The organism is Aestuariibaculum sediminum, assembly GCF_014596945.1.
In the GTDB taxonomy this organism is placed as follows: domain Bacteria; phylum Bacteroidota; class Bacteroidia; order Flavobacteriales; family Flavobacteriaceae; genus Aestuariibaculum; species Aestuariibaculum sediminum.
On the sequence record NZ_JACVXB010000003.1, the window covers coordinates 403700 to 461370 of the forward strand.

At 34.4% G+C, this 57671-nt stretch carries 52 protein-coding genes (1 of these 52 cut by a window edge); 37 read left to right on the forward strand and 15 right to left on the reverse strand.

Annotated features, from left to right (window positions below):
- From ICJ83_RS09345 to ICJ83_RS09360, 4 genes are all read right to left on the reverse strand, one after another.
- Window positions 1-1067, reverse strand: partial view of an HAD-IIB family hydrolase gene (locus ICJ83_RS09345; RefSeq protein ID WP_188230118.1) — the 5' portion only. The gene continues 1015 nt to the left of window position 1, outside the view; only the first 1067 of its 2082 coding nucleotides appear in the window; the start codon lies at window positions 1065-1067; its stop codon lies beyond the left edge, outside the window.
- A 228-nt stretch (window positions 1068-1295) separates the two neighbouring features.
- Complete coding sequence (locus tag ICJ83_RS09350) at window positions 1296-2762, reverse strand: MoxR family ATPase (protein ID WP_188230119.1); 1467 nt, start codon at window positions 2760-2762, stop codon at window positions 1296-1298.
- Window positions 2763-2765: 3 nt separating this feature from the next.
- Window positions 2766-3893: a vWA domain-containing protein gene (locus ICJ83_RS09355; RefSeq protein ID WP_188230120.1), complete on the reverse strand. Its 1128-nt coding sequence runs from the start codon at window positions 3891-3893 to the stop codon at window positions 2766-2768.
- An 88-nt stretch (window positions 3894-3981) separates the two neighbouring features.
- The gene (locus ICJ83_RS09360; RefSeq protein ID WP_188230121.1) at window positions 3982-4659 is read right to left on the reverse strand and encodes a Crp/Fnr family transcriptional regulator; all 678 of its coding nucleotides are present in this window, start codon (window positions 4657-4659) and stop codon (window positions 3982-3984) included.
- A 110-nt stretch (window positions 4660-4769) separates the two neighbouring features.
- Here ICJ83_RS09360 and ICJ83_RS09365 point away from each other — a divergent pair, with 110 nt between their 5' ends.
- From ICJ83_RS09365 to ICJ83_RS09405, 9 genes are all read left to right on the forward strand, one after another.
- Window positions 4770-7148, forward strand: a complete 2379-nt coding sequence (locus ICJ83_RS09365; RefSeq protein ID WP_188230122.1) for a heavy metal translocating P-type ATPase — start codon at window positions 4770-4772, stop codon at window positions 7146-7148.
- Window positions 7149-7222: 74 nt separating this feature from the next.
- Entirely contained in the window at window positions 7223-7411 is a 189-nt protein-coding gene (gene ccoS, locus ICJ83_RS09370; RefSeq protein ID WP_188230123.1) for a cbb3-type cytochrome oxidase assembly protein CcoS, read from the forward strand.
- A gap of 5 nt (window positions 7412-7416) precedes the next feature.
- Window positions 7417-9609, forward strand: coding sequence for a cytochrome-c oxidase, cbb3-type subunit I (gene ccoN, locus ICJ83_RS09375; protein ID WP_188230124.1), 2193 nt, complete (start codon window positions 7417-7419; stop codon window positions 9607-9609).
- A gap of 5 nt (window positions 9610-9614) precedes the next feature.
- Window positions 9615-9800, forward strand: coding sequence for a CcoQ/FixQ family Cbb3-type cytochrome c oxidase assembly chaperone (locus tag ICJ83_RS09380; protein ID WP_188230125.1), 186 nt, complete (start codon window positions 9615-9617; stop codon window positions 9798-9800).
- The gene (locus ICJ83_RS09385) at window positions 9797-10681 is read left to right on the forward strand and encodes a cbb3-type cytochrome c oxidase N-terminal domain-containing protein (protein WP_188230126.1); all 885 of its coding nucleotides are present in this window, start codon (window positions 9797-9799) and stop codon (window positions 10679-10681) included. The genes ICJ83_RS09380 and ICJ83_RS09385 overlap by 4 nt, the downstream gene beginning before the upstream one ends.
- A 38-nt stretch (window positions 10682-10719) precedes the next feature.
- On the forward strand, window positions 10720-12144 hold the full coding sequence (gene ccoG, locus ICJ83_RS09390) for a cytochrome c oxidase accessory protein CcoG (RefSeq protein WP_188230127.1): 1425 nt from the start codon (window positions 10720-10722) through the stop codon (window positions 12142-12144).
- A 16-nt stretch (window positions 12145-12160) separates the two neighbouring features.
- The gene (locus ICJ83_RS09395) at window positions 12161-12607 is read left to right on the forward strand and encodes a FixH family protein (protein ID WP_188230128.1); all 447 of its coding nucleotides are present in this window, start codon (window positions 12161-12163) and stop codon (window positions 12605-12607) included.
- Window positions 12608-13309 carry a sulfite exporter TauE/SafE family protein gene (locus tag ICJ83_RS09400; protein WP_188230129.1) on the forward strand — a complete coding sequence of 234 codons (702 nt, stop codon included), beginning with the start codon at window positions 12608-12610 and terminating at the stop codon, window positions 13307-13309.
- A 95-nt stretch (window positions 13310-13404) separates the two neighbouring features.
- Entirely contained in the window at window positions 13405-13851 is a 447-nt protein-coding gene (locus ICJ83_RS09405; protein ID WP_188230130.1) for a pyridoxamine 5'-phosphate oxidase family protein, read from the forward strand.
- Here ICJ83_RS09405 and hemN read toward each other — a convergent pair.
- Window positions 13848-15212 (reverse strand): oxygen-independent coproporphyrinogen III oxidase, encoded by a 1365-nt coding sequence (gene hemN / locus ICJ83_RS09410; protein ID WP_188230131.1) that lies wholly within the window; start codon window positions 15210-15212, stop codon window positions 13848-13850. The two genes, ICJ83_RS09405 and hemN, sit on opposite strands and share 4 nt — an antisense overlap.
- 116 nt (window positions 15213-15328) lie before the next feature.
- Here hemN and ICJ83_RS09415 point away from each other — a divergent pair, with 116 nt between their 5' ends.
- Window positions 15329-15949, forward strand: coding sequence for a YceI family protein (locus tag ICJ83_RS09415; protein ID WP_188230132.1), 621 nt, complete (start codon window positions 15329-15331; stop codon window positions 15947-15949).
- Window positions 15950-15999: 50 nt separating this feature from the next.
- Here the strand turns inward: ICJ83_RS09415 and ICJ83_RS09420 are convergent, their stop codons facing one another.
- Both ICJ83_RS09420 and ICJ83_RS09425 read right to left on the reverse strand, forming a co-directional pair.
- Complete coding sequence (locus tag ICJ83_RS09420) at window positions 16000-16332, reverse strand: DUF202 domain-containing protein (RefSeq protein ID WP_188230133.1); 333 nt, start codon at window positions 16330-16332, stop codon at window positions 16000-16002.
- Window positions 16333-16412: 80 nt separating this feature from the next.
- On the reverse strand, window positions 16413-17042 hold the full coding sequence (locus ICJ83_RS09425; protein WP_188230296.1) for a 7-carboxy-7-deazaguanine synthase QueE: 630 nt from the start codon (window positions 17040-17042) through the stop codon (window positions 16413-16415).
- Between the two features lie 185 nt (window positions 17043-17227).
- On the opposite strand from ICJ83_RS09425, the gene ICJ83_RS09430 reads away from it, so the two are divergent.
- The 6 genes from ICJ83_RS09430 (at window position 17228) to rluF (ending at window position 22599) form a co-directional block, all read left to right on the forward strand.
- A complete protein-coding gene (locus ICJ83_RS09430) occupies window positions 17228-18760 on the forward strand; it encodes a helicase HerA-like domain-containing protein (RefSeq protein WP_188230134.1) in 1533 nt (510 codons plus the stop codon).
- 48 nt (window positions 18761-18808) lie between these two features.
- Complete coding sequence (locus tag ICJ83_RS09435; RefSeq protein WP_188230135.1) at window positions 18809-19360, forward strand: hypothetical protein; 552 nt, start codon at window positions 18809-18811, stop codon at window positions 19358-19360.
- A 7-nt stretch (window positions 19361-19367) separates the two neighbouring features.
- The gene (locus tag ICJ83_RS09440) at window positions 19368-20348 is read left to right on the forward strand and encodes a YitT family protein (protein ID WP_188230136.1); all 981 of its coding nucleotides are present in this window, start codon (window positions 19368-19370) and stop codon (window positions 20346-20348) included.
- A 104-nt stretch (window positions 20349-20452) separates the two neighbouring features.
- Complete coding sequence (locus ICJ83_RS09445; protein WP_188230137.1) at window positions 20453-20824, forward strand: cupin domain-containing protein; 372 nt, start codon at window positions 20453-20455, stop codon at window positions 20822-20824.
- A gap of 92 nt (window positions 20825-20916) precedes the next feature.
- The gene (locus ICJ83_RS09450) at window positions 20917-21741 is read left to right on the forward strand and encodes an alpha/beta hydrolase (RefSeq protein ID WP_188230138.1); all 825 of its coding nucleotides are present in this window, start codon (window positions 20917-20919) and stop codon (window positions 21739-21741) included.
- A 42-nt stretch (window positions 21742-21783) separates the two neighbouring features.
- Window positions 21784-22599 carry a 23S rRNA pseudouridine(2604) synthase RluF gene (rluF, locus tag ICJ83_RS09455; protein ID WP_188230297.1) on the forward strand — a complete coding sequence of 272 codons (816 nt, stop codon included), beginning with the start codon at window positions 21784-21786 and terminating at the stop codon, window positions 22597-22599.
- Window positions 22600-22728: 129 nt separating this feature from the next.
- Here the strand turns inward: rluF and folD are convergent, their stop codons facing one another.
- The 3 genes from folD to ICJ83_RS09470 all read right to left on the reverse strand — a co-directional run bounded on the left by folD (window position 22729) and on the right by ICJ83_RS09470 (window position 27017).
- On the reverse strand, window positions 22729-23604 hold the full coding sequence (folD, locus tag ICJ83_RS09460; RefSeq protein ID WP_188230139.1) for a bifunctional methylenetetrahydrofolate dehydrogenase/methenyltetrahydrofolate cyclohydrolase FolD: 876 nt from the start codon (window positions 23602-23604) through the stop codon (window positions 22729-22731).
- A 139-nt stretch (window positions 23605-23743) separates the two neighbouring features.
- Entirely contained in the window at window positions 23744-25072 is a 1329-nt protein-coding gene (ffh, locus tag ICJ83_RS09465; protein ID WP_188230140.1) for a signal recognition particle protein, read from the reverse strand.
- A 193-nt stretch (window positions 25073-25265) separates the two neighbouring features.
- Window positions 25266-27017 carry a hypothetical protein gene (locus ICJ83_RS09470; protein WP_188230141.1) on the reverse strand — a complete coding sequence of 584 codons (1752 nt, stop codon included), beginning with the start codon at window positions 27015-27017 and terminating at the stop codon, window positions 25266-25268.
- Between the two features lie 147 nt (window positions 27018-27164).
- Between ICJ83_RS09470 and ICJ83_RS09475 the strand changes: the two genes are divergently transcribed.
- The 3 genes from ICJ83_RS09475 (at window position 27165) to ICJ83_RS09485 (ending at window position 31017) form a co-directional block, all read left to right on the forward strand.
- Window positions 27165-27680 (forward strand): RNA polymerase sigma factor, encoded by a 516-nt coding sequence (locus tag ICJ83_RS09475; protein WP_188230142.1) that lies wholly within the window; start codon window positions 27165-27167, stop codon window positions 27678-27680.
- 96 nt (window positions 27681-27776) lie between these two features.
- Window positions 27777-28673, forward strand: a complete 897-nt coding sequence (locus ICJ83_RS09480; RefSeq protein WP_188230143.1) for a FecR family protein — start codon at window positions 27777-27779, stop codon at window positions 28671-28673.
- A 40-nt stretch (window positions 28674-28713) separates the two neighbouring features.
- Window positions 28714-31017: a TonB-dependent receptor plug domain-containing protein gene (locus ICJ83_RS09485; protein ID WP_188230144.1), complete on the forward strand. Its 2304-nt coding sequence runs from the start codon at window positions 28714-28716 to the stop codon at window positions 31015-31017.
- A 73-nt stretch (window positions 31018-31090) separates the two neighbouring features.
- Here the strand turns inward: ICJ83_RS09485 and ICJ83_RS09490 are convergent, their stop codons facing one another.
- A complete protein-coding gene (locus ICJ83_RS09490; protein ID WP_188230145.1) occupies window positions 31091-33727 on the reverse strand; it encodes a valine--tRNA ligase in 2637 nt (878 codons plus the stop codon).
- 290 nt (window positions 33728-34017) lie between these two features.
- Between ICJ83_RS09490 and ICJ83_RS09495 the strand changes: the two genes are divergently transcribed.
- Window positions 34018-34443 (forward strand): DUF1573 domain-containing protein, encoded by a 426-nt coding sequence (locus ICJ83_RS09495; protein WP_188230146.1) that lies wholly within the window; start codon window positions 34018-34020, stop codon window positions 34441-34443.
- Between the two features lie 43 nt (window positions 34444-34486).
- Here ICJ83_RS09495 and ICJ83_RS09500 read toward each other — a convergent pair whose 3' ends face one another.
- Window positions 34487-35827, reverse strand: coding sequence for an aspartyl protease family protein (locus ICJ83_RS09500; protein WP_188230147.1), 1341 nt, complete (start codon window positions 35825-35827; stop codon window positions 34487-34489).
- A gap of 244 nt (window positions 35828-36071) precedes the next feature.
- Between ICJ83_RS09500 and ICJ83_RS09505 the strand changes: the two genes are divergently transcribed.
- The 4 genes from ICJ83_RS09505 (at window position 36072) to ICJ83_RS09520 (ending at window position 39673) form a co-directional block, all read left to right on the forward strand.
- Window positions 36072-37262: a pyridoxal phosphate-dependent aminotransferase gene (locus ICJ83_RS09505; protein ID WP_188230148.1), complete on the forward strand. Its 1191-nt coding sequence runs from the start codon at window positions 36072-36074 to the stop codon at window positions 37260-37262.
- Window positions 37262-38275, forward strand: coding sequence for a UDP-N-acetylmuramate dehydrogenase (gene murB / locus ICJ83_RS09510; protein ID WP_188230149.1), 1014 nt, complete (start codon window positions 37262-37264; stop codon window positions 38273-38275). The genes ICJ83_RS09505 and murB overlap by 1 nt, the downstream gene beginning before the upstream one ends.
- A 66-nt stretch (window positions 38276-38341) precedes the next feature.
- On the forward strand, window positions 38342-38872 hold the full coding sequence (locus tag ICJ83_RS09515; protein ID WP_188230150.1) for an RNA polymerase sigma factor: 531 nt from the start codon (window positions 38342-38344) through the stop codon (window positions 38870-38872).
- Window positions 38873-38884: 12 nt separating this feature from the next.
- On the forward strand, window positions 38885-39673 hold the full coding sequence (locus ICJ83_RS09520) for an anti-sigma factor (RefSeq protein WP_188230151.1): 789 nt from the start codon (window positions 38885-38887) through the stop codon (window positions 39671-39673).
- Between the two features lie 74 nt (window positions 39674-39747).
- Here ICJ83_RS09520 and aqpZ read toward each other — a convergent pair whose 3' ends face one another.
- Window positions 39748-40470, reverse strand: coding sequence for an aquaporin Z (gene aqpZ, locus ICJ83_RS09525; protein WP_188230152.1), 723 nt, complete (start codon window positions 40468-40470; stop codon window positions 39748-39750).
- A 145-nt stretch (window positions 40471-40615) separates the two neighbouring features.
- On the opposite strand from aqpZ, the gene ICJ83_RS09530 reads away from it, so the two are divergent.
- From ICJ83_RS09530 to ICJ83_RS09560, 7 genes are read left to right on the forward strand one after another with little or no spacing between them, the layout of a single operon-like run.
- On the forward strand, window positions 40616-40819 hold the full coding sequence (locus tag ICJ83_RS09530) for a membrane or secreted protein (RefSeq protein WP_188230153.1): 204 nt from the start codon (window positions 40616-40618) through the stop codon (window positions 40817-40819).
- A 6-nt stretch (window positions 40820-40825) separates the two neighbouring features.
- Window positions 40826-41938: a glycosyltransferase gene (locus ICJ83_RS09535; RefSeq protein WP_188230154.1), complete on the forward strand. Its 1113-nt coding sequence runs from the start codon at window positions 40826-40828 to the stop codon at window positions 41936-41938.
- Entirely contained in the window at window positions 41929-42474 is a 546-nt protein-coding gene (locus tag ICJ83_RS09540; RefSeq protein WP_188230155.1) for an RNA polymerase sigma factor, read from the forward strand. Before ICJ83_RS09535 ends, ICJ83_RS09540 begins: the two co-directional genes overlap by 10 nt.
- Before the next feature lie 4 nt (window positions 42475-42478).
- A complete protein-coding gene (locus ICJ83_RS09545; protein WP_188230156.1) occupies window positions 42479-43723 on the forward strand; it encodes an Nramp family divalent metal transporter in 1245 nt (414 codons plus the stop codon).
- 47 nt (window positions 43724-43770) lie between these two features.
- Window positions 43771-44649 (forward strand): lipoyl synthase, encoded by an 879-nt coding sequence (gene lipA, locus ICJ83_RS09550; RefSeq protein WP_188230157.1) that lies wholly within the window; start codon window positions 43771-43773, stop codon window positions 44647-44649.
- A gap of 3 nt (window positions 44650-44652) precedes the next feature.
- Window positions 44653-45663, forward strand: a complete 1011-nt coding sequence (gene gap / locus ICJ83_RS09555) for a type I glyceraldehyde-3-phosphate dehydrogenase (RefSeq protein WP_188230158.1) — start codon at window positions 44653-44655, stop codon at window positions 45661-45663.
- Between the two features lie 32 nt (window positions 45664-45695).
- On the forward strand, window positions 45696-47933 hold the full coding sequence (locus tag ICJ83_RS09560; RefSeq protein ID WP_188230159.1) for an ATP-binding response regulator: 2238 nt from the start codon (window positions 45696-45698) through the stop codon (window positions 47931-47933).
- Here ICJ83_RS09560 and lpxK read toward each other — a convergent pair.
- Window positions 47930-48934: a tetraacyldisaccharide 4'-kinase gene (gene lpxK / locus ICJ83_RS09565; RefSeq protein WP_188230160.1), complete on the reverse strand. Its 1005-nt coding sequence runs from the start codon at window positions 48932-48934 to the stop codon at window positions 47930-47932. The genes ICJ83_RS09560 and lpxK overlap by 4 nt on opposite strands.
- 143 nt (window positions 48935-49077) lie before the next feature.
- Here lpxK and ICJ83_RS09570 point away from each other — a divergent pair, with 143 nt between their 5' ends.
- The 4 genes from ICJ83_RS09570 to ICJ83_RS09585 all read left to right on the forward strand — a co-directional run bounded on the left by ICJ83_RS09570 (window position 49078) and on the right by ICJ83_RS09585 (window position 54365).
- Window positions 49078-50172 (forward strand): Nif3-like dinuclear metal center hexameric protein, encoded by a 1095-nt coding sequence (locus ICJ83_RS09570; protein WP_188230161.1) that lies wholly within the window; start codon window positions 49078-49080, stop codon window positions 50170-50172.
- A gap of 3 nt (window positions 50173-50175) precedes the next feature.
- A complete protein-coding gene (locus ICJ83_RS09575) occupies window positions 50176-50958 on the forward strand; it encodes a zinc ribbon domain-containing protein (protein WP_188230162.1) in 783 nt (260 codons plus the stop codon).
- A 139-nt stretch (window positions 50959-51097) separates the two neighbouring features.
- Window positions 51098-51754, forward strand: a complete 657-nt coding sequence (gene msrA / locus ICJ83_RS09580; RefSeq protein ID WP_188230163.1) for a peptide-methionine (S)-S-oxide reductase MsrA — start codon at window positions 51098-51100, stop codon at window positions 51752-51754.
- A 199-nt stretch (window positions 51755-51953) separates the two neighbouring features.
- Window positions 51954-54365: a glycosyl hydrolase family 95 catalytic domain-containing protein gene (locus tag ICJ83_RS09585; protein ID WP_188230164.1), complete on the forward strand. Its 2412-nt coding sequence runs from the start codon at window positions 51954-51956 to the stop codon at window positions 54363-54365.
- 79 nt (window positions 54366-54444) lie between these two features.
- Here ICJ83_RS09585 and ICJ83_RS09590 read toward each other — a convergent pair whose 3' ends face one another.
- Window positions 54445-54864: a (4Fe-4S)-binding protein gene (locus ICJ83_RS09590; RefSeq protein WP_188230165.1), complete on the reverse strand. Its 420-nt coding sequence runs from the start codon at window positions 54862-54864 to the stop codon at window positions 54445-54447.
- A 114-nt stretch (window positions 54865-54978) separates the two neighbouring features.
- On the opposite strand from ICJ83_RS09590, the gene kynU reads away from it, so the two are divergent.
- Both kynU and ICJ83_RS09600 read left to right on the forward strand, forming a co-directional pair.
- Window positions 54979-56250 carry a kynureninase gene (gene kynU / locus ICJ83_RS09595; protein WP_188230166.1) on the forward strand — a complete coding sequence of 424 codons (1272 nt, stop codon included), beginning with the start codon at window positions 54979-54981 and terminating at the stop codon, window positions 56248-56250.
- Window positions 56243-57664 (forward strand): FAD-dependent oxidoreductase, encoded by a 1422-nt coding sequence (locus tag ICJ83_RS09600; RefSeq protein WP_188230167.1) that lies wholly within the window; start codon window positions 56243-56245, stop codon window positions 57662-57664. Before kynU ends, ICJ83_RS09600 begins: the two co-directional genes overlap by 8 nt.
- Window positions 57665-57671: the final 7 nt, after the last annotated feature.

A 57671-nucleotide genomic window follows, 5' to 3' on the forward strand; every position in this document is an offset into this window, starting at 1 on the left:
TGTCTCTGGCATTTGTGTAATTCTTCGTCGTGAATAAGTGACAAAGATCCAATTACGGTAATAGCACCATCGCGCGCCCAAACACTATGGTAGTTCTCATCGGTTCCGTTAGGTACGTTATCATTTATAGAACAGGCGGAAAAACCCAAAGGTGTGATATTCTTTTTTAAAGCTATAATTGCCTTTTCATACCCTTCCCGTATGAGTTTCAATTTTTCCTGATCATCTTCTTCGGCTATACTATCTAACTCCTGCTTTATAAAGTAATCATCGGTATGATCTTCATCTAAATCCTTTTTAGCCTCTTCTGGAAGTATTCCATAATAAATTAAACCTTCAATAACACCATTTCCATGATCTTCTTCGGCATGATATATTTGTCTGTATTTTGTAAATTTATAAAGTTCCTCATGCGCATTTGCTACAACAATACCTCGTATTCCTTTCATGTTAAACATGGCCGAATCATTTCCACTATCGCCAGCAACAAGAACATTGTAAGGCGTTAACTCCAGTTTTGCCAACAACCATTGTAGCGCATTTCCTTTATTGGCCCATTTTGGTAAAACATCTAAAAACTTATTACCAGAATACACGATGTTAACAAACATATTGGCCTGCGCAAAATCTTTTTCAATACTTGCAATCAGTTCGTCGTTTGCATCGTGAAAAAAATAGCTGCGTTTATATGAATGTTGAAATTTTGCTGGTTGCTCACTTATAGGATGGTCTATTGCTTGAATTAACTTTTCGACTGCATCTAAATCCCAACCTTCGTCCAGTACATCGTTAAATTCTTTAACGACACATTCTTTTTTACAATCGTAAATAAGCGTACCAACGCCTCCAATAATATAGTCGGGTTTTGGCAATACGCCTTTTTTAATGAGAAGAAGGACGTCATCAATTAACCGCCCCGTATTATAAGTAAGAATTATGTCTTCGGGAGTATACTTTTCCCAGATTTTTTTAAAATTACTTTTTAATGTGTGAAATTCTATTAAAGTATTATCAATGTCAAAAGATAAGAGTTTTATTGCACTCTTATCATCAGCGTTTGTTTTCATATTAAGAAATTCTAAAGCGTTTTATTGTTGGTTTTTATTAAAAATCAATTAAAAACACATGATTTTTGCTTAATATACATAAAAAATCACTAAAAACAGCTCAAAATCTCCTCTTAGAAAATCTGATAATTTACTTTTATTAGAATAAAAAAAATACTTACTTTTAAATAACGATATGCCAATTATATGCTACTATATCGTGAATATGAAAATATAAAAAACAAGCGCTTAAATACCACTAATAAAACTACCATATGGATCTTTAAATTGTAAACCTTCAGTAAATCGGTGTTTACTTAATTGCTTATACTCAGCTAATCCCCAAAGTACAAACTCTTTAACAAAATTTCGATCGGAAGGCTCTACAATTGGCTGATATTTATCTAACAATTCATCCAGAGGGGTAACTTCATTTAATAAGCTCGTATAGGCATCATCAGTAAGTTGATCTACAAGTTCGAAACCTTCTTTTCGATTAAAAAACCAAGAGATTAAATCGTCGTAAGGTGTTTCGTCTTCTTGTTTTTTAAGTTTTTCAATTTTCGGAAAATATTCAACGAACAAACTTTTAATTGCCTCTCCTATTAAGTTATAGGCAACCACAGCAGCGCCTTCTTGCTCTCCTTCATAAACCAACTCTACTTTGCCTGTTATAGACGGAATGATACCTAAAAAATCCGACAGGCGAACGGTAGTCTTGTCTTGTCCCGACAATAGAGCACGACGTTCGGCGGTACTCATTAAATTTTCCAGAGCTGTGATGCTTAATCGTGCACTAACACCACTTTTAGCATCGATATAATCACTTTCTCTGGCTTCAAATACAATTTGCTCCAGTAAATCCCGAGCTAAATCAGGAACTAGCACATTACTTTTTTGATTTTCAACAACTTTGGCTTCCTGCTCTGTAATAGTTCTGGCAGTCTCAATATCGATAGGATAATGCGTTAAAATTTGAGAACCAATTCTATCTTTTAAAGGTGTAACAATACTTCCTCGGTTGGTGTAATCTTCGGGGTTTGCCGTAAATAAAAACTGCATATCTAAAGGCAATCGTAATTTAAAGCCTCGAATTTGAATATCACCTTCCTGTAAAATATTAAACAGCGCTACTTGAATTCTAGCTTGTAAATCTGGAAGTTCGTTAATCACAAAAATACAACGATTGGCACGAGGAATCATACCATAATGAATGACACGATCGTCGGCATAACTCAGCTTTAAGTTAGCCGCCTTTATAGGATCTACATCCCCAATAATATCGGCCACTGTTACATCTGGAGTTGCCAACTTTTCAGCAAAACGTTCACTGCGATGCAACCATGCGATAGGCGTCTTGTCTCCCATTTCTTTAATGCGTTCTTTAGCATATCTGGATAACGGATTAAATGGATCGTCATTAATTTCAGAGCCTTCTACAATTGGTATATATTCATCTAACAAATTAAGCATTAAACGAGCCAGCCGAGTTTTGGCTTGACCACGCAACCCTAACAAATTAATATTGTGTCTTGATAATATAGCCCGCTCTAATTCTGGAATTACTGTATTTTGATAACCATGAACTCCGTTAAATGTGGTTTCATTATTTTTTATTTTTTGAACTAAATTATCACGTAGTTCATCTTTTATAGATTTACTATTAAAGCCTGATTGTTTTAATTCGCCAAGTGTTTTTATGCTTTCGATATTCATATATTATCCTCTTATTCGCTTTTTTCTATTGGTTTCGTAATCTTCAAAAATCATTTCTCCCAAGCCCTTAATTCCTGTGTAAAACGCTTTACCCTGATTAGCATAAGTAAACTCCCTCACAAACTGCATTAAATAATTATCTTTAGCAATCATAAAGGTGGTAATAGGAATATGTAGTCTTCTAGCTTGTTGTGCCATAGCATAGCACTTATTTACGATATTTGGATTTAAGCCAAAACTATCTTTAAAATACTCGCCATTAGATAACCTCAAACAACTAGGTTTTCCATCGGTTATCATGAATATTTGTTTATTGGTGTTTCGTTTTCTTCGTAACAAATCCATCGCTAATTGTAGTCCTGCTACAGTATTGGTATGATAAGGACCTACTTTTAAATACGGTAAATCTTTAATTTCGATAGGCCAGGCATCGTTACCAAAAACTAAAATATCTAAAGTGTCCTTAGGATACCGCGTTGTTATTAGTTCGGCAAGCGCCATAGCTACTTTTTTCGCAGGCGTTATTCGGTCTTCACCATAAAGTATCATGCTATGACTGATATCTATCATAAGTACCGTGCTCATTTGAGATTTATGCAGTGTTTCTTCCACTACCAAATCGTTCTCAGAAAGTGTAAAATCGGCTATACCATGATTAATTTGAGCATTTTTTAAACTTTCAGTCATCGAAACCTTGTCTAAAGCATCACCAAACTGATAGCCTCTAAAATCTCCAGTATGCTCGTCTCCTACACCTAAACTTTTACTTTTATGATTTCCTTGTCCGCTGCGCTTTAATTTCCCAAATATTTGATCTAAGGCTTGTTGCCTGATAGCGCGTTCGGTTTTTGCTGTAATTGCCATGCCCCCATTACCATCTGTATCGATTTCTTCTCTTATATAACCTTTCTTTTTAAGGTCTTCGATAAAATCATCAATAGTATATTCTGGGGTGGTAAGATTATATTCTTTGTCGAGTTCGCGTAACCAATCTATAGCCTCTTCAAAATCGCCTGACGTATGTGTGATTAATTCTTTAAATATATCAAATAATGTATCGAATGGCGATTGCGATGGCGCCTGATATGTTTTAAAAACAAAGCCTTTTCTGAAGGTATTATCTGGTCTCATAGCGTTATAAAAATACTATATTTTTATAAAACACCTCAAGGTATGCGATTAGATTTTTCTATGAGATCACAAAAAAAATCGATACTAGCTACTCAACTCGCTTTAAACCCTCCAGGTCTTCAATTTTGATTTTCTTTCCTGAAGTTGAAATAAGCCCTTGTTTTTTAAATTGTGAAAGTACACGAATTGCAGACTCTACGGCTGTTCCAACAATATTAGCATAATCTTCACGAGATAAAATAACGCTTAAGGTTTTATCTGGGTTAGTACCAAAACTATCGTATAAATAAACCAAGGTTTCTGCTAATCGTTGCCTAACCGATTTTTGAGCCATATTAACAATGATATCATCTGCCTGACGTAAATCGTTCGCCATATCTTTTAAAACATCGAAAGAAAATTTAGAGTTTTTTTGTAAATCGCTGACAATTTCAGACTTTGGAATAAAACAAACCTCCATATCGTTTAACGCAACAGCACTTAAATTAGTGACTTCTTCGGTAACCAAAGACCGCTGACCTAATAAATCGCCTTTTACCACTAATTTTACGATTTGATCTTTTCCGTTGGCACTTAATTTTGATAATTTACAAATGCCATCTTTAACGCAAAACACACCGTTTACCACATCGCCTTCTTCAAAAATAACTTCTCCTTTTTTTATAGTCTTTGTAGTTTTACAGCCTGAAATACGCACCAATTCGTCTTTGGTAAGCGACTTTAATGAATTAAACTGCTTAACAATACATTGTTCACATTTACTCATACTAGAATTTTATATGCTGAGTAAAAATACTTAAAATTCATGATAAAAGTCATATATTGTAAGGAGTTCTTTTGAGAATTTTGTTACAGGTATAACTATGAGCAAATTTTATGAATCAAGATAACTGTTTCCATTGTGGTGATGTATGTGATTCGGACCCCATTTTTTACAACGAAAAAAAATTTTGTTGTAATGGGTGCAAAACTGTGTATGAAATTTTTTCTGAAAATGATCTAACCTGTTACTACGATTTAGAAGTTTCACCTGGTGCAACACCAAAAGATATTGAAGGCAAATACGACTTTTTATCTCAGGAAAACATCATTGAAAAACTAACCGAATTTAATGATGGAAAAACACAAATTGTAACACTTTATATTCCACATATTCATTGCAGTTCTTGTATTTGGATTTTAGAAAATCTAAACAAATTAAATTCTGGTATTTCATCCTCCCAAGTAAATTTTGGAAAAAAGCAAGTTCGAGTTACCTACCACACCAATACAACTTCATTAAAAGAAACCGTTTGCCTGCTTAGCAATATTGGTTATGAACCATACATTTCATTAGACGATTTTAAAACGGGAAGAAAACAAGTAAACCGATCGTTAATATACAAACTGGGTATCGCTGGTTTTGCTTTTGGTAATGTCATGTTCTTATCATTTCCTGAATATTTTGAAGTTGGTGAGTTTTGGCTAGAAAAATACAAACATTTGTTTCGTTGGCTCATGTTTTTCTTTTCATTGCCTGTTGTTTTTTATGCTGGACAAGATTATTTTATTTCAGCATTTAAAGGGTTGCGTAAAAAACTACTTAACATTGATGTTCCGATTGCTTTAGGCATTGCAGTTTTATTTTTAAGAAGTTCGGTAGATATTATTTTCGATTTAGGTAGCGGATTTTTTGACAGTCTTACTGGATTAGTTTTCTTTTTATTACTGGGTAAATTTTTTCAACAAAAAACCTATTCATTTCTATCATTTGAACGCGACTACAAATCGTATTTCCCTATTGCTATTACGAAAATTAAAGATGGGCATGAAACCCCTATTCAAGTTTACGATATTAAAAAAGGAGACCGTTTACTCATAAGAAATGAAGAATTAATTCCAGCAGATGGGATTTTAATTAGTGGTAATGCTCAAATAGATTACAGCTTTGTTACAGGCGAATCGAAAACGGTTAACAAACAATCGGGAGATAAATTGTTTGCCGGTGGAAAACAAACATCCGGACTCATTGAAATGGAAGCTTTAAAATCGGTTGAACAAAGTTACCTTACACAACTTTGGAGTCATGATGTTTTTAACCAAAATAAAGAAGAGCATTTTACAACCTTAACCAATACAATTAGTAAACGTTTTACTATAACAATTTTAAGTATTGCCATTATAGCCACATCATATTGGCTATCTGCAGATGCATCAAAAGCTTTAAACGTGTTCACTTCTGTTCTTATAATCGCATGTCCATGTGCCATTGCTTTGGCCGCACCTTTTACATTAGGTAATTTGCTTCGAATTTTTGGCAAAATGAAATTTTATGTGAAAAATGCCACAGTAATAGAACAGTTGGCTAATATTAACACCATTATTTTTGATAAAACAGGAACCATTACTTCCAATAAAAAAAGCACTGCAACATACGAAGGTGATATATTATCAAGTTCGGAAGAATTACTCTTAAAAAATACGCTTCGTGGTTCAAATCATCCTCTAAGCAGAGCACTTTATAATATTCTTGAAGAGCACCAAATTATTACTTTAAATCATTTTGAAGAACATTTAGGCAAAGGTATTGAGGCATCCTACAATAACGAACATATAAAAATAGGCTCCGCAAGCTTTGTGGGCGCAAAGGAAACCTCTGTTTTAGAAACTAACGTGCATATTAGTTCCAATAATTATTATAAAGGAAAATTCACTTTTTATAACAGCTATCGCAGAGGTTTATCTAAACTATTTAACGAACTTAAAAAAGATTACGATTTAGCTATTCTTTCTGGGGATAATGCGGGCGAATTAGAAAATTTAAAAAAACTACTTCCCTCAAAAACCAAACTTATTTTCAACCAAAAACCAGATGATAAATTAGAGTACATAAAATACCATCAAAGCGAAGGTGCCAAAGTGTTAATGGTTGGTGATGGCTTAAATGATGCCGGAGCACTGGCCCAAAGTAATGTTGGCGTTGCTTTGTCTGAAAATGTAAATGTTTTTTCTCCAGCCTGCGATGCCATTTTAGACGCTTCAAAATTTAGTCAGTTATTTCAATTCATAAAAGCCTCAAAACAAGCTATAACAATAATTAAATGGAGCTTTATACTCTCTTTAATTTACAATTGTATAGGGATTTATTTTGCTGTAACCGGGCAGTTAGCCCCTGTTATCGCTGCTATTTTAATGCCTTTAAGCTCAATAAGTATTGTTGTATTTACAACTGTTTCGACAAATTTTTTAGGCAGAAAACTAAGAAAAAAGGGGTAATTCTTTAAACATGACAAAAATCATATTTTAAGAATTCCTTCACATTTACTTTTGAACCATAACTTCAAATAGGTATGAGTGTTATATATATGTTATTAGGTATTAGCATTGTTGTTGCTATCATTTTTTTTATTGCATTTATCGTTGCGGTGAAGAAAGGACAATATGACGATGATTATACGCCTTCAGTAAGAATGCTTTTTGAAGACGAACTTGTTAAAGAACAATCAAATTCAACCATTAAAAATAAAAAGACCAATTAATTATTATGGAAGTACAACAATTTTACTACGATAACAAGATTGTTAAGAAATTCTTATTTGCAACCATGCTATGGGGTGTTGTAGGAATGCTAGTAGGCTTACTATTAGCCTTTTTATTCTTGTTTCCAAACCTTACCGACGGTATTCCATGGTTAAGTTTTGGGCGCTTACGCCCGTTGCATACTAATGCGGTTATTTTTGCCTTTGTTGGTAATGCCATCTTTGCAGGTGTTTATTATTCATCGCAGCGCTTGTTAAAAAGCAGAATGTTTAGCGATATACTTAGTAACATTAATTTTTGGGGGTGGCAATTAATAATTGTAGCTACAGCTATATCTTTACCGTTAGGTTACACCACATCAAAAGAATACGCCGAATTAGAATGGCCAATTGACATCGCAATTGCGGTAGTTTGGGTAGCGTTTGGAGTGAACTTAATTGGAACGATTTTAAAACGTCGTCAGCGTCATTTATATGTAGCAATATGGTTTTACTTAGCCACTTTTGTAACTGTTGCTGTACTTCATATTTTTAATAATATAGAACTTCCGGTAAGTGCTATGAAAAGTTACTCGGTTTATGCCGGTGTACAAGATGCTTTAGTGCAATGGTGGTATGGCCATAATGCGGTAGCTTTCTTTTTAACCACACCTTTTTTGGGGCTTATGTACTACTTTGTTCCTAAAGCAGCCAACAGGCCAATATATTCGTATCGTTTATCAATTATCCATTTCTGGTCTTTAATTTTTATTTATATCTGGGCAGGACCTCATCATTTATTGTATACTGCCTTACCTGAATGGGCTCAAAACTTAGGTGTAGCTTTCTCGGTAATGCTATTGATGCCATCCTGGGGAGGTATGATTAATGGCTTATTAACACTTCGAGGTGCATGGGATAAAGTTCGTGTAGATCCGGTTTTAAAATTTATGGTAGTTGCAATTACAGGATATGGTATGGCAACTTTTGAAGGGCCTATGTTATCCATAAAAACCATAAATGGTATGGCTCATTTTACCGACTGGATTATTGCTCATGTGCATGTAGGAGCTCTTGCCTGGAACGGATTCTTAACATTCGGAATGATTTACTGGTTAGTACCTAAATTATTTAAGACAAAACTACATTCAATCTCATTAGCCAATGCACATTTCTGGTTAGGTACTTTAGGTATAATTATTTACGCCTTACCAATGTATGTTGCCGGGTTTACACAATGGTCTATGTGGGAACAATTTAATCCAGATGGCACCTTAATGTATGGTAACTTTTTAGAAACCGTTACCGAAATCATTCCAATGTACTGGATGCGTGCCATTGGAGGTTCATTATACATTTTTGGTATGTTTATACTTGCTTTCAACATTATTACTACCATCAAAAAATCTAAAAATGCTGTAAGCGATGAGCTTGCTGAGGCTCCTGCCCTGCAACAAGTATCAAAACGCAGAGTAGCCGGAGAAGGATGGCATACCTGGTTAGAACGCAAACCTATTAAACTTACGCTTTATGCAACTATTGCTATTTTAATTGGTGGAATTGTTCAAATTGTACCAACGTTGATGGTAGATTCAAACATCCCAACGCTTACCAGTGTTAAACCATATACCCCTTTAGAATTAGAAGGTCGAGATATATACATTCGTGAGGGTTGTGTGGGTTGCCATTCGCAAATGATTCGTCCTTTCAGATATGAAGTTGAACGCTATGGAGAATACTCAAAAGCCGGTGAATATGTTTACGATCATCCGTTTTTATGGGGTAGTAAACGTACTGGTCCAGATTTACACCGTGTAGGTGGCAAATATTCCGACAATTGGCATTTAAATCACTTATACGATCCGCAAAGTACTTCTTCCGGCTCTATAATGCCCGCTTATCAGTGGTTAGTTAAAAATGAATTGGACAAATCGAAAACCGAAGATAAAATGCGTGCTATGGTTAGTTTGGGTGTTCCATATACCGAAAACGACATTAATAATGCACAACAACACATGTTAGAACAAGGTACTCAAATAGAAAAAAACCTTTACACCGATCCTGATTTCGTAGAAAATTACGAAGCCGATAAGAAATCTGGTGGCGCCGACTTTATTGAAATGCGTAACCGGGAAATTGTAGCTGTTATCGCCTACTTACAGCGATTAGGAACCGACATTAAAGTGAAGGATTCTGAAATTTCTTCAAATAAAAATTAATCATCATGCTAAAGTTAATAAAAAACCATTTGGAGACCATAACGGGTGTAGAAATCTATCCGATTATCTCTTTGCTCATCTTTTTCATCTTTTTTGTAGTGCTATTCTGGTGGGTTGTAACTGCTAAAAAAGAATATATAAACACCGTTAGTCACCTGCCGTTAGAAAACCAAAACGACCAAACATTATGAAACAATCATTTCCTTCATGGTTAAGAGTGCCGGTAATATTTTTTGCTATATTTTTCTTAGCCGAATATTTTATTGATTCTGGTGATAAACCAGCATTTGTCGAATACCCCTTACTAGCTTTATTTCTTTTACTAATTCTTTTCATTTTAATAGCTATGGAAGGCATAGTAAGCTCTATGAAATCTATTCTTTTCCACAGTTTGGATGAAGAAGCTAAAGCAAGATTCATCGCCGAACAACAAACGCCTTCAAAATTTATATTATGGGTAAAAAGTACCTACAAAAAATTATTGGGAGCTAAACCTATTGAAGAAGAACACGAAATTATTCTAGACCATAATTACGATGGGATTCAGGAATTAGATAACGATTTACCCCCTTGGTGGTTATACGGGTTTTATGCAACTATAGTTTTTGCGGCCATTTACTTGTTGCGCTTTCATGTGTTTAATGGAGACGGACAATATGACGAATTAAAAACAGAATATGCCGAAGCTAAAAAAGCCATCGAAGAATATAAAAAAACAGCCAAAGATTTAGTTGACTTCAATACTGTAGAACTTCTTACCGATGCCTCAGATTTAAGTAACGGCAAGAAAATTTTCGATACCAATTGTGTAGCTTGCCATAAAGCTGACGGTGGCGGTGGAATCGGACCAAATTTAGCCGATGAATATTGGATTCTTGGTGGAGGCATAAAAAATGTATTTAAAACAATTTCAGAAGGTGGCCGCGATGGAAAAGGAATGATTGCCTGGTCCAAAAACGGACTAAAACCTTCAGAAATTGCTCAGGTTGCCAGTTATGTAATAAGTTTTCAGGGTACGACTCCTGCAGAACCAAAAGATGCGGAAGGCGACCTTTGGAACGACGAAAACTAAAACATTAAGCACCTAACAAAACCTAAAACCAAAACACCTTGGAAAAACCTAATAACGATTCTTTTAGAGATAGTATTGGCACTATGACCAAAGAAGGGAAACGTGCCTGGGTGTACCCTAAAAAACCAAGTGGTAAACTTTACAAGTATCGCAAATTAACAAGCTACGTATTGCTAACTTTTTTGTTTGCTGCACCATTTATTAAGGTCCAGGGAAATCAATTTTTGTTGTTTAATGTTTTAGAGCGTCGTTTCAATATTTTCGGTTTTCCTTTCTGGCCGCAAGACTTTTACTTATTCGTCTTATCCATGATTATAGGTGTGGTTTTTGTAACGCTTTTTACTGTTGCCTTTGGACGTGTATTTTGCGGATGGATTTGTCCTCAAACCATTTTCATGGAAATGGTATTTAGACGCATAGAATACTGGATTGAAGGCGATCGCAACAAACAAAGAAAACTTGATAATCAAAATTGGAATGCTGAAAAAATAAGAAAACGAATTTTAAAATGGTTTGTCTTTTTACTTATTTCATTTTTTATAGCTAACATATTCTTAGCATATTTAATTGGTAGCGACAAACTTTTAAGGTACGTAGGTGAAAACCCTTTAAACCATTTAAGTACATTGGTTCCTTTAATTATTTTTACCGGCGTATTCTATTTTGTGTTTGCTTGGTTTAGAGAACAAGTATGCATAATTGCTTGCCCTTACGGAAGGCTTCAAAGTGTACTTTTAGACAATAAATCTATTGTAGTAGCCTACGACCATAAAAGAGGCGAAGGCAAAAATGGTAGGAAAAAATTCAGAAAAAATGAAAACAGAAACGCTTTAGGTCATGGCGATTGTATAGATTGTTTACAATGTGTAAATGTTTGCCCTACAGGTATCGATATTCGTAATGGCACGCAGTTAGAGTGCGTAAATTGCACCGCCTGTATAGACGAATGCAATCATATTATGGAAAGTATTAATTTACCAAAAGGACTTATTCGATATGCTAGTGAAGACGAAATAGAAAACAAACAGAAGTTTAAACTTACTGCGAGAATGAAAGGCTACATCGCTGTGTTGACTATTTTAATTGGTGTTTTTACAGGACTTTTACTTTTAAGAAATGATGTTGAGGCTACCGTATTACGTTTACCAGGACAACTTTATGAACGCAAAGGCGATGGTTTAATTAGTAATATTTTCACTTACAAACTGGTTAACAAAACCGTTAAGGATATAGATAACGTTAGTTTCAAACTCAGAAACTTTAAAGGGACTATAAAATTAGTTACCGCTAAAAACACGTTTAAAGTTCCTAAACAGGGCATTGCCGAAGGCTCCCTATTTATCGAAATAAATAGAAGTAACCTTAACGGCGACAAACACAAACTTATTTTGGATGTTTACAGTGGTGACCAGCATATTGAAACAACAACCGTGAACTTTTTAGGACCGAGAAGTTATAACTAAATAAAAATATAATAAGATGAAATTCAATTGGGGAACAGGTATCATTTTAGCTTTTATAGCCTTTATAGGGTTTATAATGTATTTTATTATAACGCTAAGTGTCGATAAAAAATATAACCACGATTTAGTTACCGAAGATTATTACGGGCAAGAATTAGAATTTCAAAACGACATAAACAAAGAAAAAAATGCTAAAACCTTAAAGCAAAATATAACATACTTTAAATCTAAAGAGGGCCTTGTAATTCAATTCCCAAAAAATCTTAATAATAAAAATATTACTGGAAAAGTGTTCCTATACAGACCATCTAATAAACAATTCGATTTTGATACGCCTATTTCATTATCGAACCATAATTTGCTCATACCTGACTCAAGTTTATTAGATGGTCGCTGGAACATTAAAGTAGACTGGCAATATAATAATAAATCCTATCTCTTTAAAGAAGAAATAATTTACTAAATGCTTTGGTCTGCCTTCATATTCGGAATTTTAGGAAGTTTTCACTGCGTAGGCATGTGTGGCCCCATTGCCTTTATGCTACCCGTAAACCGAAATAATTCCTACAAAAAAATTTCTCAAGTACTTTTATATCACGTGGGTCGATTATTCGCTTATAGCATTATTGGTACTCTTTTTGGAATTATTGGCAAGAGCTTCTTCTTATTTGGATTACAGCAACAACTATCTATTTTCATAGGTTTACTAATGATTATACTTATGTTAATCCCTTCTTCCCTGTTGCATAAGTATAGTGCATCAAAACCCATCTATTATTTAATTTCCAGAGTAAAATTTGCTTTAGGAAAAACCCTTAAAAAGAAAACAGCCGACACATTTTTAACCATTGGTTTCCTAAACGGATTTTTACCTTGTGGCCTAGTCTATATGGCGGTTTTTGCTTCTTTAACTATGACATCAGTTTATCAAGGAGGACTATACATGCTATTTTTTGGCATCGGAACAATTCCTTTAATGACTTCTGCCATTTATCTTGGTAAATTTTTAAATACAAACATAAAACAGCGCATACAAAAAGCTGTACCAGTTTTCGTTATAATTATAGGTGCTCTGTTTATTATTCGAGGTTTGGGCTTAGGAATCCCATACCTCTCTCCAGAACCCGTAATTGATGTCGCTTCGAGTACTTTAGAATGTCATTAATTTCTTTTTAAGCTTAAAACTTTCCTGATATTAGTCATTTTTATTGTTATTAATATCGCGTAAATTTAGGCTAAGTAACCAATACTTTCTCCCTTATGAAAACTCTAGACATACAAAAATGTGAATATATTTTACACCAAAATTATATTGGTCATTTAGGGTATATATACAATAACCGACCTTTTATTGTTCCAATAACGTATTTATACAACAAAGATCATTTAATAATTGGGTATTCCGGAGAAGGCCATAAAATCAACGCACTTCGCTTAAACCCAAACGTATCACTAGAAGTATCTGAAATTGACGCTATCGATAAATGGAAATCGGTTTTGGTTCATGGTGTTTTTAAGGAGCTAACAGGGAGTGGTGCCAAGGCCATGCTACATGAATTTTCATTAGGTATAAAAGAAGTTATCCTAAATAATGAAGGGAGGGATTTAGATTACATTCATGAATTCTCCGCAAAAGTTGAGGCAGGTGAGCCCGTTATTTATAAAATTGAAGTTGAAGAAATAACGGGAAAATACCGCATCAATTAAATGGTCATCGAGAACAACTTGGTATCAGGTTGTTTTCTTTGCAATAACAAATCGAAAGCCATGCAAACGTTTCTAACAAACGGTTTTCCTTTCGAGGTTACAGACATACCATCAGGATAAATTTCAACCAACCCATCGGATAACATTTCGTCTAATCGTCTTAATACCGATGGCAACTCTTTAAAGTATAGTTCATCATCAGACCAATTGGTTTGAAACTGACACATTAAATTTAAAATATGTCTTCTTATAATTAAATCTTCATCACTCAAAAAATGCCCGCGATACACAGGAATTTTATTACTGGCTACCGAGTTATAATAGTCCTCAAGGTTCTTCTCATTTTGTGCAAAACCATACCAACTATCAGAAATAGATGAAACGCCCAATCCAATCATGGTTTGCGTCTTAGAGGTGGTATAACCCATAAAATTTCGATGTAAACCTCCTGATATCATGGATTTATAAAGCGAATCAGATGCCAAAGCAAAATGGTCCATACCTATTTCGTGATAACCAATTTCCATTAATAATTTCTTGCCTAACTGATATTGCTCTCGTTTTATTTCAGCAGAAGGCAGATCTTCGTCTTTAAACCCACGTTGCCCATTCCCTTTTATCCATGGCACATGAGCATAACTATAAAACGCTAATCGATCAGGCATCAAAGCATTGGTTTTCATAATGGTTTCCTCAACGTGTTCTAGCGTTTGAAATGGTAATCCAAATATGATATCATGTCCAACCGAGGTATATCCAATTTCTCTAGCTAATTCTGTAACATATTTAACATGTTCAAAAGGCTGAACTCTGTGAATGGCTTTCTGAACTGTTTCGTTGTAATCCTGAACACCAAAACTAACGCGACGGAATCCTAGGTCGTATAAAGCTTCCAAATGCTCTTTTGTTGTGCTATTTGGATGCCCCTCAAAACTAAATTCATAATCTTCGGATAATATTGCATCCTTTAAAACACCTCTTATTAAATATGTTAAATGCCCGGGAGAAAAAAATGTTGGTGTTCCTCCTCCTAAGTGTATTTCTTTAATAACCGGTGCTTCATCGAAATTCTTCACGTAAAGCGACCATTCTTTCAATACCGCGTTAATATATTTTGGTTCAACACTATGCTGCTTGGTTATTCGTTTGTTACACCCACAAAACGTGCATAAACTTTCACAAAATGGTAAATGAATATACAAGCTTAATCCCCCGGAAGATTTCTCGGCTTTTAAAGAGTTCCTTAATACCTTTTCCCAGCTGTCCGAGGAAAAGGAATTCGAGTTCCAATAAGGCACTGTAGGGTAACTGGTATAACGAGGTCCCGACACGTTGTATTTGTTAACTAAAGTAGATAGCATAGTACTTTTTTTTGAATTCACAAAATTACCCATAAGATTTTAAAAATGAAATAAATTCACTACAAAAATATTTACAATTAGTATATTAGCAGATATCAAATTAAAAAACAAATTTCATGAAAAAAATAGGTTATTTCTTATTACTTGCGTCCTTTAGTTTAGTCGCATGTAAAAACGATAAAAAAGAATCTAAACCCAACATTGATACTGAAAAGTCAGTAGAGGTATTTGTTGTAAAACCTGAAGCTACATCTGTAAAATTTACCGCTTACAAAACAACCGACAAAGTACCTGTTGGAGGTGAATTTACAGTTTTAAAATTTAATGAAAAAACAGGTTCTTCAGCAGAGGAAGCTTTAAATAATTTGAAGTTTTCAATTCCTGTAAGTAGTTTATTTACTAAAGACCCTTCGAGAGACACGAAAATTAAAGAATCTTTCTTTGGTACGATGCTAGATACTGAGCTACTTAGTGGTACAATAAAGATAAATAATGGCGAATACGTAGCCTCACTTACTATGAATGGTGTTACAAAAGATTTACCACTAAATGTGGAAATTACCGATGCCCGCCGCGTATTAATGACAGGTACTATGAACCTAAACGACTGGGATGCACTAGGTGCTTTAGAAAGTTTAAATAAAGTTTGTTTCGATTTACACAAGGGACCAGATGGAGTTAGTAAAACCTGGGAAGAAGTTGCTATTGAAGTAAGCACATACCTCCGAAAAGGTTAATTTAACAAGCTGAAAATAACAAAAAAAGCTACTTTAACAGTAGCTTTTTTTTATGAATTTATATCATCATGTTTTTCTGCCATGTAAAACAAGCGTTTTAAACTTCTTTTTAGTAAATAAAACCTGTAAATGCCAATGAATAAAAAAACAACCGAAAACACCAAAGCTGCTACGGCTAGATATTTAAAATTGGGGTACTCCTTAATTTGAAACAAAGCAAAAGCACCTATTAAAAGGTAAAGCGACGATCTAATGTACGATAATAAAGTGCGTTCATTAGCCAAACGTGTACGTTCTATTGCTAATTGATCCCGCAATATAATACGTTCGTCAGGTTTAAATTCTCTACTTACGGCTAATCGTTTTTTTCTTTTCTTTTTCAAAAAATGTAGTTTATAATTAGCTCTAATTTACTGTAAATCTGGTTAACCTGAATATAACCTAGGTAAATATTATTATTTACTTAAGGTATATTTAAATATTTATGTGTTTGAAGCGACACTTTCCATTTAGGGTGTTTCATTACATAGTCCACAATTTCCGGAACAACTTTATCGCGTTTGCTCCATTCGGGCTGCAAATACAAAATACAATCTTTATTTACTTTAGCCGCTTGCTCTTCTGCAAAACGAAAATCATCTTTATTATAGACGATAACTTTAAGTTCATTGGCTTTATCGTAAACCTCTTGTGTAGGCAACTTCAGTTTTTTGGGCGACAAACAAATCCAGTCCCAAATACCTGTTAATTTATAAGCTCCAGATGTTTCAATATGAACCTGCATCCCAAGTGCTTTTAATTGCTTTGTTAGCGGTGTCATATCCCATGTTAATGGTTCACCTCCTGTAATTACAATAGTATCACTATATTTTTTTGCGTTTTCTACAATTTTAGAAATTTGGGTAGGTGGATGCAGCTCAGCATTCCAGCTTTCTTTCACATCGCACCAATGACATCCTACATCGCAACCTCCAACACGTATAAAATATGCTGCGGTTCCCTTATGATATCCTTCACCCTGAATGGTGTAAAATTCTTCCATTAAAGGCAACATTTCACCTTTGTTTACTAAGTCTTGTATTTCGCTATTCATGCCGCAAAGATACGTATTCATTTACGTTATTTTATCTTTTTTACACTTCATTTAACGCGTGCTTGTTTTATTAATTTGAAACGGTTTATACTCACAATAAAACGGTTCTCTTTACTCGTTTTTAATGAAAAATAGTTATTTTTTTCTTCATCAATTTTCATGTATTTTTAACCAAAATTAAAGGTATGAGCAGAACAGAAGACTTTTTAAAACACATTACAGAAGGAAACATGACCAAAGGCGAATTTATCCCCGTGGGTAGCGCCATGTTAGATGGTGAAACTATAGCTGGTGCTCATGTAAAAATACCTTTAAAAACTTTAAATCGTCATGGCTTAATTGCTGGTGCTACCGGTACCGGAAAGACAAAATCTTTACAAGTTCTTGCAGAAAACTTAAGCGAACGCGGCGTACCCGTTCTACTTATGGATATTAAAGGAGACTTGAGCGGTTTGGCGCAACCTAGCCCCGGACATCCTAAAATTGATGAACGCATGGAAAAAATTGGCTTGCCGTTTGAGGCCAAAGGTTTTCCTGTTGAAATGTTAACCTTATCGGAACAAAACGGTGTTCGCCTGCGTGCAACGGTTAGCGAATTTGGTCCTGTTTTACTTTCTAGAATTTTAGATTTAAGCGATACCCAATCGGGCATTGTTTCTGTTATTTTTCAGTATTGCGACAACCACAAATTGCCGCTATTAGACTTAAAAGATTTTAAAAAAATACTGCAATATGCTACAGAAGAAGGCAAAGAAGAGTTTAACGAAGCTTATGGACGTATTTCTACAGCTTCTACAGGTGCTATTCTTCGCAAAATTGTAGAACTCGAGCAGCAAGGAGCCGACCTATTTTTTGGTGAAACATCGTTTGATGTTCAAGATTTATTACGCATTGACAATACGGGTAAAGGTTATATAAACATTATACGCTTAACCGATATTCAAGACCGCCCAAAATTGTTCTCTACTTTTATGCTAAGCTTACTAGCTGAAATTTATTCTACATTCCCAGAACAAGGAGACACAGGCAGACCTGAGTTGGTTATTTTTATTGATGAGGCTCATTTAATTTTCGATGAAGCATCTAAAGCATTGCTCAATCAAATAGAGAGTATTGTAAAGCTGATAAGAAGTAAAGGTGTAGGTTTATATTTTGTAACGCAAAACCCAACCGATGTGCCAGAAGAAGTGTTAAGCCAGTTAGGGTTAAAAATTCAACATGCCTTACGCGCTTTCACAGCTAAAGATAGAAAGGCTATTAAATTAACCGCACAAAACTATCCCGATTCACCATATTACAATACCGAAGACGTCTTAACTGCATTAGGTACGGGTGAAGCTTTAGTCTCGGCGTTAGATGAAAAAGGGCGGCCTACCCCACTGGCAGCGACCATGATGCGCGCCCCTATGAGTCGCATGGATATTTTAACAGACACCGAATTAAAAGACCTTCTTTCGGCTTCTAAACTAGTTAAAAAATACAACGAAACCATTGATCGTGAAAGTGCCTACGAATTATTAACTAAAAAAATTGAACGCGCCGAAGCAGAGGACGCTAAAGAAAAAGTTAAAAAAGAACAAGAGGCCTTAAAAAAAGCTCGCTCGTCGTCCTCTTCAAGACGAAGAAATACGGCTATGAATCCCGTAGTTAAAGTTTTAACCAGTGCCACATTTATTAGAAGTGTTTTTGGTATTTTAACTAAAATCATGAAAAAATAATGCGACATTTGTGTCAAAAAAAATTAAACCATCTTATCAAATCATTACATGAAAAAAATAATATTAAGCATCTCTGTTCTATCTCTTTTATTCACAGGCTGTAATAAAACTCAGGATCCATTTGAAATTTCGAAACAACATGTGGGTTTATTAACAGATTCTACGCTAGTTAAAAATTTAAAAACTGTTTTTTTAAACGATTCAATTAATGAAGTTATTAACGATAATGGCTTTTTAGGAATTGGAAAGAGCATAGAGGTATTTGATAATTCTGGTAAAAAATTATTGATTCTGAATCCCGAATACAAACCAGACACCACCGCAGTCGTTAAAAGTGTTCAAATTATTGATCCTAGATTTAAAACTGAAAAAGATATTACGACCCAAAGTACATTTAAGGATATTAGTAGCAATTATAAAATTTCAAGAATAGACAACTTAATTAATTCGGTGGTTGTTACCGTTAACGAAATTAATGCAAGTTTCACTATCGATAAGCAAGAGCTACCCGCAAATATTAGATTCGATATGGATCTGGACATTGAAGCGATGCATATTCCTGAGAATGCTAAAATAAAATACTTCTTTATAAATTGGTAAACTGCCCATGAATCCGATTTTATCCAAATTACTTGTAGATCTTGCTAAAAAGCGGATAAAGTCAAAGCAAATTATTGACAAACCGGTTAGTAAAAAACAAATTGTTCCACTGGTTAGGAATTTTCAGGTAGAATTGGCTCATGCCATTAAGGAATATATCTTTATCATTATTGGTGTTTTTTCAGCTGGGTTTGGATTAAAAGGATTTTTGTTACCAAATCACTTTATAGATGGAGGTGCTACGGGAATTTCACTGTTATTAAACCACGTTGCACCTCTCAATTTAAGTTTCTTTTTAATACTTGTAAACCTCCCATTTTTAATATTAGCATCTAAAACAATTAGCATAAAATTCGCTGTAAAAAGTATTGCTGCCATTGCACTTTTAGCTTTTGTGGTTCATTTTATTAAGTACCCTACAATTACCGAAGACAAATTATTAATTTCGGTTTTTGGCGGTTTCTTTCTTGGCTTAGGTATTGGAATGTCCATGCGCGGGGGGAGTGTTATTGATGGCACCGAAGTTCTGGCCATTTATTTAAGCAGAAAATTGTCGCTTACCATAGGCGATATATTGCTGCTCATCAATATTATCATTTTTTCTGTTGGAGCTTATGTACTGTCAGTTGAAACAGCACTCTATGCCATTTTAACCTACCTGGCTGCGGCAAAAACAGTTGATTTTGTTGTAGACGGTGTGGAAGAATACGTTGGTGTAACCATTATATCCAAATCTCATGAAGCCATCAGGTTAATGTTAACCGAAAAACTTGGTAGGGCCTGTACTATTTTTGCTGGTAAAGGTGGATTCAGTAACGATAATAAAACCTATAATCAAGATATTGTATATACAGTAGTTACACGTCTTGAGCTTGCCAAATTACAGACAGAAATCGATAAAATAGACAGAAATGCCTTTATCATCATGGGTATTGTAAAAGACCTCAAAGGTGGTATGATTAAAAAGAAACCTTTAAAGAGTCACTAATACATTAACTTAAACGCTCTAGTAACCGCGCAGGAATGCGTATATTTGAACCTCGAATTAATTACGTTCATATCACGTAATTTTCTAGTAAGAATTAGTTTATTATGAGCACAACAAAGAAATACACGATACAAACCAATCCGTTTGTAGTACCAACAAATGATGGTAAAGTTATTAACGAACATTTTGGTTTAGCAACCAATAACAATAGCAATATTAGTATCGCTCATATGAAAGCCCCTGCGGGTTGGAGTGAACCATTTCAAACCCCAGAATTTGATGAATACACGTTTGTCATACGTGGAAAAAAACAATTTATAATAGAGGGAGAAACCATTGTTCTGGAAGCTGGTCAATCGATAAAAATAGATCGCAACACACGGGTTCAATACTCAAATCCATTTACTGAAGTTTGCGAATATATTGCTATCTGTACTCCTGCATTTTCAATAGAATTAGCACGCAGAGAATCTTAATTGCGTTAAAAAAGTAATTCATCTATAATCTTTAAAACGAGTCTATCGAGGTGGCAATCGCCAATTTAAAATCTCGAATAACTATACTTTCAATGAATCAAATAATAGTAAAAACCATAGGAAAACTTGTAAACACCTTTTGCTATATAGCACCATACCAAGCGGCAAAAATGGCAGTTAACATTTTTTCAACTCCAAGAAAAGGACAATTACTTACCGAAGAAAACCAGTATTTGAAATCGGCAAAACAAAACACTTTAAATTACGAAGGGATAAACATTCAAACCTACCAATGGCCTGGATCGCAAAAAACCATATTATTAGTCCACGGTTGGGAAAGTAATACTTATCGGTGGAAAGATTTAATAGAGTTGCTAAAAGTTGAAAATTATAATATTGTAAGTATTGATGCTCCGGGACATGGAAATTCAGGACATAAAACTTTCAATGCTGTGTTGTATTCCGAATGTATCAACTTAGCCGCAAGCACCTTCAAACCAAACATCATAATAGGACATTCCATTGGCGGCACTGCTTCTGCCTTAGCAACCCATAATTATAAACTTCCTATTGAAAAGCTTATACTATTAGGTGCCCCATCCAATTTTGACGAAGTTATTGAAAACTATGTTAAAATTATGGGATACAACAAAAAGGTGGTTACAGCTATGAATGATTATTTTTTAAAACACTTTGGAAAGCTTCCCAGCTTTTATGCTATAGAAAACTTCTCGGAAAATCTTTTGCCCCAAGGTTTAATTATTCATGATAAAAAAGACCGAATAATTTCATATCGCGATGCTCTACAAATATCTAAACATTATAACAACGCCAAACTAGTTAAAACCAAAGGATTTGGTCATGGCTTAAAAAATGAAATTGTATACAATCACATTTTAGAATTTTTAAACACTTAGATTTATTGTATTTTTGAATCTTAAAATTTGTACAGAAACACCATGTCGGAAGAGTTAAAACGTATTAATAAATATTTAAGTGAAGTTGGCTATTGTTCGCGCCGAGAAGCCGATAAACTTATTGATGCCGGCCGTGTTACTATTAACGGAAGCGTTCCGGAAATGGGAACTAAAATTGCTCCAAATGATGTGGTTTGTGTGGATGGTAAAGAAGTAAAAAACACCAAAGAAAAGTTTGTTTACCTGGCTTTTAATAAACCTGTAGGGATTGTTTGTACTACCGATACGCGTGTAGAAAAAGATAATATTATCGACTTTATTAACTACCCGAAACGTATATTCCCTATTGGTCGCTTAGATAAACCAAGCGAAGGCCTCATTCTTTTAACAGACGATGGTGATATTGTAAACAAAATATTGCGTGCCAGTAACAACCACGAAAAAGAATATATTGTAACTGTCGATAAACCAATTTCTCAAACTTTTATTGAGCGAATGGCGGGTGGTATTTATCTGGAAGATTTAAAAAAAACCACCAACAAATGTAAGGTTAAAAAACTAAATACTTTCGAATTCAAAATCATTTTAACACAAGGGTTAAACCGACAAATACGCAGGATGTGCGCCTATTTAAACTATGAAGTACAAACCTTAAAGCGTGTTCGTATCATGAACATAAAATTGGATACCCCAGTTGGTGAGTACAGGGAATTAACAAAAGAGGAATTTACAGAGTTAAAAAAGCTTATTAGCACGTCAACCAAGGTTTTTAAACCTAAAACAGAAAGACGCCCTAATACTTCTCCAGAAAAATCACAAACAAGCAACAGGAAACAACCTAAGCGCAGAAAACGATAATAAGGCTCCTATTCCTATAAAATTTATAGAGACTTTGATAAAGCCTAAACTAAAATTAAATTTACAAACAAAAAAAGCAGCACTTAAAAATGCTGCTTTTTTTGTTTTGCTTATAAATAATTATTATTTCTATCCGTGTCTTTCTCTTGCCAACAAGGTATTTTTAAGAAGCATAGCAATCGTCATAGGTCCTACACCTCCAGGCACAGGGGTAATGTAGCTAGCTTTAGGGCTTACACTTGCAAAATCGACATCGCCAGCTAAGCGGTAACCTGCTTTTTTAGTCTCGTCTGGTACGCGTGTGATACCTACATCGATAACCACAACACCATCTTTAACCATATCGCCGGTTAAGTATTCCGAAATGCCAATAGCAGCAACAATAATATCGGCGCTGCGCGTAATATCCGCTAAGTTTTTGGTGCGACTATGAACAACAGTAACAGTAGCATCACCAGCCTTGCGTTTCTGGCTCATTAAAATACTCATAGGGCGACCAACAATATGACTACGCCCCATAACCACTACATTCTTTCCTGAAGTTTCCACATTGTATCGCTCCAGTAATTCCATAATTCCAAACGGTGTAGCAGGCAAAAATGTTGGCAAATCTAACGCCATTCTACCCACGTTTGTTGGGTGGAAACCATCTACATCCTTATCCGGATCAATCGCCATTAATACCTTTTGCTCATCAATGTGTTTTGGTAATGGTAACTGTACAATAAAACCATCAATATCATTATTTGTATTTAACTCATGAATCTTTTGCAATAAAACCGCTTCGGTCGTTTCCTCTGGCAAGTCTATTAGAGTAGAGTTAAACCCAATTTTTTCACAAGCTTTCACTTTAGCATTAACGTAAGTCATACTTGCGCCATCTGTTCCTACTAAAACAGCTGCCAAATGAGGTACTTTCTCTCCATTAGCAATCATTTTTTGAACATCGACTGCGATTTCTTCTTTTATATCGTTACTTACTTTTTTACCGTCTAAAATTGTCATTTTTGGTTACTTGTTATTTGTATTCAGATTTTAGTTTTTGAGTGAACGCTTGTCGATACAATTCTTCGTTCCCTAGAATTAATCGGCGTGACGACATTGGACTTTTGATCTTTTTAAAAACTAACTTTTAACTAAAAAATTATCGCATCCCGCGCATCATGCCCATCATCTTTTTAGCACCACCACCCTGCATCATCTTCATCATTTTGCTCATTTGGTTGAATTGCTTTAATAGCTGATTTACTTGCTGGACAGAAGTCCCCGACCCTTTTCCAATACGCTTTTTTCTACTAGCATTAATAATTGAAGGATTGGTTCTTTCCTCTGGGGTCATCGAATAAATAATAGCCTCAATACCTTTAAAGGCATCGTCATCAATATCGACATCTTTTAACATTTTACCGGCTCCAGGTATCATTCCCATAAGGTCTTTCATGTTACCCATTTTCTTAATCTGCTGGATCTGATTTAAGAAATCGTCGAAACCAAATTGATTTTTAGCAATTTTCTTTTGAAGCTTACGCGCTTCTTCTTCATCAAACTGCTCTTGGGCACGCTCAACTAACGAGACTACGTCACCCATACCTAAAATACGGTCGGCCATACGTGACGGATAGAACACATCGATAGCTTCCATTTTCTCGCCAGTACCAATAAACTTGATAGGTTTATTAACTACCGATTTAATTGAAATCGCCGCACCACCTCGGGTATCACCATCTAATTTCGTAAGGATAACCCCATCGAAATTTAAAACATCGTTAAAGGCTTTAGCTGTATTTACCGCATCCTGACCTGTCATAGAATCTACGACAAATAAGGTTTCCTGTGGTTTTATAGCTTCGTGAATGTTAGATATTTCGGTCATCATAGCCTCATCTACAGCTAAACGACCTGCGGTATCGATAATAACCACATTAAATCCATTCGCTTTTGCATGTGCAATACCTGCTTGCGCAATAGCTACCGGATCTTGATTACCTTTATCGCTGTAAACCTCTACACCTATTTGCTCTCCTACAACGTGCAACTGATCGATTGCTGCAGGACGATAAACATCACAAGCAACTAATAAAGGTTTCTTTGTTTTTTTATTTTTTAGATAATTAGCAAGCTTACCCGAGAATGTCGTTTTACCAGAACCCTGTAAACCTGACATTAAAATAACACTAGGTGTCCCTGAAAGATTTATTCCTTCGGCATCCCCTCCCATTAATTGGGTTAATTCGTCTTTAACGATTTTAACCATTAATTGCCCTGGCTGTAATGTTGTTAATACATTTTGTCCAAGCGCTTTTTCCTTAACGGTGTTTGTAAATTGTTTGGCTATTTTAAAGTTTACATCGGCATCCAACAAGGCACGTCTTACTTCCTTTAATGTTTCTGCTACATTGACTTCAGTAATACTTCCGTGTCCTTTAAGAACGTGTAAGGCTTTATCTAATTTATCGCTTAAATTATTAAACATAATTGTTATTGAAATTTTAAGAAGTGCAAATTTAATGATTTGCTGTGTATTAATGAAGTTTAGCCTCTATAAAAATTACACAAAAAAAGGACTAACATGTTTATTACATGTTAGCCCTTTATCGGCGAAAGCTTACTTAAAAATTAACCTACTAATTTCAATTTGGTAAGGTTCGCATTCTACAGTAGCAGAATTAATTTTTCTTTTCCAATACTAATTTTCGTTCTAAGTTACCAGCTGCATCAAAATCTAGTAATTCGATACGCGTTTCGGTTGGATTTTTAATTTTCCAACGATGATTTAATGCCTTAAAAGGTTGTGTATCTTCAAATCGCAACCCCATAAACAAGCCATCGGCCCTAAAAGTCAACCAAGAACCATTAATTACATTTTGATTTTCGTCGGTAACTTTCACAAATCCATTTGCATTAAAATTAATAGTGTATGTATTATATGTATCGGTTTTATTTACCGCTCCATCTTGATATAAGGCTACTTGCCAGTTACCATCGACCATGAATCCGTTTATAGCTTTAATATCTTCATCCAAGTCCGGACAATGACGTCTTAAAATCATTTTGTTATCAGAATTCGATAGCTTTATTAAATTAGGTTCTAAAAAGGTGATTAGCCATTGTAAGTTTAAATTAGGACGATCTTCCAAAGTAATTTGAAGAACAAAACCAGCATTTACTGAAGTTATTTTATATGTTCCGGCTACTAATTCTCCGTTTACGCGCAATTTAACCACATTGTCTGCAAAGAATTTTAAAGGCGTTCCAATATACTCAACCTCGTTATCCATAGCATCAACCTGAAGTCGTTCTACACGCCAAAAACATTCTTTTAAGTAGTTTTGAATTTTATCTAATGTATACTCCAAAACCACATCGCAATTTTTTCTTAAAATAATTCGGTTTCCCCCTGCTTGGTATAATTTAATTCTACCGTACTCTATATCGTAAACAAACCATTCTAATGTAAAATCGACTAAAGTATCGAACTCGAGCTTTATTAAGGCGCCATTATCGGTTACTCGGGTAGACCAAGTACCTGTTAACATATCACCAGAACGTGTTTTTACTTTAACCACATTATTGTCCTGAAATGCAATGGCATATTCTCTGTAGAGTTCACGCAAATCGTTTTCATTACGTTCAAACTCATGTACTACCCAAGGACAAATTTTCAGATATTCATCTAAGCGTTCTTTCGTGAAATCGGTATCGCCATAATCGTTATCATCATCTTCATCGCAAGCATGTTTTGCTTCGCGAATAACAGATTGTAGCCCAATGTTATTGTACACCTCAACTTCAGTCTCATCGGCATGAATTAATGTTACGGGAAAATTTAAACTCGCAATAACTTCCTTTTCTCTAACACGATGTATAAACTTATATAGCATTTCATCGTTTTCGATAGTCACGACATCGACAAACTGAAACTTGGTATTATAAATTGAAAACTCAACTGGGTACTTAAAATCGATACACTCAATATCGTCATCTTCTTCATTTTCTTCATGGCATTCTTTTACAAGTAGTGCTAAAGCTTCTTTATTTTTTATTTCATGCACGGTAAAATCGGCGCTTACAATGGTAATTGGAAAAATAATTTCCATATCGGAATAATCGTAATCAAATTCCTTAAATATTCCTTCGATTACCTTATAATCTTCTTCCGAGTCTACTGTAATCTCTAAACCATTTAACACAACTTTTACAGGAAGTTTAACTGTTAAACAGCTAGCTCGATCAATAATATTATCAAAAGATCCATCTTTTGTTGATGTCGCTTCAATTAAAACCGCTAACTCCGAATTTGCAGCAATAGCTTCAGATTCTTCAGCAGTGGTGATGTCTACCACTTCATCCTGACAAGACATTAACAATAACAGGGCAAAAAAAGGTAATACGAATAATGATTTTAGTTTAGTTTTCATAATCTGTGAATTTGGGTTAATCATAGCTTTTGTTAATTAAACAAGTGAAGATTAAAAATTCCTACCCTAATAATTAAAAAAAAATTTGAGGTAACTGCTTTGTAATCAACTAAAGCTTTATTTTAGTGATTGCAACGCCTACTATATATGAACAAACAACTGTATAAAAATATTTGTGAAGAATCTATTTTTTCATCCATTTTTAAAAAATACGCAAAAGATTTGCACAACTTTTTGTATTACAAATACGGCGAAAAACTAAACCCCCAAGATAAAGTTCAGGAAGCTTTTGTAAAACTTTGGGAAAACTGCGCCAAAGTTACCCCAGAAAAAGCCAAGAGTTTTGTTTTTACAACAGCAAATAATTTAATGCTTAACGAAGCCGCACATCAAAAGGTGATTTTAAAATACAGAACTACAAACCCCAAGACCTACACGAATGAAAATCCTGAATTTTTAATGCAGGAAAACGAATATTATAATAAACTGCAAAATGCATTAACCAATTTAACCGAGGCCCAGCGCGAAGCCTTTTTAATGAATAGAATTGAAGGTAAACGCTTTAAAGAAATTGCTGAAATTTTAAACATTTCGACAAAGGCTGTTGAAAAACGAATTTATGGCGCTTTAGAAAAATTAAGAAAGGATATTAAAGAATTATAGGTGGCAATAAACTATTTCACACTAAATCAAAACTTTTTTATTAACGAAGGGTAGGAAAAAATAAAAGATACTTGTTATATAGATGTATAGGAAATTATGAAACGAGACGAACTCATATTAAAATGGCTTAATAACGAGCTAAACAAACAGGAACTTGAAGCTTTTAAACAGCTTGAAGAATACAACGATTTGATACAATTAGACCGTAGTCTACAAGCTTTTAAAACTGAAGATTTCAATACAGACTCGGAATTAAACAAGGTCTTAACCACGATTAAAAGCTTTAAAAAATCAGGAAAATCGCGAATCTCTGTATTTATGCGCGTTGCCGCTGTATTAGCGATTTCCTTTAGTTTGTATTACTACACTACAACGCTCGACACCACTTATACCACAGATTTTGCAGAAAAAACTTTAATCGAATTACCCGACCATAGCAGTGTTAACTTAAATGCCAATTCGTCTTTGGTATTTAATAATAAAAACTGGAATAAAATACGTGAAGTTCAACTTAACGGAGAAGCTTTTTTTAAAGTTTCTAAAGGATCTTCATTTGAGGTAAAAACCAAATCGGGTGTTGTTACCGTATATGGTACTGAGTTTAACGTTAAACACCGGAAACAATTTTTTGAAGTTATTTGCTACGAAGGTTTAGTTGGCGTGACATTTAATTCACATGAAACTAAATTAAAACCTGGCGACAGTTTTTTAATTCTAGACGGGAAAATTATTGCTAAAGAAAAAGAAAAAGAACTAGAACCTTCGTGGTTAAATAATGAAAGTGCCTTTAAAAGTGTTCCATTCAAATATGTAGTTTCAGAATTGGAAAGACAATATGGCATTTCTGTTGTAACAGATAACATCGATACCAATCAATTATTTACTGGTAAATTCACGCATAACAATTTAGACATTGCACTAAAAGCCATTACCCTACCGTTACACATTACCTACAGCAAATCAAACGATATCATTACTTTAACAGGTGAATAGGAATTTTATCCTTTCTTTTATTTATTCTATTATTTTCTTGATGTTTTCACCCTTAAATGGACAAACACTTCAAGAAAAACAGTCCTTAATATCGGTTTTAAAAATATTAGAAGCACGCTATAATGTAAGTTTCTCTTATGCCGACGCAGCCATTAAAGACAAACAAAGCAGTATCCCCAAAATTCAATTAAGCTTATTTGAGGCCCTAGATTTTCTAAAGGAAGAAACACAATTGGATTTTGAAACTTTAAACAACCGCTTTATAGTTATACGTGAAAAAAGTGTTATTAAGAATCAAGTTTTTAAAACACAACGCCTTGAAGAAGTTATTGTTTCAAAATACTTAACCAATGGGATTGAAAAATTAAATAATGGCGCAATTACAATAAATTCGGAAGCTTTTGGTATACTACCAGGACTTATTGAGTCAGACGTTTTACAAACCATTCAGGCTTTACCTGGTATATTAAGCACCGATGAAACGGTTTCAAATATCAATATACGCGGCGGAACCCATGACCAAAATCTCATTCTTTGGGATGGTATAAAAATGTATCAATCTGGTCATTTTTTTGGCTTAATTTCAGCTTTTAATCCATACACGACCAAAACTATTAACATCTATAAAAATGGTTCCAGTGCCAGATACGGCGATGGCGTTTCGAGCGTTATCGATATGAAATTACCCGATAATATCGATAACAATTTTAAGGCTGGTTTAGGCTTTAATTTAATTAATGCCGATGGTTATGTTAAAGTTCCAATTTCAAACAAAACCGAATTACAACTATCATCTAGGCGTTCGGTATCAGACTTAATAACCACGCCAACCTATGAGCAATATTTCAAACGTATTTTTCAAGATTCAGATTTAACAAATTCCAATAATTCGTCTTCTGTTTCTCAAAATGAAAACTTTTATTTCTACGATGTCGCTCTAAAATTCCTTTACAACATTAATGATAGTAACAAGGTTAGGGTTCATTTTTTAAATGTGAACAATTACTTGAATTACGACGAACAATCTACCATAAATGATCAGGATGAAGCTTTAAACAGTAAATTAAGACAAGAAAATTTAGCAACCGGAATTACGTATACCAGAAATTGGAATGCTAAGCTTAAAACTACTGCGCAACTATATGTATCGAATTACGATTTAGACGCGACCAATTTCGATATCACAAATAATCAACGGCTTATTCAGGAAAATCAGGTTTATGATGGAACTGGAAAACTTAACATCCAGTATCACTTTAACAAAAATATTAATATTAATTCAGGGTATCAATTTACTGAAGTAGGCATAAGTAATCTCGAAGACGTAAACAACCCTTATTTTAGAAGCTATGTAAAAGATGTTGTTCGAAGTCATGCCACTTATTTTGAAAACCAGTTTTTATCGAACAATGCCAGAACAAAATTAAACTTTGGAACCCGATTAAATTATTTTCCTAAATTCGACGAGCTTTTAATTGAACCTCGATTAAGTTTTAGTCAACGATTTTTAAACTATTTTCGTTTAGAATTACTTGGCGAATTAAAAAGTCAAACTACCTCACAAATTATCGATTTACAAAATGACTTTTTAGGCATAGAAAAACGGCGTTGGATACTTTCTAACAACTACAAAGACGTTGTGGTTACAGAAGAACAAACTATTTACCCTGTTCCTATTTTAAGAAGTAAACAAATTTCAGCAGGGCTGCATTACAACAAAAATGAATTCTTGATGAGTTTCGAAGCATTTTGGAAGAAAGTTAACGGCATAACCACGCGAAGTCAGGGTTTTCAAAATCAATTTCAATTTACAAACGACACCGGAAGTTATACCATTAAAGGGCTTGACTTACTCATTAACAAACAGTTTGGAAATTCCTTGAGTTCATGGATTTCATATTCATTTTGTACAAACATTTATACGTTTAATTCCATTAATGATGGTAACCCCTTCCCGAATAATACCGATATTAAAAATGCCCTTGCTTTTGGTGGCGCGTATACCAACAACGCTTTCAAATTTGCTCTTGGAATTAACTGGCATTCCGGAAAACCAACGACGGAACCCGACGTAAATGACAGTCAAGAGGACAATGTTATTAGCTATGCCAGTCCTAATAGTTCAAATTTAAAAGATTATTTGCGCGCCGATTGCTCTGCTACTTACGATTTTAAGCTTACGCAGCAAGCAAAAGCCACGATAGGAACTTCCATTTGGAACCTTTTAGATCGTACTAACATTATAAATCGCTATTATACCTTAGATGACGCGAATAATGTAAACAAAGTTGAAAACCATTCGTTAGGTATTACCCCAAATGTAAGTTTCAGGGTCAGGTTTTAAATGTTATAGAAAACAAAAAGAGATCCATTTTTCAATGCACCTCTTTTTTCATTTTATCTTTTAGAGTCAGATTTTAATTTAAACTCGCTAAACTCGCTTTTAATGTTTCTATTTTTGCTAATGCATCGGCCTCTTTCTTCTTTTCTGAAGCCACAACCTGATCGGGTGCATTGCTAACAAAACGTTCGTTAGATAACTTTTTCTGAACTGATTTCAAGAAACCTTCAGTATAATTTAGCTCCTCTGTTAATTTCTTAATTTCCGCTTCAACATCAATACTTCCTGCCATAGGCACAAAATATTCATTAGATTTTACTCGGAATGTTAAAGCACCATCTACAGCTTCATTTACATATTCTATAGCCTCAAGGTTCCCTAGTTTTTGAATTATCGAATCGAAAGTCGATTTAGTATTTTCCTTATTAATTACAGAAAAACCAATCGCATCTTTAAATGCTATATTTTTTTCTTTTCTAATATTTCTAATGCCTGAAACAACTTCAGAAGCAAAATCAAATTCAGCAATTAATGCATCGTTTATTGATTTTGCCGCTGGCCATTTCGCTACAATTAAAGCTTCTTCTGGGGTGCGCTCGGCTATATAATGCCAAATATCTTCTGTTAAAAATGGCATAAACGGATGAAGAACTTTTAAATTATCTTCAAACGCTGCAATTAAAGCTTTATAGGTTTTTGCATCAACAGGTTTTTGGTAGGCGGGCTTAACGATTTCAAGTAACCAGCCCGAGAAATCATCCATAATCAACTTGTAAATAGTCATTAAAGCATCGCTTAAACGATATTTACTAAAATGATCTTCAATGTCTACTAATGCTTTTTGAAATTTTGATTCATACCATTCTAAGGCAATCTTACTTGATTCGGGCTGGGGTATGGTTTCATCAATTTCCCAACCGTCTATTAAACGGTAAGCATTCCAGATTTTATTTCCGAAACCTTTTCCTTGCTGACATAAAGCCTCATCAAACAATAAATCGTTACCAGCAGCACTACTTAATAGTAATCCTACGCGAACGCCATCGGCACTGTATTCTTCAATTAGCTTTAAAGCGTCTGGTGAATTCCCTAAAGATTTACTCATTTTACGACGCTGTTTATCTCGAACAAGTCCGGTTAAATAAACATTATTGAATGGTTTTTCTCCTTTATACTCATATCCAGCAATTATCATTCTGGCTACCCAGAAGAATAAAATGTCAGGACCAGTAACTAAGTCGTTGGTTGGATAATAGTATTTAATATCTTCATTTTCAGGATTACGAATACCATCAAAAACACTCATTGGCCATAACCATGATGAAAACCAAGTATCTAGCGCATCGGTTTCCTGAGTTAAATCCTCAGCCTTTAAATCGCTATTTCCTGTCTTTTCCTGAGCTAAAATTAAAGCTTCCTCAGCAGTTTCAGCAACTACAAAATCTGCCTTACCATCGCCATAGTAGTATGCCGGAATTTGTTGTCCCCACAATAACTGGCGAGAAATATTCCAGTCGCGAATATTTTCCATCCAGTGACGATAGGTGTTTTCGAACTTTTTAGGAAATAACTGAATATCATTATTATCACCTAAAACAGCCTCAATAGCAGGTTTTACGAGTTCTTCCATCTTTAAAAACCACTGATCGCTTAATCGCGGCTCGATAACGGCTTTAGTTCGCTCGGATGTTCCTACTTTATTTATATGGGTTTCAGTTTTTACTAAAACGCCTGCTTCTTCTAATTCTTTGGCAATCGCCTTACGCACCACAAAACGATCTTGTCCTTCATAATGTAATCCGTAACTATTTAAAGTGGCATCATCATTGAAAATATCTACAACTTCCAAATCATGTTTATCCCCTAAAACCTTATCGTTTTCATCGTGAGCTGGTGTTACCTTTAAACAACCTGTACCGAATTCAAGATCTACATACTCGTCTTCAATTATAGGAATAACACGACCACAAATTGGCACTACCGCCTTTTTCCCTTTTAAATGTAAAAAGCGCTCATCGGTAGGATTGATACAAATCGCGGTATCTCCAAAAATAGTTTCCGGACGCGTAGTAGCAATTGTTAAAACATCGTCACTACCTTCAATTTTGTAATTTAAATAATAAAGGTTGCCCTGTTTTTCTTCGTAAATAACTTCTTCGTCTGAAAGTGTTGTTTTTGCTTCAGGATCCCAGTTAACCATACGATAACCTCGGTAAATTAACCCTTTATTAAATAAATCAACAAATACTTTTATAACAGCTTCAGACATATTGTCATCCATGGTAAACTTGGTTCTTTCCCAATCGCAGGAGCACCCAAGTTTTTTAAGCTGTTCTAATATAACCCCACCGTATTCATGCGTCCAATCCCAGGCATGCTTTAGAAACTCATCACGAGACAAATCATTTTTATCGATACCTTGTTCTTTTAATTTGGCAACGACTTTGGCTTCGGTAGCAATCGATGCATGATCGGTTCCAGGCACCCAACAAGCATTTTTACCTTGTAAACGTGCCCGACGTATTAATACATCCTGAATGGTATTATTTAACATATGCCCCATGTGTAAGACCCCGGTTACGTTAGGTGGAGGTATTACAATGGTGTAAGGTTCTCTTTCATCTGGCTCTGAATGAAAATAATTGTGTTCCATCCAGTAGTTGTACCACTTACTTTCTACCTGACTAGCTTCATATTTTGAAGGTATTTGCATACTTTGGAATAGTTTTTGAATAATGAAGTGCAAAAGTACTTATATTTCTTGTTCTTTAAAAGTCATATTAAAAGTAAGAATTAAAAGGACCTTTTTTTTAATGTAAACATGCATTCTTTATAGCTTTAAAAGCCTAATTTGTTAGAACCAAATTGTGTAATACAACTAATATTTTTGTAGAATGCTAAAAAAGTAAGTATGTTTGAGTTCGTTTTAACGGGAAAAAACCCTAAAAAAATGATAACAACAACAATAAAATAATAGAAAACAAGAACTTAAAATAATAAACCATGAAACAGTTAATAACAATTTTATTCGTAGGATTATTTAGTTTATCAATTTCAGCCCAAAGTAAAAAGGCTAAAATAGAATTTAAGACCGAAACTATTGATTACGGTACCATCGAGAAAGGTGCCGATGGAGTAAGAGTTTTTGAATTCACTAATACAGGTGAAGCTCCTTTGGTTATTTCGAGCGTAACATCAAGTTGCGGTTGTACGGTTCCTAAAAAACCAAAAGATCCTATTTTACCAGGTAAAACAGGAGAGATTGAAGTTAAGTACGATACTAACCGAGTAATGCCAATTAGAAAAACCATTACAGTAATTTCTAATGCCGAGACTCCTACTGTAGCCCTTAAAATTAAAGGTGAAGTGATTGACACAAAATCAGGAAAAGCAATGCTTGAAAAGAAAAAAAGTATCGTTCAGCAATAAATATATTAATTAACAAAAAATAAGGGCAACGTAAACGTTGCCCTTATTTTTTTAGCGGATTTTCTAAATTAAAACTAAACGTTAAGGGAATACCATTTCGTTCCACCTTTAATCGAATATTCTTTCCCGGATCATCATAAAACATTTCCATAAGCTTTTGCAACTTGTAATGATGCGTTACTTTTCCGTTAATAGAGACCACCACATCATTAAGTTTTAATCCAATACGTTCAGCTGGCGAATTTTTTCTAAGCTCTACAATAGTGTATACAGGTTTTAAAACCATTTTAACATCCGTCCGATATAATATATTTAAACCTTGACTGATACTTTCTTCATCATTTCCACTTTGATTATATAATATATCTTTAGTTTGCTTAACAAATTTGTAACCATCATGCGCCAATTCAATACCACTATTGTTATAATTAAAATCGTGATTAAAGCTTCCATTCTTTTTAAGGGAAATCGTCGCATTACGATAGTCTAAAATAATATTAAATCGTTTTAGGATATTACCCGAAACACTACCTGAGCGCTCTTTATGGTTTTTTGCGTGCATTATAAATAAAGAATCCGGATATGCCACATTTGGTTTTTTTAATGTGAAGTTTTTTAAATGAAGTGCCTCTACTTTAGACCGTTTCCCATAAACACTTCCACCTAATCCATGACCTAAAAAATCGTGAAAGTAATTAGCGCCAGCATTAATACCTTTCGTTTCATCTTCAAATAACCACAAAGCATCGCTCCCCCCTGTATCAATTAATAATTTCACAGGAATTGACCTTTCATTAAGCTCTACTACACCATTAATGTAAGGCTTATTATTATAAAATTCTAAATGGAAAATTTCACACTTTCTGCATCTTTTGTATTTATAATTGTCAGGATTATATAATTTTAAAAAAGATCTGGAGTAATTTACTTCTATAACCAAGTCCTTTAATAAATCGAAACCTATTATGCCGTGTACAGGAACCCCAAGCTTTGGTGCTAAATTTAGATTCGCATCGTAAATAGCATACATATCCTGATCTAGTTTTACAGCATCACCAATTTTAAAAACATTACCGGTAGATCGTTGTGCCAAAATATGCTCGTCTTCTCCTAAACCTCTTAAATAAAAGGTTTCTGTGCTTTCAATTTTTAAGGAATCGGAAACATTTAAAAAATTGAATAAGATCGGTTTAGTAACACCAGAATCTAACAAAAAAGACAAGTTCACGCCGTTAATTTCAACTGGAATAATAATTAAGTTATTGATAAGTTGAAATTTTACCTTATCGGATTGTTTAGCATTTTGAACAATAAATCTATCCTGAGAATAACCACAGTAATGCAAGCAAAAAAAATATACTATAAAAACTGTAATTCGTTTCATCTGTTGAAAAGTTAGCGTTCCGAATATTTAAAACATCTTTTTTTAGTCAGAAACATGCTAAAAATCTAATCCTTTAATGAGCATAAAAACCAAATTATAAAACTCATTTTTGCTGCATTAGAAAATATTCAGTAGTTGGCCTATTCAATTTACAAATCTTTGAAACACAATGCTTATTTTCATGGACTTTTTAAAAAAACTTTAAGATAATTTTCTCAACTTTGCGCCTTATAATTAAAAAATAATGCCAACTATTTCAAGAAAAGGGCGCCTTATGCCCGAATCGCCAATTCGTAAACTTGTACCATATGCGGAGCAGGCTAAAAAGAACGGTAAATTTATTTATCATTTAAACATAGGGCAACCCGATATAAAAACACCAGATGTAGCTTTAGAAGCTGTAAAAAATAACACCGTAGAAATACTTGAATATTCACGATCTGAAGGATCGGAAAACTACCGAACTAAACTTGCTGCTTACTATAAAAAACACGATATTCTTGTAAAACCAGACGATATCGTAGTAACAACAGGAGCCAGTGAAGCACTTTTATTTTTATTTAGTAGTATCATGGATCCGGGAGACGAAGTGATTATTTCTGAACCTTTTTATGCCAACTACATCGCTTTTTCAACTGCTACAGGGGTAAATGTTGTACCGGCCGTTTGTAACATAGACGATAATTTTGCATTACCTCCTATTGAGACTTTTGAAAAATTAATTACACCTAAAACAAAATCTATATTAATTTGTAATCCAGGTAACCCAACAGGATACCTGTACTCTAAAGAAGAAATTGAACAATTAGGCGCCTTAGCTAAAAAACACGATTTATTTTTAGTTGCCGATGAAGTTTACCGGGAATTTGTGTATGATGGTGCAAGCCACTTCTCTATTTTACAATTAAACGATTTAGATGAACACACTATTTTAATAGATTCGGTTTCTAAACGGTATAGTATGTGTGGGGCACGCGTAGGCTGCTTAGTGTCACGTAACAAAACAGTATTACAAACCGTTTTAAAGTATGCTCAGGCAAGACTAAGTCCGCCAACCTTTGCACAAATAGCCAGCGAAGCCGCTTTAGATACGCCACAAAGTTATTTTGACGATGTTATTGCAGAATATGTAGACAGAAGAGACACCCTAATAAAAGCATTACAAAATATTGAAGGTGTTAAAGTAGCGACTCCTAAAGGTGCTTTTTATTGTATCGTGGAGCTTCCTATTAAAAATTCCGATAATTTTGCACAGTGGCTTTTAGAGCATTTCGATATTGATAACGAAACTGTCATGATTGCACCTGCAGGTGGGTTTTACTCAACTCCAGGACTCGGATTAAACCAAGTTCGTATTGCATACGTACTTAATAAGGAAAGCTTATTAAAAGCTGTTAACATAATTAAAGAAGCTTTAAAAGTTTATAAAGATTAGTGCATATTCAACAAAACATATCGCTTAAACCATACAATACCTTCGGGATTGATGTAAACGCAAAACATTTTGTATCTGTAAAGTCCGTCAACGAATTACAATCGGTGTTATTACTTAAAAATTACCCCGATAAATTAATTTTAGGAGGCGGTAGTAATATGCTGCTAACAAAAGACATTGATGCATTGGTTATTCATATTAACTTAAAAGGCATTGAAACGATTAATCAAGATGAAGATTATGTTTTTGTAAAAGCAAATGCTGGCGAAAATTGGCATGAATTTGTACTTTGGTGTCTAGCAAACAATTATGGCGGCATCGAAAATCTTTCTCTAATACCTGGGAACGTGGGCACAGCGCCCATTCAAAACATTGGTGCCTACGGTGTAGAGCTGAAAGATATATTTTACGAATGTGAAGCACTAACAATTTCAGATGGTTCTATTGTTCGTTTCAACAAAAAAGATTGTAATTTCGGATATAGAAACTCTATCTTTAAAGAACATGCAAAAGGTAAATATATAATTACCAATGTTACTTTTAAGCTAAGCAAGCGTAATCATAAACTGCAAATTAAGTACGGAACAATAGCCTTGCAATTAGAGGAAATGAAAGTTTCCTGTCCTAATATTCAGGATATTTCAAAGGCCGTCATTGCCATCCGTGAAAGTAAGTTGCCAAACCCAAAAGACATTGGAAACAGTGGCAGTTTTTTTAAAAATCCTATTATTTCCAAAGCATTATATGACGCGCTTTTAAAGAACTTTCACGACATCCCATGCTATCCATTATCAGATACCGAAGTAAAAGTACCAGCGGGTTGGCTTATTGAAAAAGCAGGGTTTAAAGGCAAGCGCTACAGCGATTACGGTGTACATAAAAATCAGGCGTTAGTTCTAGTAAACTATGGTAACGCCAAAGGAAAAGACATATTAAAACTATCTAAACTCATACAGGACACCATTGAGCGTCTGTTTAATATTAAAATTGAAGCTGAAGTAAACATTATTTAATACAAAAGAAATTTCTAACTTTGGCCATTAACCAAAATCAAAGTTTTCACTTAAAACCCTTTTAACTTGATATCATCAATAGAAAAAGAAATCGTGTATTTGCTGGAGCGTGGCGATAAGAAAGCTATTTCTCTGCTTTATGAAAACTATGCAGACTCTTTATATGGCGTTATTAAAAAAATAATTGCCGACGATGATACCGCTCAGGATGTACTTCAGGAAACCTTTGTAAAAATATGGAGATACTCTAAAAAATACGATTCCAGCAAAGCAAAACTTTTCACTTGGTTATATCGAATTGCCTATAACTCAGCTATTGACAAAGTTCGATCTTTAAAAAATAAAGATGGAAATGAAGTCCAAATAGAAGAAACATACGTATATAAATTGTCAGCATCAGAGATAAATCAGGATGTTTTAGATATTAAAAAGCACCTAGGCAGTTTAGATGAAAAATATCAAATTGTATTAAATGCACTCTTTTTTGAGGGCATGACCCAGCAAGAAGCCAGCGACGAATTAGATATTCCGTTGGGTACTATAAAATCGAGATTAAAAATTGGATTACGAGAATTGAAAAAAATTTATAATCCTTAACTAAAAAAAGTCATGAATGCGAAAATAACTACTTTTTTAAATTCTGGCCTATTAGAAAAATATCTATTAGGTGAAACCACTGTTTCCGAAACAGAAATGGTTGAAACCTATATTTCAAAATACCCAGAAGTTCAAAACGCATACAATACCCTACAATACAATTTAGAAGTTGTAGCTAAAACCAATGCCGTTGAAGCCCCTGCGAGCATCTTAAACAGTGTTTTAGATGAGCTTGATGATGCCCCTGTTGTTACAATGAAGCGTCGTAAAAATTACAAATCATGGTATAAATACAGTATTGCTGCTAGTGTTGCTGCTTTACTGTTTGCAGGAACATCTTATATTTTCTATAATCAGAACAAAAAGTTAAGTCAGGAAAACCAGATTGTTGTCGATGAGATTTTCGACCTAAGGAGTGACATTGAAATGAACAACAAAAAACTGGACAATTTAATGCAGCAGTTTAAACAATTAAACGATCCTGAGACGTATAAATACATCATGCAGGGAAATAATCGTGCTAAAAACTTAAAAACTGTAGCATATATAAACCCTAAGGACAAAACATCGATGATTGATGTGGTATCATTACCTCAACTGCCGGAGGAGCAATGTTATCAAATCTGGGCCGAATTACAAGACAAAATGGTAAGTCTCGGTATTTTAAGTGAAACCGATAGGCAACTTAGACAATTACCATACACTGAAAATGCACTTGGTTTAAATATTACCATCGAACCAAAAGGTGGCAATACCACAGCATCTTTAGATAATTCGGTTGCAGAAATAGAATTGAAATAAAATTATTTTTCAAATAACAAAAAGCCTCAAATAACTAGATGAGGCTTTTTTTATTTGTATTTATGAAATTCACTTTAAGAATCTAAAGCTTCTTTTTCCGGAGACTGAAGCAGGTTTTTATAAATAAGTCCACCCACAATAGCTCCTAAAATTGGTGCTACCCAAAACAACCAAAGTTGCATTATAGCTTCGCCTCCTACAAAAATAGCCTGAGAAAGCGAACGCGCCGGATTTACAGATGTATTGGTTAAAGGTATGGAAATTAGATGTATTAAGGTTAATGCCAAGCCTATAGCGATTCCTGCAAATTTCCCATTAGCCATCTTATCGGTTGTTCCCATAATTATAATTAGAAAAAACATAGTGAGTAAAAATTCAACCAAAAATGCTGCACCCATGCTGTAACTTTTACCAAAATAAACGGCATGATCGTAAAAGTTTGTGGCAAATGCTCCAGGCCCTGTACCTGTACCTCCATTAATAAAGTACAAAGCAGCCGCGGCAGCTATAGCTCCTATACACTGAGAGACAATGTATGGTAAAGCTTCTTTAGCCGAATGTCGACCACCAGACATTAACCCTAATGTTACTGCTGGATTAAAATGACCGCCAGAAATATGTCCTACCGCATAGGCCATCGTTAATACGGTTAAACCAAATGCTAAGGCAACCCCAACAAGTAAAATACCTACTTGGCCGCCTTCTGCGGGAGCAATTTGTGATGCAAAAATTGCACTTCCACAGCCTCCAAAAACAAGCCAAAACGTTCCAAAAAACTCTGCAAATAATTTTTTCATATTTAAAATATTAAAATGTTAGCTCTATAAATATACTTATTTACAATTAGTTACACACACATTAATTAATTTCTCACAAAAAGGAAGAACAAATAAACTTTTAGTAGTTGTTAGTATTGATTATCTTTGCATAAAATAATTTCAAATGAAACTTCTTTTATTAACATTAGTATTATTAGGACTAGGTATTGCAGGAATAGCCATAAAAATTTGGGCTAAAAAAGATGGCAAATTTGCTGGTACTTGCGCCAGCCAAAATCCTATGCTGAATAAAGAAGGGGAAGCTTGTGGTTTTTGTGGAAAAACTCCAGATCAATTCGATTCTTGCAACGAAACTCAACACTCATAGCCATATATGAGCGTACTTGATTTTGTGTTCTACGCATTCGCTGCTGTAGTTGTTATTCAAGTTATTATTTATTTTGTTTTATTCGGCAAATTTGCCTTTTTAAAACCAAAAAAAGCATCTCCAATAAAATTTCCGGTATCTGTTATTGTATGCGCCAAAAACGAAGCCGAGAATTTGGCCAAGTTTCTACCTTCAGTAATTAATCAAAACTATCCAAAATTTGAAATCATCCTCATAAATGATGCTTCGAGCGACAATACGCTTAACGTTATGGAAGATTTCAAAAACAGTAATAGCAATATTCGAATCGTAAACGTAAAAAATATAGAAGCATTTTGGGGAAATAAAAAATACGCACTAACACTCGGCATAAAAGCTTCAAGCTACAATCATTTACTTTTCACCGATGCCGATTGCAAACCTTTATCGAAATTTTGGATTAAAGATATGTGCTCTAATTTCAATGATAACACGGAGTTAGTTTTAGGGTATGGTGCTTACAACAAGGTTAAAAACTCCTTTTTGAATAAAATTATCCGCTTTGAAACCTTGGTTACGGCTATAAATTATTTTTCGTTTGCAAAAGGAGGAAACCCATACATGGGCGTAGGAAGAAATTTAGCCTACACCAAAGAGCTCTTTTTTAAAGCTAACGGATTTATTGAACACATAAAAATCCCATCTGGTGACGACGATTTATTTGTTAACCAAGTTGCTACAAAACATAATACAGCGATATGTGTTTCGCAAAATAGTTTTACCGAATCCATTCCAAAAACAAATTTTAAGGCTTGGATAAAACAAAAGAGACGCCATATTTCGACTGCGAAACACTATAAACCCAATCATAAAATAGCATTATCCCTACTCTATTTATTACAAATTATGTTTTGGGGTTTTGGTATTTCACTTATAGCTTCAACTTTCAAATGGCCATTTGTAGTGGGCTTAATATTAGTACGATTCATTTCACAATTCATAATCTTTGGGCGCTCGGCAAAAAAACTGAATGAAGAAGACCTGATTATGCTTCTACCAGTTTTAGAAATATTTTTAATTGTTGCACAATTGGTTATCTTTATAAAGAATCTTTCATCAAAACCGAGATATTGGAAATAAAAGAGGCTATTACACGTGCTAAAAACAACGACCAGAAAGCATTTAATTTTCTGTTAGATAATTTTTGGGATGCTGTTTATGGCTATCAAATAAAACGTGTTCAAAACGAAAATGATGCCGAAGACATAACCATTCAAACGTTTTCCAAAGCATTTGATAGAATTGAAACTTTCGACGATTCGTACAAATTTAAAACCTGGCTTATAACCATTTCAAAAAATATTCACATCGATTTATTGCGAAAAGAAAAGAATTCGATTTCTCAAATCATGTCGAACGATGACAAATCGGTATATCAAATTTTAGATGAATCTCCCACTCCGGAAGATAAACTAATTACCGATCAGCATTTAGCCAAACTACTTAGAGACATAAAAAAATTAAAACCCCATTATCAGGAAATAATAAATCTGCGTTATTTTCAGGAATTGAGTTATAAAGAAATTTCTGTTCAACTGAAAGAGCCGATAAATAATGTTAAAGTAAAACTTCTTCGGGCAAAAAAATTACTAGCAGAAATTATTCAGTCAAACTAAATTAATGATCACCAAATTAAAGCATTTAGGCCCTGGATTATTGTTTGCTGGCGCAGCAATAGGGGTCTCGCATCTGGTTCAATCTACACGAGCCGGTTCCGATTTTGGCATGGGTTTACTTTGGGCATTACTTTTGGTAAATCTTTGTAAATATCCTTTTTTTCAATTTGGCCCTCGATATGCAACAGCCACAGGTGAAAGTTTACTGGAAGGTTATAAAAAATTAGGAAAAGGCGTTTTAACTTTTTATTACATTTTAAATTTCGCTACCATGTTTACTATTCAAACCGCTGTTACCATAGTTACGGCAGGTTTGGCGGCCCATTTATTTGGAAATTTTAGCAGTTTCAGCATGGGCAACACGGTAATAAACAGTACAGAAATATGGACATTAGTCATCCTTTTAGTTTGTGTTTGTTTACTCACCTTAGGCAAATACAAGCTTTTAGATAGACTAATGAAAGTAATAATAATCACCCTCACCATTAGCACTTTTGCAGCGGTAATTATTGCCTTGTCAAATACAAACGAACCAATCTCTTTTACCCAAATAATACCAGATAATGGTTTAGATATCGCCTTCCTGATAGCGTTTATGGGATGGATGCCAGCTCCTTTAGATGTTTCGGTATGGCAATCGTTATGGGCCGTTCAAAAAAACAAAGATACTAAACGATATACGCCCGAGTCTTCGTTATTCGATTTCAATATAGGATATTTGAGCACCATATTAATAGGATGTGGCTTTTTACTTTTAGGCACTTTAGTAATGTATAAAAGTGGCGAAAGTTTCAGTACATCAGCCGCTGTATTTTCGGGACAACTCATAACTATGTACACCAAAAGTTTAGGGAGTTGGGCCTATATTATAATTGGTATTGCCGCATTTACAACCATGTTTAGTACCACATTAACAACATTAGATGCCTCTCCCCGGGCCATGGCTAAGGCCACACAATTACTTTTTAAAAAAGGAACCAGATTAAACTACACTTTTTGGATTAGCTTGCTCACTTTGGGTTCTGTTTTTATTTTTTTCTTTTTAGCTTCTGAAATGGGCCTGCTTATTCAACTAGCTACCATTTTATCGTTTATAACTGCACCTTTTTTTGCTGTAATTAACTATATTTTAATTTCCAGTAATCACACTCCAAAAGCCTGGCAGCCTTCAAAAAAACTTCATCTATTAAGCTGGATCGGCATTAGCTTTTTAATAGGCTTTAGTATTTGGTATCTAACCACTTTATAGCCGCTTTTTAAAAGAATACTTTGTATCTTTGTGCTTTATTTTTCAATATGAATACAGAAAGCACTTCAAATATATTACCTGAAAGAAAGCCAAAGCCAAAATGGCTACGTGTAAAACTTCCAACAGGAAAAAAATATACCGAATTACGAGGCCTTGTTGATAAATACAAATTAAATACAATATGTACATCCGGAAGCTGCCCTAACATGGGTGAATGCTGGGGTGAAGGTACAGCAACCTTTATGATTTTAGGTAATGTTTGTACCCGATCTTGTGGTTTTTGTGGTGTTAAAACAGGACGCCCAGAAACAGTAGATTGGGATGAACCTGAAAAAGTAGCACGTTCCATTAAAATCATGAATATTAAACATGCCGTATTAACCAGTGTTGATCGTGATGATTTAAAAGATATGGGAAGTATTATGTGGGCCGAAACTGTGAAAGCCGTGCGCCGAATGAACCCTGAAACCACGCTTGAAACCCTTATTCCAGACTTTCAAGGTTTGGAACAACATATCGATAGAATTATTGAAGTTGCCCCGGAAGTAGTGTCACACAACATAGAAACCGTTAGACGCTTAACTCGTGAGGTTCGCATACAGGCGCAATACGATAGAAGCATGGGCGTTTTAAAATATTTAAAACAACAAGGGCAACGTCGCACAAAATCTGGCATCATGCTTGGGTTGGGAGAAACACGTGAAGAAGTGATTGAAACCCTGCACGACTTAAAAGAAAATGACGTCGATGTGGTAACTATAGGGCAGTATTTGCAACCAAGTAAAAAACACTTGCCTGTTCAGCAGTTTATTACCCCTGACCAATTTAAAGAATACGAAGAAATTGGTTTAGAATTAGGTTTCCGTCATGTAGAAAGTAGTGCCTTAGTTCGTTCATCTTACAGAGCGCAAAAACACATTAATTAAATTATGATTAATGTTGCTATTAATGGTTTTGGCCGAATAGGAAGACGGGTTTTTCGATTGTTACAAGAATATAATAATATTCAGGTCGTAGCCATTAATGACCTTGCCAATATAGAAACTCTAAGTCATTTACTTAAATACGATAGCGTACACGGTAGATTTAATGGTACCGTTAATTATGAAGGAAGTCATCTTATTGTTAACGATAAAAAAGTAACACTTTTAAACAAAAACCACCCTAAAGACATTAATTGGACTCCTTATAATGTTGATTTTGTCATTGAATCTACAGGCAAATTTAAAACTGCAACAGATTTACAAAATCACATTAAAAATGGTGCAAAACATGTTATCTTAAGTGTTCCTCCTTTGGAAGACAATATAAAAACGATTGTTTTGGGTGTTAATGACGTTAGTATCGATGGTACCGAACATATTATTTCAAATGCCTCCTGCACGACCAATAATGCCGCCCCCATGATTGATGTTATTAATAAATTGTGCGGTATAAATCAAGCATACATTACAACGGTTCACTCCTACACTACCGACCAAAGTTTACACGATCAACCGCATCGCGATTTGAGACGATCGAGAGCTGCCGGACAATCTATTGTTCCCACAACAACAGGTGCAGCTAAGGCTTTAACTAAAATATTTCCCGATTTATCGGAGGTCATTGGTGGATGTGGTATACGAGTACCCGTAATTAATGGATCGCTAACAGATATTACCTTTAACGTTAAAAAAAGTGTTACCATTAATGATGTTAACCAAGCTTTTAAAAACGCATCACTTAACGAATATAAAGGTATTTTACAATATACCGAAGACCCTATCGTATCAATTGATATTGTAGGTAACACCCATTCTTGTATATTTGATTCAGGAATGACCTCTGTTATTGGAACCATGGTTAAAATTATTGGATGGTACGATAATGAGTCGGGATATTCACAAAGAATTATTGATCTTTTGTGTAATTTATCGAAAAAAAGTGTATTTTGTCGATAAAATAATTATATTTGTCGTTAAAGAACGTTAAAATGCTTCAAATTAAAAGTTACATATTCCTACTGCTTTTGCTTTTTAGCACATGTGGTATATCACAAAATTCGGTTAGTGATGACCCTGAATTGATACAGAATGGAATAGACTATCATATAGAACGAGCTCAAACCGATCTTGAGAACTTTAGGTATTACGAAGCTCAAAAGAATCTGGATTCTGCCCTAAAAATTGCTGAAAGCACGAATAACAAAGAACGTATAGCAGTAATTTATGCTATAAAAGGTAAACTACAGTTATATGTTGAAGAATATCAGCAAGCTATAAATTCATTAAACAAATCGGTCGAAATACAACGCACGATAAACGACAATATAAACCTTGGAAAATCATATAAGATTTTTGGAGATGTTTATGCGGCTAAGAAAATGTATTATCAGGCCTTAGATTCATATCGAGCAGCAAAGTCGAAATTTGAAGAAGAAGAGTTAATAGCAGATTTATCTGAAGTTCTACTTGCCGAGGGCAAAACCTATTTTCTTATAAAAAACTACAACAAAGCCAGAGATGTTATAGAACAAGCATTAGCACTAGCCAGAAAAGAAAAGCTATTAAAAATCCAGAGCGATGCTTTAATTGAACATGCCATTATTTATAACAAATTAAATAATAACGATAAGGCCTTAATTCTCGCAAAAGAAGGTTTAGAAATAGCAAAGAAAAATAATTATTTAACCATTTTAGACAAAGGCTATTTAATAACCAGTAACATATACAACGAGTTAGAAAATTACAAAGCCTCTAGAGAAAATTTAAAATATCATATTGATATCTCCGATTCTTTAGCAGATGTTAAACGTGCCAATTACTCTAAAGCCCAGCAGGTGCAATATCAGCTAGATGAAGCCAATCAAAAATACAGTGAAACCTTCGAAAAGTTAAAAAAAGAAGAAGACGATAATAATTTAAGCACGTTAATTTCTATTTTAAGTGTGGCTTTAATAACCATATTATCACTATTAACACTATCGCTTTACAAGAATAACAACATAAGATTAAAGACCAATAATATGCTGCATAAAAAAAATGGAGAGCTTATTATTGCGAAAGAAAAAGCTGAATTAGCTTCAAAAACTAAGGCAAACTTCTTATCTACAGTAACGCATGAACTTCGCACCCCGCTTTACGCGGTAACAGGCTTAAGTAATATGTTATTGGAAGAAAACCCTAAACCAGAACAAATTCAACATTTAAAATCTTTAAAATTTTCAGGTGATTATTTATTAACGTTCATTAACGACATTCTTCAAATTAATAAAATTGAAGCCAATAAAGTCGATGTTGAACCTGAACCTTTTAATTTAAAGAAAAAAATAAATAACATTATTATGGCTCTGAATAATCAGGCTCAGGATAATAATGTTAAAATTCATCTGGAATATGATGCTTCAATTGGCGAAAACTTTATTGCCGATCAAATTAAAATTTCTCAGATATTAATTAACCTTATTGGTAACTCTATAAAGTTTACCAAAAATGGAGACATCTGGATAAGAATCTATAAAATAGAAGAAAAAGGAAATATTTATACCCTTCGATTTGAAGTTGAAGATAATGGAATAGGTATCAGTCAAGAGAAACAAGACCACATGTTTGAAAGTTTCTCACAAGGATCGATTCAAATTAACCGAAAATATGGCGGTACAGGTCTTGGCCTATCCATTGTAAAAGGACTAATTGGTATTCTAAACGGGAAAATTTACGTAAAAAGTGAACTAGGAAAAGGCACGACGTTCTATTTTGAAATTCCTTTAGAACACACTTCTAATCAGGAAAGTATTGAAAACAAACCAATTTATTTTGGCGGCAATCCAGACGACATTGATTTAGAAAATGTAAAAGTATTGGTGGTTGAAGACAATAAAATCAACCAGATGATTACCAAAAAAATACTAACCAAAATGAACCTTAATTGCGAAATCGTTGATAATGGTGAAGATGCAGTTAATAATATTAAAAATAAAAAATACGATATTGTTTTAATGGATATTCATATGCCAGGTATTAGTGGTATAGAAGCTACAAAGCGCGTTCGTACTTTTGACAAGGAATTAACCATATTTGCGCTTACAGCTGTTACTATTGAAGATAAAATGCAGGAATTTGAAGATGCTGGTTTTACCGATATTATTCCTAAACCATTTAAGCAAGAAGAATTCGAAAAGAAACTATACAATGCGCTAAAAAATAAACGAAGTAACTGGACTACAACTTAAGTCTTTACAAACGATTTTATTAGAGCATTAAATCTTTCGGGATCATTCAGAACTACTGTTATGGGTAAATAAAATAATTTCCCTTTTAAAACTTCATATTGCTTTAAACGCATATAATCTTTCTCGGTTGTTAATATTAACGATTTCGTACTTAATAATAATACGTCCTGATCGGTAAAATTATAATGATCGTCGTAATTCAGGTGTTCAAAATTTAATTGGTTGCCCTTTAGGTAATTCACCATGCTGTTGGGATTGGCTATTCCTGTTACCAAACAAAAATCATTTAAAGATGTTAATTTTAGTTTTCCATCATGAGCGTATACGTTTGAATCGTATTGTATCGAACTAAAAAACACCTGCTGATAATCTTCGGGCGCAATAGCATCTAATATTTTCGATTTTTCATGGTCCTGTATCTCTTCAGGACATTTAGTAACAATTATAACATCTGCACGTTTAGCCCCTAACCTAGGCTCTCGTAAATTGCCAGTAGGCAATAAAATATCTTTAGTATATAAATTATTGTAAGCTGATAATAAAATATTAAATCCCGCCTTTACCTTTCTATGTTGAAAAGCGTCATCCAATAAAATTACTTCGGGTGGCATTTCTAGATTCATTAAATTAGCAATTCCTTGACGCCTATTGGCATCAACAGCTACAGTAATATCGTGTCCAAATTTATTGTAAAACTGAAAGGGTTCATCGCCTAATGTCTCTACAATAGACTGTTCATCACCAATTCGAAAACCTGAAGTTTTACGTTTGTAACCTCGGCTTAATGTCGCTACTTTATAATCATTTTTAAGTAGCTTTATTAAATATTCTATCATAGGTGTTTTACCTGTTCCGCCAACGTTTAAATTTCCAACACAAATGACCGGGAAGTTATATGACGTCGATTTCAATACACCATAATCATACAAAGCATTTCGTAGGCGAGTAATTAAAAAATAAACAGGAACAAAAGGAAAACATATCTTTCTAATAATCTTCATCGAGCCTCAAACTTGTAATTTCTTTTAAAGTGCAAGATAATCAATATTTATCTCATTTAATTAACTATACTCATTCTAAAACTTGACATTTCCTTACTTGAGAAAACATAAAATTTTATCTTTGGTATAAACAAACCGAATTCATGATTATTCAAGATATTATTAACCACCTTGAAAGCCTTGCTCCTTTAGCTTACGCTGAAGATTTTGATAACGTAGGTCTTCTTGTTGGCGATAAAAACGCTAAAGTAACTGGTGTTCTGGTTACTTTAGACACCTTAGAAACTGTTGTCGATGAAGCGATTACAAACGATTGTAATTTAATTGTTACCTTTCATCCTATAATCTTTAAAGGCCTAAAAAAAATAACTGGAAAAACTTATGTGGAACGCGTAGTATTAAAAGCAATTAAACATGATATTGCCATTTATACCATACATACAGCACTAGATAATGCATTTCAAGGTGTTAACGACATGATTTGCAACCAATTAAAGCTCAGTAATAAAAAAGTTTTAATTCCTCAAACACAAACCATAAAAAAACTAACCACGTATGTACCTAGTAACGAAGCAGAACAATTAAGGATTGCTTTATTTGAAGCCGGTGCTGGCACTATTGGGAATTACGATAATTGCAGCTTTAACGTGGAAGGTTATGGTACGTTTAATGCTAACGAAAACGCAAATCCAAGTATTGGCGAGCGCGGAACAACTCATACGGAATCTGAAACTAAGATTACGGTTACCTTTCCGAGACATTTAGAATCTCAAATTTTAAAAACATTGTTTGAAACGCATTCTTACGAAGAAGTCGCCTTCGAAGTCATTACCATTGAAAACAAAAACCAGCATATTGGCATAGGAATGGTGGGTGAACTGAAGGATTCTATGACTGAAAAAGACTTCCTTTCGTACGTAAAAGACCAAATGAATACCCAATGTATTCGACATTCAGCCCTTTTAAACAAAAAAATAAAAAAAATAGCAGTACTTGGCGGCTCAGGTAGTTTTGCTATTGGTGCGGCCAAAGCAGCTGGCGCAGATGCATTTATCACTGCCGATTTAAAATATCACGATTTTTTTACTGCTGAAAATAACATTCTACTAACCGATATAGGCCACTACGAAAGTGAGCAATTCACAAAAAACGGATTAGTAGCGCATCTTACAAAAAAATTTACTAATTTTGCAATCATTTTATCAAAGACAAATACCAATCCTGTTAAGTATTTTTAAAGTATGGCTAAAAATAAAGAAGTAACTGTTGAAGAGCGCTTAAGAGCTTTATACGATTTACAACTCATCGATTCTCGTATAGATGAAATTAGAAATGTTCGAGGAGAACTTCCTTTAGAAGTTCGCGATTTAGAAGACGAAGTTGCTGGATTAAACATCAGATTAGACAAATTAGTTTCAAGTTTAGAAGTCATCGACAACGATATCGCATCTAGAAAGAATCTTATTGAAGAAGCTAAAGCTTTAATTAAAAAGTATACTGAGCAGCAAAAAAATGTTAGAAATAACAGAGAATACAACTCGTTAACTAAAGAAGTTGAATTCCAAGAATTAGAAATTCAGTTGGCTGAAAAACACATCAAAGAGTTTAAAGCACAAATTGAGCAGAAAAAAGAAGTTATTGCTGAAACCAAAGAACGTCTAAAAGAGCGTGAAACGCACCTTAAACACAAAAAAGGAGAATTAAACGACATTTTAGCCGAAACTGAAAAAGAAGAGCAAGCGTTAATTGAAAAGTCGGATGACTACAAAAATCAAATTGAAGAACGTTTAGTTTCTGCTTATACACGAATCCGAAAAAATGTGAAAAATGGATTAGCTGTTGTACCTATTGAAAGAGGTGCTTCCGGAGGTTCATTCTTTACTATTCCTCCTCAGGTTCAAGTAGAAATTGCATCACGCAAAAAAATCATTACTGATGAACACAGTGGACGTATTTTAGTGGATGCACAATTAGCTGAAGAACAAAAAGAAAAAATGGAAAAGTTGTTTGCTAAATTAAGCTAAGAACAACCAACCGTTAATAATATAAAAGCCTTTACATTTTTAGTGTAAAGGCTTTTTTTTTATAAATAAATTATTGAATTACCTTTAAGGATTGTATGCTTATTACGTCTAAACCCAAAATAAAACTACTTTTACACTTATGAAACAACTTGTTTTAGCATTTTCGTTAACACTTATGTTTAATTGTCATAATAAGGCTCAAAATTCTGAAAAGCAAGAAGCGATAAAAAACAGTTCGCCTATTGAAGTACCAATACAAAACGGAAAAGCACGAGCATATTTCGCCAGTGGCTGTTTTTGGTGTGTTGAAGCCATTTATGAAAGCGTAAAAGGCGTTGATGAAGTTATTAGTGGCTATTCGGGCGGACACACCAGCAACCCAACCTACGAAGCCAGTAACACAGGAAAAACAGGACATGCCGAATCTGTTGAAGTTATTTACGACCCAAAAATTGTAAGCTTTGAAACGCTTGTGGATGTTTATTTTGGTTCTCAAAATGTCACCCAGATTAATGGCCAAGGTAATGATATAGGTTCGCAGTACAGATCTATTATTTTTTATCAGAACGATACACAAAAACAAATCATAATGGAGAAAAAAGCGGCTTTAGCAAAACAATTAAACGCTAAAATTGCTGCCGAAGTTTATCCGTTTCAAAAATTTTGGAAGGCCGAGGATTATCACCAAAACTACGAACGCCTCCACCCCAACAATCCTTATGTTAAAAATGTATCCATACCAAGGCTAAATCGATTTAAAGCTAAATTTCCAGAATTATTAAAAACCGCTAAATAAAAGCTTAGTGTTTCATTTTTAAATCCGACACAAAACTATAACTTTATTTTCCTAGCCTTTTGTATATTGCCTTGTCTACTTTTAATAGAATTGATTCTTTTAATAACAGATTTTAGGACAGAATAACCATAACCCAAATAAATTGATGTCTTTATATTTAACGAACAGGGATATCAAAATAATTCACTCAAGCCAAAACATGTTAAAAAGCTTACCTCTACTATTTTTTTTATTATTTTTTTCATTAAACGCAGTTTCTCAAAACGCTAAAAACAATAGAATATATGAAGTTTGGGATAGCCAACCCGCTCCAAACAGAGGTAAAGACTATTCAGTTACTGTGGCACGTGGTTTTCCGTTTGACCGCGATTGGGAAACCTATTCCTACCCTATTGGAAATGGCTATATGGGAGCTAATATTTTTGGACGTACCGATACTGAACGTATTCAAATTACCGAAAAAACTCTAACAAATGGTGCGCCTTACGGTACAGGTGGAATGACAAATTTCGCCGAAATATTTTTACAATTCAATCATTACAATATTTCCAACTATAAACGTTCCATTAATTTAAATGACGGGACTGCTTATGTGAGTTATGACCACAAAGACGTGACATATACCAGAGAATATTTCGCAAGCTACCCAGACAACATCATAGCCATTAGGTTAAGCGCCAATAAATCTTCCAAAATATCATTAACTGTTCGCGCCGAAATACCCTATTTAAGAGGAAAAGACGAATTAAACAATTCTCGCGGTACGATAACGAAAATAGCCAAGTCTGGAAAAATTAACACCTCTGAAAACCAAATTACATTATCGGGATCTATACCTTCATTCAGTTTAAATTATGAGGGACAAATAAAAATAATTAACGACGGCGGACAACTTTTATCTAACTCGGAAAATGGAACTAAAGACATTAGTATTGTTGACGCTAATACAGTTACCATTTTAATCGCAACAAGTACCAATTATAAATTAAATAAGAATATCTTTCTTCAGGATTCTACACAATTGAAATTAGATCCTAAAGTTTTTCCGCACGATAAGGTATCTAAAATCATAAAAGAGGCTTCATCTAAAACCTATCAAGAATTAAAAGAAACTCATTTAAAGGATTACCAAAACTTATTTTCCAGAGTTCAACTAAAATTAACTAAAAATCAATCAACCGAAACAACTAGTAGCCTTGTTGAAAATTATAAAGACAATGCTACTAATCCTTATTTAGAAGAACTTATGTTTCATTTCGGCAGGTATTTGTTAATCGCCAGTTCCAGAAAAGGAACACTACCATGTGGATTACAAGGCACATGGAGCCAATACCATGTCACACCATGGTCTGGAGGCTACTGGCACAACATTAACATCCAGATGAACTATTGGGGCGCCTTTAATGCAAATTTAGCCGAGACATTTCTGCCTTACGAGCAGTATTTTGAGGCTTACTTACCGAAGGCCTTTGAAAATGGCAGCACTTATATTAAAACATATTATCCAGAAAAATTTAACGAGAATCCACATAAAAATGGCTGGTGTATAGGAACAGGGGCAAATGCCTATAGCATAGGAGTTCCTGGTGGACATTCCGGTCCTGGTACTGGCGGTTTTACAACTAAACTATTTTGGGATCGATTTGAATACACGCAAGACACTACTTATCTCAAAAACATAGCCTACCCTGCCCTATTAGGGATGAGCACATTTTTATCTAAAACTCTTGAACCAAAACAAGAAGGCATCCTTTTGGTAGACCGCTCTTTCTCGCCCGAACAAATTCATAATGGCAAATATTATGAAACCAAAGGGAGTACCTTCGATCAAGGTTTTGTTTGGGAAACCTATAACGACTTGCTAAAAAGTGCTAAAATACTAGATTTAAACACCACATTTCTAAACCGCGTTAAAAAACAAATTAAAAAATTAGATCCTATTCTTATTGGAGAATCAGGACAAATTAAAGAATTTCGTGAAGAAAAAACATACGGAGAAATTGGTGACCCGAAACACCGTCATATTTCGCATTTATGCACCATATTTCCTGGTACTTTAATTAATTCCAACCATCCTGACTGGATGAAAGCAGCAAGTACAGTTCTTAATTACAGAGGAAACGAAACTACAGGATGGGCCATGGCCCATAGGATGAATATATACGCCAGAACAAAGGAGGCTGAAAAGGCTCACGACGTATATTCTAAATTTTTGAGAGAACGTACCAATCCAAACTTATGGACGAAACATCCACCTTTTCAAATAGACGGAAATTTAGGCACCATGGCGGGGGTAGCCGAAATGCTTATTCAAAGTCATGAAGGATTAATAGAACTTTTACCCGCACTACCGAAAGCATGGAAAAACGGATCTTTTAAAGGCCTAATGGCGAGAGGTAATTTTGAAATTGATTTAAAATGGACAAATGGCGAAGTTACTTACACCTCTGTTTTATCTAAAATTGGAGGAACATGCCGTGTTAAATATAAAAACATTAATCGCGTTAAAATAAAGGACAAATCTGGTAAAATTGTACCTATTAAACAACTGAGTGATGATGTTATTTCATTTAACACTAAAGCGCTAAGCAAATACATTATTAACTTTTAAAAGTCAACTTTATAAGGCATACAGTCAAACTTTAAACGGAATACTACATAATTTTATTTTTTAAGTTTCGACTTGAATATCATCCTTTAAAATCTTCTTTTACATGCGTACCATCGCAGTAAGGTTTATTATCAGATTGACCACACCGACAAAATGCTGTAGTTCTGTTTTTTACTTCTTCATGCCCATCTTTGTGTGTTATCTTTAGGGTACCATAAACCAATAAAGGCCCATTTTCTAAAACTTCAACTTTAGTTTCTAAAACCTCTGCTGATTTATCTTTTTCATCATTCATATAAAAACTTAATGCACCTGATGGACAAGCTTTTACCTGATTTATCAACACATCTGTTTCTGCTGCATTAATATTAATCCATGGTCGTACACGTGGTTGAAACACCTGAGGAAGCCCCTTAGCACAAATTCCTGAATGTATGCATTTTACAGGTTCCCAAACAATAGTAACCTCTCCATTTGTATATTCTTTTATCTTGCTCATTGTTAAGTTCTTTTTTTAAATATACAAAAAATCGATATGGAAACCATTTGAATTTATTAAGTTATTCCTAACTTTAGATGAATAAATTTTATTCTAATTTCAAAAGAAAATATTGTGTTTGAATATCAATTAGGGATTGATTTTGCTAAAACTTTAGATAAAAATGACCCCTTGGCTCTTTATCGAAATCAGTTTCACATACCAAAGGATGATACCGGAAATGACTTGATTTACCTTTGCGGAAACTCATTAGGCTTACAACCAAAAACAACAAAACAATACGTGAACCAAGAGCTTGAAGATTGGGCAACATTAGGTGTTGAAGGTCATACCGAAGCGAGACACCCTTGGTTACCATATCATGAGTTTTTAACAGAAAGTATGGCAAAAGTTGTTGGGGCTAAACCCATAGAAGTAGTGGTTATGAATACCTTAACGGCTAATCTGCATTTTATGATGGTGTCGTTTTACCAACCTACACCTCAACGCTATAAAATACTGATAGAAGCCGATGCTTTTCCTTCTGATAAATACGCCGTAGAATCGCAATTGCGCCATCATGGCTACGACGATAAAGAAGCTGTAATTTTGTGGAAAGCAAGAAAAGGCGAAGAGCTATTGCGTTACGAAGATTTGGAACAAATTTTAGAAAACCATGGACATGAAATAGCCTTAATCATGATTGGTGGAGTTAATTATTACACAGGGCAATATTTCAATTTAAAACAAATTACAAACCTAGGCCATAAATATGGGTGCAAAGTCGGTTTCGATTGTGCTCATGGTGCTGGAAATGTAGCCTTGAATTTACATGATTCGGGCGCCGATTTTGCCGTATGGTGTACTTATAAATATTTAAATTCTGGCCCCGGCAGCTTGGCAGGGGCTTTTGTTCACGAACGCCATGCTCATAGTAAAACTCTTAATCGTTTTACGGGTTGGTGGAGCCATAACAAGCAAACACGTTTTAAAATGCGCGATGCATTCGACCAACTCCCTGGTGCCGAGGGCTGGCAGTTAAGCAATCCTCCTATTTTATCTATGGCTGCCATACGTGCCTCTTTAGATATGTTCAATCAAGTTGGTATCGAAAAACTCATTGAAAAATCAAAAATGCTTACAGGGTATTTTGAATTTTTAATTAATGCATTAAAAAACGAACATATTAAAATTATAACACCAAAAAACCAGGAGGAGCGGGGATGCCAATTATCAATACAAGTTAAAACTGCCGATAGATCATTACATGAAAAATTAACTAACGCTGGTATTATTTGCGATTGGCGTGAGCCCGATGTTATTCGCTGCGCACCTGCGCCGCTTTACAATACTTACCAGGATGTTTATAATATGGTAGAAAAACTTAAAAACATTTTAAATGAATAACTCCCAAACCATACAAATTATTGGTGCGGGGCTCTGTGGCTCGCTCTTAGCTTTACGATTGGGACAACGTGGTTTTAATGTTGAAGTATTCGAAAAACGCCCTGATTTAAGAAAAGTAGACCTTAGTGCTGGACGCTCCATTAATTTAGCCTTTTCAAACCGAGGCATTAAAGCCATGAATCTAGTCGGCTTACAGCATAAAGTAAAACCACTCTGCATCCCAATGTACGGCCGCATGTTACACGATTTAGAAGGCAACACCACACTCTCACCTTATAGTGGACGAGAAAATGAATATATCAATTCCATTTCCCGAAACGACTTAAACGCTTTGTTACTTGAGGAAGCCGAAGCCCTAGCAAATGTAACCATTCATTTTAATCATAAATGCACAGCTGTAGATTTTGAAAATACCTCATCTACCTTTTACAAATATGAAAACAAAACCGAATATTCAAGAAAAGCTGATGTTATTATTGGTACCGATGGGGCTGGTTCGGTACTTCGAAAAAGTTACTATTTGGGCAAGAAATTCTTATTTAGCTTTTCACAAGATTATTTGACTCATGGATACAAAGAATTAACGATTCTACCGAAAGAAAATGGAGATTATAAAACATTTAAAAATGCTTTGCATATTTGGGGCCGTGATGCCTTTATGCTAATTGCCCTACCTAATTTAGATGGCAGTTTTACGGTAACACTGTTTTTAAATTACGACGACGGCGAATACAATTTCAATAATTTAACTTCAGAAAATCAGGTCAGAGCATTCTTTTCAACCTACTTTAAAGATGCTTTAGAGCTCATGCCTAATCTGGTGGAGGACTTTTTTAAAAACCCAACTTCACCACTGGGAACCGTTAAATGCTCTCCATGGCATTATAAAGGCAATACCCTGCTTTTAGGCGATGCTGCACACGCCATTGTTCCGTTTTACGGACAAGGCATGAATGCTTCCTTTGAAGATATAACAGAATTTGACGCATTGTTAGATAAAGAATATAACAACTGGGAAAGCCTGTTTAAAGCTTTTGAAAGTTCAAGAAAAAAAGACACCGATGCCATTGCCGATTTAGCTATTGATAATTTCCACGAAATGAAAGGTCACGTTAATCAGGCTATATTCCGCGAAAAGCGTAACTTAGAAATGGCATTCGAAAAAACATTTCCAGACTTATATGCTTCAAAATATGCCTTGGTAACATTTAACGAAAATATAGGTTATAGACAAGCTATGTTACGGGGTCGTGCTCAAGATAAGGCCATACTCAATATGCTCGCCGATGGAGATATCACGATGCCACTCAATATTACAGACAGAACATGGCTTGAAGAAACACTTAAACAGGTACAAATTGAAACGGATAATATATTAGAAGAAGACCGAGTAGCTAAAAACATGCATCATTAAAATTAAC

Excerpts from the sequence above, each read along its gene's own strand:
- ICJ83_RS09475 (WP_188230142.1), top strand. The coding sequence starts at position 27,165 with ATGAACAAACAACTGTATAAAAATATTTGTGAAGAATCTATTTTTTCA.
- ICJ83_RS09385 (WP_188230126.1), top strand. The coding sequence starts at position 9,797 with ATGAAACAATCATTTCCTTCATGGTTAAGAGTGCCGGTAATATTTTTT.
- ffh (WP_188230140.1), bottom strand. The coding sequence starts at position 25,072 with ATGTTTAATAATTTAAGCGATAAATTAGATAAAGCCTTACACGTTCTT.
- ccoS (WP_188230123.1), top strand. The coding sequence starts at position 7,223 with ATGAGTGTTATATATATGTTATTAGGTATTAGCATTGTTGTTGCTATC.
- ICJ83_RS09365 (WP_188230122.1), top strand. The coding sequence starts at position 4,770 with ATGAATCAAGATAACTGTTTCCATTGTGGTGATGTATGTGATTCGGAC.
- ICJ83_RS09560 (WP_188230159.1), top strand. The coding sequence starts at position 45,696 with ATGCTTCAAATTAAAAGTTACATATTCCTACTGCTTTTGCTTTTTAGC.
- ICJ83_RS09405 (WP_188230130.1), top strand. The coding sequence starts at position 13,405 with ATGAAAACTCTAGACATACAAAAATGTGAATATATTTTACACCAAAAT.
- lpxK (WP_188230160.1), bottom strand. The coding sequence starts at position 48,934 with ATGAAGATTATTAGAAAGATATGTTTTCCTTTTGTTCCTGTTTATTTT.
- ICJ83_RS09430 (WP_188230134.1), top strand. The coding sequence starts at position 17,228 with ATGAGCAGAACAGAAGACTTTTTAAAACACATTACAGAAGGAAACATG.
- ICJ83_RS09505 (WP_188230148.1), top strand. The coding sequence starts at position 36,072 with ATGCCAACTATTTCAAGAAAAGGGCGCCTTATGCCCGAATCGCCAATT.
- ICJ83_RS09395 (WP_188230128.1), top strand. The coding sequence starts at position 12,161 with ATGAAATTCAATTGGGGAACAGGTATCATTTTAGCTTTTATAGCCTTT.
- ICJ83_RS09380 (WP_188230125.1), top strand. The coding sequence starts at position 9,615 with ATGCTAAAGTTAATAAAAAACCATTTGGAGACCATAACGGGTGTAGAA.
- rluF (WP_188230297.1), top strand. The coding sequence starts at position 21,784 with ATGTCGGAAGAGTTAAAACGTATTAATAAATATTTAAGTGAAGTTGGC.
- lipA (WP_188230157.1), top strand. The coding sequence starts at position 43,771 with ATGAATACAGAAAGCACTTCAAATATATTACCTGAAAGAAAGCCAAAG.
- ICJ83_RS09520 (WP_188230151.1), top strand. The coding sequence starts at position 38,885 with ATGAATGCGAAAATAACTACTTTTTTAAATTCTGGCCTATTAGAAAAA.
- ICJ83_RS09495 (WP_188230146.1), top strand. The coding sequence starts at position 34,018 with ATGAAACAGTTAATAACAATTTTATTCGTAGGATTATTTAGTTTATCA.
- ICJ83_RS09600 (WP_188230167.1), top strand. The coding sequence starts at position 56,243 with ATGAATAACTCCCAAACCATACAAATTATTGGTGCGGGGCTCTGTGGC.
- folD (WP_188230139.1), bottom strand. The coding sequence starts at position 23,604 with ATGACAATTTTAGACGGTAAAAAAGTAAGTAACGATATAAAAGAAGAA.
- ICJ83_RS09585 (WP_188230164.1), top strand. The coding sequence starts at position 51,954 with ATGTTAAAAAGCTTACCTCTACTATTTTTTTTATTATTTTTTTCATTA.
- ICJ83_RS09355 (WP_188230120.1), bottom strand. The coding sequence starts at position 3,893 with ATGAGACCAGATAATACCTTCAGAAAAGGCTTTGTTTTTAAAACATAT.
- ICJ83_RS09425 (WP_188230296.1), bottom strand. The coding sequence starts at position 17,042 with ATGAATAGCGAAATACAAGACTTAGTAAACAAAGGTGAAATGTTGCCT.
- ICJ83_RS09350 (WP_188230119.1), bottom strand. The coding sequence starts at position 2,762 with ATGAATATCGAAAGCATAAAAACACTTGGCGAATTAAAACAATCAGGC.
- ccoN (WP_188230124.1), top strand. The coding sequence starts at position 7,417 with ATGGAAGTACAACAATTTTACTACGATAACAAGATTGTTAAGAAATTC.
- ICJ83_RS09530 (WP_188230153.1), top strand. The coding sequence starts at position 40,616 with ATGAAACTTCTTTTATTAACATTAGTATTATTAGGACTAGGTATTGCA.
- ICJ83_RS09535 (WP_188230154.1), top strand. The coding sequence starts at position 40,826 with ATGAGCGTACTTGATTTTGTGTTCTACGCATTCGCTGCTGTAGTTGTT.
- ICJ83_RS09435 (WP_188230135.1), top strand. The coding sequence starts at position 18,809 with ATGAAAAAAATAATATTAAGCATCTCTGTTCTATCTCTTTTATTCACA.
- ICJ83_RS09570 (WP_188230161.1), top strand. The coding sequence starts at position 49,078 with ATGATTATTCAAGATATTATTAACCACCTTGAAAGCCTTGCTCCTTTA.
- ICJ83_RS09400 (WP_188230129.1), top strand. The coding sequence starts at position 12,608 with ATGCTTTGGTCTGCCTTCATATTCGGAATTTTAGGAAGTTTTCACTGC.
- ICJ83_RS09480 (WP_188230143.1), top strand. The coding sequence starts at position 27,777 with ATGAAACGAGACGAACTCATATTAAAATGGCTTAATAACGAGCTAAAC.
- ICJ83_RS09485 (WP_188230144.1), top strand. The coding sequence starts at position 28,714 with ATGTTTTCACCCTTAAATGGACAAACACTTCAAGAAAAACAGTCCTTA.
- msrA (WP_188230163.1), top strand. The coding sequence starts at position 51,098 with ATGAAACAACTTGTTTTAGCATTTTCGTTAACACTTATGTTTAATTGT.
- ICJ83_RS09450 (WP_188230138.1), top strand. The coding sequence starts at position 20,917 with ATGAATCAAATAATAGTAAAAACCATAGGAAAACTTGTAAACACCTTT.
- hemN (WP_188230131.1), bottom strand. The coding sequence starts at position 15,212 with ATGCTATCTACTTTAGTTAACAAATACAACGTGTCGGGACCTCGTTAT.
- ICJ83_RS09415 (WP_188230132.1), top strand. The coding sequence starts at position 15,329 with ATGAAAAAAATAGGTTATTTCTTATTACTTGCGTCCTTTAGTTTAGTC.
- ICJ83_RS09590 (WP_188230165.1), bottom strand. The coding sequence starts at position 54,864 with ATGAGCAAGATAAAAGAATATACAAATGGAGAGGTTACTATTGTTTGG.
- ICJ83_RS09360 (WP_188230121.1), bottom strand. The coding sequence starts at position 4,659 with ATGAGTAAATGTGAACAATGTATTGTTAAGCAGTTTAATTCATTAAAG.
- ICJ83_RS09500 (WP_188230147.1), bottom strand. The coding sequence starts at position 35,827 with ATGAAACGAATTACAGTTTTTATAGTATATTTTTTTTGCTTGCATTAC.
- aqpZ (WP_188230152.1), bottom strand. The coding sequence starts at position 40,470 with ATGAAAAAATTATTTGCAGAGTTTTTTGGAACGTTTTGGCTTGTTTTT.
- ICJ83_RS09445 (WP_188230137.1), top strand. The coding sequence starts at position 20,453 with ATGAGCACAACAAAGAAATACACGATACAAACCAATCCGTTTGTAGTA.
- gap (WP_188230158.1), top strand. The coding sequence starts at position 44,653 with ATGATTAATGTTGCTATTAATGGTTTTGGCCGAATAGGAAGACGGGTT.
- ICJ83_RS09575 (WP_188230162.1), top strand. The coding sequence starts at position 50,176 with ATGGCTAAAAATAAAGAAGTAACTGTTGAAGAGCGCTTAAGAGCTTTA.
- ICJ83_RS09490 (WP_188230145.1), bottom strand. The coding sequence starts at position 33,727 with ATGCAAATACCTTCAAAATATGAAGCTAGTCAGGTAGAAAGTAAGTGG.
- ICJ83_RS09470 (WP_188230141.1), bottom strand. The coding sequence starts at position 27,017 with ATGAAAACTAAACTAAAATCATTATTCGTATTACCTTTTTTTGCCCTG.
- ICJ83_RS09545 (WP_188230156.1), top strand. The coding sequence starts at position 42,479 with ATGATCACCAAATTAAAGCATTTAGGCCCTGGATTATTGTTTGCTGGC.
- ICJ83_RS09440 (WP_188230136.1), top strand. The coding sequence starts at position 19,368 with ATGAATCCGATTTTATCCAAATTACTTGTAGATCTTGCTAAAAAGCGG.